The organism is Mesorhizobium sp. Cs1321R2N1 (assembly GCF_037179725.1).
In the GTDB taxonomy this organism is placed as follows: Bacteria; Pseudomonadota; Alphaproteobacteria; order Rhizobiales; family Rhizobiaceae; genus Mesorhizobium; species Mesorhizobium salmacidum.
This window is the reverse complement of sequence record NZ_JAPYKP010000041.1, coordinates 1-40799: the sequence shown is the minus strand read 5'-3', so window position 1 is coordinate 40799 and position 40799 is coordinate 1. Positions and strand designations below refer to the sequence as shown.

The following is a 40799-nucleotide window of genomic DNA, read 5'->3' as shown; positions in this document are numbered from 1 at the left end:
GAACGATCGCTACCGCGATCCGCGCGGCTCCGGGCCGTGTTGGCATGATCGTTCGGGGGCGGGCGGCACGGGCCGATGCTCTTGAAATCGCCGGCCAGATTTCGATTGCCTGCGATGTCAGGCTGTTCAGCGAGGTCCTGATCGCCCGGATGCAGCGCGGGCGCGGGCGTGTCGCGCCGACGCGCATCCCCTATCCGGTCGACGCGGCGACGGCGATGCTCAGGGATATCGATGTCCTTGTGCTGGTCGGCGGAAAGGAGCCGGTCGCCTTCTTTGCCTATCCGGGAAAACCGGGACGGCTTGTCCGTGATGACTGCCAGGTGCTGACGCTCGCAGCCCATGGGCAGGACTTGCATGCGGCGCTGGAAGCGCTTCGCGACGAACTGGGCGTCAAGCGGTCACAGCTGACGGCGGTTGGCAGTGCCTTCCCTGACGAGGGAACACCGAACGGCCGGCTGACGGAAGATGCCATTGCGCTGTCCGTCGCGAGAAAGCTGCCGGCCGAAGTGATCGTCTGCGACGAGGCCGTCACCTCGGCGCGGCGTTTCTTCGCGCTGTCGGCCTTTGCCGCGCCGCATGACTACATGATGGGCACGGGCGGGTCGATCGGGGGCGGCATTCCGCTGGCGACAGGTGCGGCGATCGCCTGTCCCGGCCGCAAGGTGATCAATCTCGAGGCAGATGGCAGCGGCATGTACACGGTGCAGGGGCTATGGACGCAGGCGCGGGAACATCTCGACGTGCTGACGATCGTCTTTTCCAACCGTACCTATGCGATCCTGCATGGCGAGATGCGTAGTGTCGGCGTGAACGCGATCGGCGAGAATGCTAGGCGCATGCTCGATCTCGACCACCCGGCGCTGGACTGGGTTTCGCTGGCCAAAGGCATGGGCGTGGAGGCGGCGCGTGCGGATAGCTGCGAACGTTTCGACGCGCTGCTCGACGCTGCCTTGTCTCGACCGGGGCCGTTTCTGATCGAAGCGGTCATTTGAACGCAGCGTGAGAGGCGCAGGGCTGGCTCGCAGCTTGGCCTACCAGCGCGTCTGTTCACCGGGCGCCGCGGGCTCGATCGCCAGCGCGTGCACGCCCGCGTTCAACTCGTCGGCCAGAAGCTGGTTGACGGCGCGATGACGGTCGATGCGGCTCATGCCCGTAAACCTCCGAGAGATGATGCGGACCCGGAAATGCGTCTCGCCGGCGCCGTCGAATTCCGTGTGGTGACCGGATTCCACGTGATGATGGCCGGCGTGGAGATGGCTTTCGTTGAGGATGACGAGCCGCTCGGGCGAAAATGCCTTGTTGAGCTTGTCTTCCATGGTCGCCTGTATGGACATCGTCTTTTCCCTTCACCACATATGGCTGGCTCGCCGCCATGGAAACCGAAAATCGGTTTCACAAGGCCGCCGGCGTACAACAAAATCGGTCATTCGCCCGCTTTAAGCCGCGATTCAGCGGTTAGGGCGATGATCGCGAAAATGTCAATTCTTGTTTCGCATCTGCGAACGCCCCATAAATGGGTGAGATGAAGCCGTATCCCAAATATTTCGAGAAGATTCGCGTCCGTCCAGACAAGGACGCGGAGGTGAAGGCGCACGCGCCGATTTGCCAGTGGGATGGCTGCAAGGAGGCGGGCACGCATCGCGCGCCTGTCGGGCGCATGAAGGAGGGCGAGTATTTCCGCTTCTGCTTCGACCATGTGCGCGAGTACAACAAGGGCTTCAACTACTTCTCCGGCGTGCCGGACACCGAGGTCGCGCGCTTCCAGAAGGAAGCGATGACCGGCCATCGGCCGACCTGGAAGATGGGCGTCAACGGCGCCTCGACACGCTCCTCGCCCGATATGGCGCAGATGCGCTCCGGCCGCGCCGGCTACTACAACCGCATGCGCGATCCGTTCGACCTGTTCAAGGGGCCGAAGGATCCGCGCGAGGCGCGCGAGCGCAAGGCCAAGCCCCTTGAGGCCAAGGCGCTGGAAACGCTTGGCCTTGATACAAAGGCGACTGGCAAGGACATCAAGGCGCGCTATAAGGAACTGGTGAAGCGTCACCATCCGGATGCGAATGGCGGCGACAGAGGTTCGGAAGACCGGTTCCGCGATGTGCTCCAGGCCTATCGCGTGCTCAAACAGGCAGGCCTGTGCTGAGCGACCCTATGGTTTGTGTCGTTTTCCAACTTTCATAAGGTTGGAAAAGGCTCTAAGACCGCCCCCGAACAAAATGGATTGCCGGCGCAACGCGACGTTTCGCCCGTGGAGACGTTGAGAGATATGAACAAGGTCGATCGCGACATCGCCAATCTGCCCGACACGACGGTGTCGGTGAAGGAGAAATTCGGCTTCGAGTCCAAGATGGTGGTGCCGGCCTATTCGGTGACATCAGAGCATGTGCCCGACATCGATCCCGACTATCTGTTCGACAAGGCGACGACCTTGGCGATCCTCGCCGGCTTCGCCTACAACCGCCGCGTCATGGTCTCGGGCTATCACGGCACCGGAAAATCGACCCATATCGAACAGGTCGCCGCCCGCCTCAACTGGCCGTGCGTGCGCGTCAACCTCGACAGCCATGTCAGTCGTATCGATCTTGTCGGCAAGGACGCGATCGTAGTCAAGGACGGCCTGCAGATCACCGAATTCCGCGACGGCATCCTGCCCTGGGCCTACCAGCACAATGTCGCGCTGTGTTTCGATGAGTATGACGCCGGCCGTCCGGATGTGATGTTCGTCATCCAGCGCGTGCTGGAATCGTCCGGCCGCCTCACGCTGCTCGACCAGAGCCGGGTCATCCGCCCGCATCCCGCGTTCCGCCTGTTTTCGACCGCCAACACGGTCGGGCTGGGCGACACGACCGGCCTTTATCACGGCACCCAGCAGATCAATCAGGCGCAGATGGACCGGTGGTCGATCGTCACCACGCTGAATTATCTGCCGCACGACAATGAAGTGAACATCGTGCTCGCCAAGGCCAAGCATTATCGCGACACCAAAGGCAAGGACATCGTCAACAAGATGGTGCGCGTCGCCGACATGACGCGCTCGGCCTTCATCAATGGCGATCTGTCGACGGTGATGAGCCCGCGTACCGTCATCACCTGGGCCGAGAATGCCGAAATATTCGGCGATGTCGGCATGGCGTTCCGGCTGACCTTCCTCAACAAGTGCGACGAGCTGGAACGTTCGGTGGTCGCCGAGTTCTACCAGCGCGCCTTCGGCCAGGATCTGCCAGAGAGCGCGGCCAACGTGGTGCTGGGCTAAGCAGAGCCTCGATGGCGGGTCCAGGCGACAACACGCGCAACAAGTCGAAGACGGGGTCTGAAGCCGACAGCTTCAAGCGCGCCGTCACCGTCTGCATGCGCGCCATCGCCGGCGACAAGGAGATGGAAGTCGGCTTCGCCAAGGACAGGCCGGCGCTGGCGGGCAGCCGCGCGCGGCTGCCCGAACTGCCCAAGAAGGCATCGAAAGCCGACATCGCGATCACCCGCGGACTCGGCGATTCCATGGCGTTGAAGCGCGCTTGCCATGATGTTCGCATCCACAGCAAGCTGGCGCCCGAAGGCAAGGCCGCCCGCGCCATCTACGATGCGGTCGAGCAGGCTCGCGTCGAGGCGATCGGCAGCCGCGCCATGCAGGGCGTCGCCGACAATATCGGCTCGATGCTTGAGGATAAATACACCAAGGCCAACCTCGTCGACGTCAAGGACAAGGCCGATGCGCCCATCGAGGAGGCGCTCGCGCTGATGGTGCGCGAAAAGCTGACCGGCCGGCCGGTGCCGAAGAGCGGCGAGCGGCTGGTCGAACTCTGGCGGCCCTGGGTCGAGGAGAAAGCCAGAGCCGACCTCGACGGCCTGTCGGAAAAGCTCGAGGATCAGCAGGCCTTCGCCCGCGTCGTGCGCGAGATGCTCGCCTCCATGGAAATGGCCGAGGAACTCGGCGACGACCAGGAGACCGAAGACTCCGAGGACAATGACGACAACCAGCCGCAAGGCGAGGAACAGAGCGAGGAGGGCGGCGAAGACGATTCCGGCTCCGAGCAGTCGCAGTCCGAGGATGCCGAGGCATCGGCAGACGACGAGCAATCGGCGGAGACCGAAGCCTCCGACGCAACGGCCGACGATCTGTCCGACGATGACGATGCCGACGCCGAGACACCCGGCGAGGCGCGCCGCAACGACAATCCCTTCACCAATCTGCCGAAGGAAATCGACTACAAGATCTACACGTCAGCTTTCGACGAGACGGTTGGCGCCGAGGAGCTTTGCGAAGAGGAAGAGCTCGACCGGCTGCGCGCCTTCCTCGACAAGCAGCTCGCCAATCTGTCGGGCGTCGTTGGTCGGCTCGCCAACCGGCTGCAGCGCCGCCTGATGGCGCAGCAGAACCGGTCCTGGGATTTCGACCTGGAAGAGGGCTATCTCGACCCGGCGCGGCTGGTGCGCGTGGTCATCGATCCGATGCAGCCGCTGTCGTTCAAGCAGGAGCGCGACACCAAATTCCGCGACACGGTGGTGACGCTGGTGCTCGACAATTCCGGTTCGATGCGCGGCCGGCCGATCACGGTCGCCGCCACCTGCGCCGATATCCTGGCGCGCACGCTGGAGCGCTGCGGCGTCTCGGTCGAGATCCTTGGCTTCACCACGCGGGCGTGGAAGGGCGGGCAGGCGCGCGAGAAGTGGCTGAAAGACGGCAAGCCGCCGAACCCCGGCCGGCTCAACGATCTGCGCCACATCATCTACAAGTCGGCCGATCATCCGTGGCGGCGGGCACGGCGCAACCTCGGCCTGATGATGCGCGAAGGCCTGCTCAAGGAAAACATCGACGGCGAGGCGCTGCTGTGGGCGCACAACCGGCTGATCGCCCGGCCCGAACAGCGCAAGATCCTGATGATGATCTCGGACGGCGCGCCGGTCGATGATTCGACGCTGTCGGTCAATCCGGGCAATTATCTCGAACGTCATCTGCGCGCCGTCATCGAGCTGATCGAGACGCGCTCACCGGTCGAACTGCTGGCCATCGGCATCGGCCATGACGTCACCCGCTATTACAGGCGCGCCGTCACCATCGTCGATGCCGAGGAACTAGCCGGCGCCATGACCGAGCAACTGGCTTCGCTGTTTGCCGAGGAAAGCGCGAAGGATACGCGGCGCGGCGGCACGCGACGCGCCGGATGATCCTTTCGCGGCGCGGGTTTCGGGACACGCTTTTCGCCGCCATCGCCTTGCTTGCCGGCATGGCTTCGGCGCCAGCCGGTTCGGCCGGCTCGGCCGCAGTTGAGCCTGTCGCAGTCTCGGCCCGCCCGATCACCAAATTCCATATTGGCGGCACCGACAAGCAGTTTGGCCAACTCGAATTCGTCGGCGGGCTGGAGATGACCTCGCCATCACACGATTTCGGCGCGCTGTCGGCCTTCCGGTTTCTGAAAGCCGGCAGCGATTTCATCGGTGTGGCCGATACCGGTTACTGGTTCTTCGGCTCGGTGGCCCGCGACGCCGATGGGCGACCCGTCGGCATCCAGAATTTTCGCATGCAGCAAATGGTCGACCAGAGCGGCCAGCCGATCGACGAAAAACGGGAAGTCGATGCCGAGGGCCTCGCGGTCAAGGACGGCATCGCCACCGTCGGTTTCGAACGCAACCACCGCGTCGTCCAGTTCAGGATCGACCCGGACAACATGAAGGTGCCGTTCAGGCAGCTGGATTTCCTGGCGCCGGCGCGGGAACTGCGGCAGAACCGCGGCTTCGAGACAGTCACCCATTCAAATGCCAACGGCCAGCATCGGGGTGGCCTTGTCGTGGTCTCGGAAAAGAGCCTCGACAAGGCCGGCAACATCTACGCCGCCATCATCGAAGGGCCGCGCAAGGGCGTCTTCACCGTCAAGCGCAACGGCGATTTCGACATCACCGACGGCGCCTTTCTGCCCGATGGCGACCTTTTGCTGCTGGAGCGCAGTTTCACCATGACGGGCGGCCTCAAGATGCGGCTGCGGCGCATTTATGGAGAGAGCGTCGAGAAGGGCGCTGTTGCCGACGGGCCGGTGCTGCTGCAAGCCGACATGGGCTACCAGATCGACAATATGGAAGGGCTAGACGTCTGGACCCGCGATGACGGCGCGCTGATGGTTTCGCTGATCTCCGACGACAACCAGTCGATCCTGCAGCGCAATCTCTACCTGGAATTCATTCTGCACCAGGATTGAGTGGCAGCTCCGCCGCGACGCCTCTTGGCGATTTTGTCCATGCGTCGGCCATCCCAGCGTTCTCCCTGACAGGCCACTAAATCTGAATGAGTTTATCGACCATGACCGTGTTTGCGAAAAAACTTTAGTCTGGACTTGACAATTGAGATGGTGCCAACGATACTTAAGTCCATGCTTAACCGTTCAGAGATCGACGGCATCCTTCGCGCTCTTGTCGAGCCCACCCGTCGGCAGATCCTGGAACGGTTGAGCAGCGGACCGGCCACCGTCAGCCAGCTGGCGAAGCCGTTCGGCATGACCTTCGCCGCCGTGCTGCAGCATCTCCAGGCGCTGGAGGCCTGCGGTCTGATCCGCAGCGAAAAGATCGGGCGGGTGCGCACCTGCCGGATCGAACCGGGCGGGCTCGCTCCGCTCGCCGACTGGATTGCCGAACGCCGCCTACCGGCGGAACGCCATCTCGACCGTCTTGGCCAGATCCTGGCCGAGACGGATCAATCCCCCGAGAAAAATCAGGACCAGAAAAAGGACGAACCGCAATGAACCAGATTGCCTCCGTCAAGGACGAGCATTCCGTCATCCACTCCACCTTCACCATCGAGCGGACCTATCCGCAATCGCCGTCACGTGTCTTCCATGCCTTCGCCGACGAAGCGACGGTGCGGCGTTGGCGCATCGAAGGCGATGGTTTTGCCGTTGCCGAATTCAGCTTCGACTTTCGCGTCGGCGGCGGCGAGGTGTCTCGCTTCAGCTATGGCGGCGGCCCGGAGATCAGGCTCGACGCGCAATTCCAGGACATCGTCGCCGACCGGCGCATCGTGTTTTCCTACAGGATGGCGGTCGGGCCGCAGCCCATGTCGGCATCGCTGACCACCGTGGAGCTGACGCCCTCAGGCGATGGCACAAGGCTGACCTACACCGAGCAGGGCGCTTTCTTCGACGGCATCGATTCCGCCAAGGGACGGGAGGAGGGGACTCGCGGGCTGCTGGAGGCCCTTGCCGCCGAACTTCAGCGGTCAAACTAGCCCCGGCTGCCGACGATCTTGGTCAAGATCATGAGGCTTTGGTGGCTATCCAGATGACATGACGCGCGCCGCGCTTGCCGTTGGCGCGCGTGTTGACTTCCTCGACGGCGAAAGCTGCCTGTTTCAGCCGCCGCGTGAAACCGGCATCAGGTCCCTGCGACCACACCGCCAGCACGCCGCCCGGCTTGAGGGCGGTACGCGCGGCGGAGAGGCCAGCCACGCTGTAGAGGGCGTCATTGCCTTTATGGACGATGCCCTCGGGGCCATTGTCGACGTCGAGCAGGATCGCGTCCCAGGCTCCGGCCCCGGACCGTATCAACTGGCCGACATCGGTTTCGCGGATGGTGACGCGGGAATCATCGAGCGACCCTGCGAAAATCTCGGCCATTGGGCCGCGCGCCCAGGCCACGACGGCCGGCACCAGTTCCGCGACAACGATCTCGACATTGTCGCCCAGTTCGGCGAGAGCAGCGCGCAGCGTAAAACCCATGCCAAGCCCGCCGATCAGGATCTTCGGCTGCCGATGGCCCACAATCCTTTGGCAGGACAGTTTCGCCAGCGCCTCCTCGGAGCCGTTCAGCCGGCTGTTCATCAGCTCGTTGGTGCCGAGCATGATCGAGAATTCGGAACCGCGCCGTTTCAGCCGCAATTCCTGCTGGCCGTCGGGCGTTTTCGCGGAGTCCAGCTGGATCCAGGGAATCACGGCTTAGGCCGCGGCAATGGCCGGCTGGCTCCAGCGGGCGGCGAGCAGCCGGTAAGGAATCAGTGCCACGACGGCGATGATCAGCTTCACGCTGAGGTCGCCGAGCGCCCAGGACACCCAGCGCATGGCATCGACATGAAACACGCCCATCAATGGGGCGCTTTCGAGCGCGAAACTGTCGCTTGGACCGACAAAGGCAAAGGCGGCCGAAAAAGCCACACCGAAGAACACGACGGTGTCGAACACCGATCCGACCAGCGTGCCGATGATCGGTGCCCGCCACCAGCTCTGCCGACGCAGCCGGTTGAACACGGTGACGTCGAGCAACTGCGCGGTCAGGAAGGCAGCGCCCGAAGCGGCCGCGATGCGCACCAGCCGGTCGGCTGATGTCTCGAACTCAATCAGGCCATGACGGAACAGGAAGGGCGGGACGAGGATCGAGCAGACCACCGCCGTCATGAAGCCGACAAAGACGATCCGGCGCGCCACGGCGGGTCCGTAGCGGCGGTTGGCAAGGTCGGTGACCAGGAAGGAAAAGGGATAGGTGAAGGCGCCCCAGGTCAAAACGTCGGCGAGCGACAGGCCGCCGATCTGGCCCTGCATGGGGAACTGGACGAGGATGTTCGAAGCCACGACGACAAGCGCCATGGCGGCCACAAAGGGCAGGTATCGCGAAAAGGAAGACATTTTTTTATCCTGGGTAATGGAACCAGCGGAGCGTTTTGCCGAAAACCGGATCACGCTCGCTTTGTTCGAGCATCGAATCTATGGCCGCTGCGCGATCTCGATCCGATACTCAGTGGCCAACAAGAGGTTGGTCAGGGCGGTTGTCCCCCGCCTGAGAGACGAATTAAGCGGCAGCCTGTTCGGCGGTCTTCTTGGCGATCTGCTTCTTCAAGAGACGCGCGCGCTGCGACAGCTCCTTGACGTCGGCCTTGGCCAGGAAGGCATCGAGGCCGCCGCGATGTTCGACCGAACGCAGCGCGTTGGCAGAAATGCGCAGGCGTACATTCTGGTTCAGCGCTTCCGAAATCAGCGTCACATTGACGAGGTTCGGCAGGAAACGACGCTTGGTCTTGTTGTTCGCGTGGCTCACATTGTTGCCGGTCTGGACTGCCTTGGCAGTGAGTTCGCAGGTGCGGGACATGGTTCTAACCTTCAGTTCTCTCGTGGCCTGCCAAACTTTTGTGCCCACGCCGGGTGGCGCGCGGTTCTGGTCAGGCGGCCTTATGGAAAAGTTGGCGTTCCTTAGTTGCATTTCACCGGGGCGTCAAGCTCCGGCTTCCCCACGGAAGCGCCCGGCATTTCATATTAAGGCCGGATTTCACCCTATAAGCGGTCTCACAGGGACATGCCAGACCGGAGTCGCCCGGCTCCGGCCGAAAATCAAGGATCCGATCCCGCCATGCCTCGTTCGTCTCACGCGCTTGTTGCCGCGCTTGCCGTCGCCTTGCCGTCCGCCGCGTCCGCTGCCTCGCCGCAGTCGTTCAAGGGCGAGTACACGGTGTCGTTTCTGGGTCTCTCGATCGCGAGGTCGACTTTCTCCAGCCACTATGAGAATGGCGCTTACGCGATCGAAGGCAGTGTCTCCGCGGCGGGTCTCGCCAAGCTGTTCGACGACACGCGGGGCACGATCTCGTCCAAGGGTACGATCTCCGGGCAGAAGATGGTGCCGGAGGCATTCCGTGCCGACTACACTTCCGGCAAGAAGGCATCCTCGATCGACATTCGCTTTGCCAACGGTAACGTGACCTCGACGCAGGTCATCCCCGCGCCGGGCAAGCGCGACCCCGAGGCCTGGGTGCCGATCGGCGCCGGCGACCTGGCATCGGTGCTCGATCCGATGGCCGCCACCGTCATCCATGCCGACAGCCTCGACCAGGTCTGCGGCCGCAAGGTCAAGTTCTATGATGGCGAGATGCGCGCGGACCTGACACTGACCTACGCCTCGAAAGGAACGATCTCGGTGCCGGGCTACAAGGGCGACACCGTTACCTGCCAGATGGGTTTCGAGCCGGTGGCGGGCTATCGCAAGGGCCGCAAGGCGCTCAACTACCTCAAGAACAAAAGCCGCATGATGGTGACGTTTGCACCGCTTGGCCAAACCGGCGTATATGCGCCGATCCACGCCACCGTCGGAACGCAGATCGGCACCTTGACCATCAGCGCCAGGCGGTTCGAAGCAGTACAATAAGGCACGCCACCGGGGACAGGATGGGGCGCGCCACTGGAGACAAAATGGGGCGCGCAACACTGATCGGCTTTTCGGCGGTCGCCATGTGGGCGTTGCTTGCGTTGCTGACGGATGTGTCCGGCAAGGTGCCGCCATTCCTGTTGTCGGCGATCACTTTCTCGATCGGCACAGGCGTAGGGCTTGTCGCGCGACTGTTCATGCCGGCCACAGATAGGAGCCAGAAAATCCCTCCCCAAGTCTGGGTGGTCGGTATTGCCGGCCTGTTCGGTTACCACTTCTTCTATTTTACCGCACTGCGCAACGCGCCGGCGGTGGAGGCGAGCCTGATTGCTTATCTCTGGCCACTGCTGATCGTGCTGGGCTCGGCGCTGATGCCGGGCGAAAAACTGGCTTGGAATCATGTCGTCGGCGCGCTGCTCGGCCTTGCCGGCACCGTGCTGATCGTCACCAAGGGCGGCAGCTTGGCCTTCGACGCGCGCTATATCTTCGGCTATGGCATGGCCGCCGTCTGCGCCCTGCTATGGTCGTCCTATTCACTGCTGTCGCGACGTTTCTCGTCGGTGCCGACCAGCATCGTCACCTGGTTCTGCGCGGCAACCGCCGTGCTGTCGCTCGCCTGCCACCTGGCGCTCGAGGAAACAGTGCTGCCTGACGGCGCCGGCCAGTGGCTGGCCGTGCTCGGGCTAGGCCTGATGCCGGTGGGCGCCGCCTTCTATGCCTGGGACATCGGCGTCAAGCGCGGCAACATCCAGGTGCTGGGTGCCGCAAGCTACGCGGCACCGCTTTTGTCGACACTGGTGCTGATCGCGGCCGGCGTTGCCGAGCCTTCGTTGCGCATTCTGGCCGCCTGCGTGCTCATCACGGGCGGCGCGGCGCTGGCGGCAAAGTCGCTCTTCTTGCGCAAGCCAGCGGCGACCGGGAGCGGAGCCGAGGCAACCGAAAGCGGAGCCGGGGCATGACGATGCCGTTTGCCGGCGGCATCGACGCCAATGCCAATGCAACGCTGATCTTTTCGCTGGTGGCGGCGGTGATCTATGCCTTCACGCTTGGCATGCGGCCGACGCTGGCCCGCTCGGCGGCAAAGACGCTCGCCGTGGCTATGCTCGCCGTACTCGCCGCAATCCAGGGCGGCCCGCTGCTGCTGGTCGCCGCCCTTGCGTTGAGCGCGGTTGGTGACGCCTTCCTGTCGCGCGACGGGGAAAAGGCATTTCTCGGCGGGCTGGCGACCTTTCTCGTCGCCCACATCGTGTATGCCGCGCTGTTCCTGCGTAGCGGTGGCGGATTGGAGTTGCTTGCCGCCGAATCCTGGCTGGGCGCGATTGCACTGGCCATGGCGTTGTTCGCGATTGTCATGCTGGCGGCGCTCTGGCGCCGTGTCGGTCCCGGCCTGCGTATTCCGATCGCCGCCTATATCCTTGCGATCCTGGCCATGGGCATGTCGGCGCTGACGACAAACAGTAGCTGGGTGATCGGCGGCGTGGTGTTGTTCATGGCATCGGACGGGCTGCTCGCCACGGAGAAATTCCTGGTCGCCGCCATATCACCGCAGCGCGCCTTGATGCGCCTCGCCGTCTGGGTGCTGTACTACGCCGCCCAGCTCGCGATTACCCTGGGTTTCCTGCTGGGTTAGGGCTGCCAGCCCGGCTCGGCGAGTTCGAAGGCGGCGAAATCGAAACCCGGCGCGACGGTGCAGCCGACCAGCGTCCACTCGCCCAGGCTGCGCGCGGATTGCCAGCAGCCTGCCGGCACGACGATTTGCGGCCGTTCGCCCGCCGCGAGGTCGATGCCGAGAACCTGCTCGATAATGGCGCTGCCTTCTTCCCACATCGACAGCGCCAGCGGGGCACCGGCATAAAAATGCCAGACCTCGGCGGCGTCCCTGACCCGATGCCAGGCCGAAAGCTGATGCCGTTCCAGCAGGAAATAGATGGCGGTCGAATGACCCCGCGCACCGCCGGCTTCGTCGCGAAAAGTTTCCGCGTACCAGCCTCCTTCCGGATGCGGCTTCAGTGCGAGCGTTGCTATGATTTCCGCGGAACTGGTCATCGGCAGAAAGCCAACACGGCGCTCAGAAATTGTCCTTGCGCTTGCGGATCTCGGCGAAGACCTCGGCATCTCCAGCCTTCTCCATGCCCAGATGCTTGCGGATTGCCGGATCGTGCCAGCGCAGGAAGGGATTGGTCGACAGTTCCTCGCCGATCGTCGTCGGCAGCGTCGGCTTGTTGTCGACCCGCAGCGCCTCGATCCGCGCGGCGCGCTCCTTCAATGCCGAATTGGTGGGGTCGACGCTCAGCGCGAAACGGGCATTGGCGAGCGTATATTCGTGGCCGCAATAGACCGTCGTCTCGGCCGGAAGAGCCGCGAGCTTCTTCAGCGATTCGTACATCACCGGCGGCTTGCATTCGAACAGCCGGCCGCAACCCAGCGCGAACAGCGTATCCGCGGTGAACGCCACTTTCGATGCCGGCAGATGGTAGGAGACATGGCCGGCGGTATGTCCGGGCGTGGCGATCACCTCGATGCGCTCATCGCCGAGATGAAGGATGGAGCCTTCTTCGACGGTTTCGTCGATGCCGGGAATCTTGGCCTTTTCCGCCTCCGGGCCGACGATGCGCAGCTTGAAGCGCTCCTTGAGCGCCAGATTGGCCTCGACATGGTCGACATGGTGATGCGTGGTCAGGATCATCGTCGGCGTCCAGCCGGTGCGCTTGATCGCGGCGAGGATCGGCGCTTCCTCGGGCGCATCGATGATTGCGGTCTGGCCGCTTTCGGGATCATGCACCAGCACACCGAAATTGTCGGTGCGGCACATGAACTGTTCGATTTCGACCGGCATCGCATCTCTCCATTTACCGCTGCAGACATAGGGTGCCGCCGCGTGAATGTCATCCCGGATGTCAAAGCGAATGACATCCCGGATGTCAAAGCGAATGACATCCCGAATGTCGTCCTGGGATGTCAAATTGACTTCCGCCGTGCCGCCCGCTTTGGACCTTTTGTTGAATCCGCCCGACATCACGGCTACATCCCTGACATGCATTCCGACATCGTCGACCTTCGCTCCTTCTATTCGACAACGCTCGGCCGGTTCGCCGAGCGTTCGATCACCATGGCGCTATCGTCGATATGGGCCGCGGTGCCCAATGAGCGGCTGGTAGGTCTCGGCTATACCTTGCCCTGGCTGGAGCGCTTCGGCTCCGACGCCGAGCGGGTCTTCGCCTTCATGCCGGCGACCCAGGGCGCCGTGGTTTGGCCGGCGACGGGGCCGACGGCAACGGCACTGGTCTTCGACGAGGAGCTGCCGCTGGTCGATTCCTGCATCGACCGCATGCTGCTCGTCCATTCGCTCGAACATGTCGAGAACCCGCGCGAGACGCTGAACGAGATCTGGCGGGTGCTGTCGCCGGCGGGGCGCGTCGTCATCGTCGTGCCCAACCGGCGCGGCGTCTGGGCACGCTTCGAACATACGCCGTTCGGCAACGGGCGGCCTTTCTCACGCGGGCAGCTCACCGAACTGCTGCGCGAGGCGAATTTCACGCCCGCCGCGTGGTCCGATGCCTTGTTTTTCCCGCCATCGCGACGGCGCTTCATGATGCGCTTCCACAATGTGCTGGAGCGCGCCGGCCGGCGGCTGTGGCCGATCTTCTCCGGCGTCATTGTCGTTGAAGCGCAGAAGCGACTTTATCAAGGCGTGCCGGTGGCCCAGCGCGCGTCTCGCCGCGTCTTCGTGCCGGTGCTGTCGCCACATGGCGCGACACGGCTCGGCCGGCGGGCCGAGGGAAGCGGTGCGGCATCGTCGGCTCGGCAAGCGACACCGTCGTGATCGTGATGGAAACTTGCATCGCGCGGCATCTTTCCGAACTATCTGTGGTGCTGGGCTCGCAAAGTGGTTGAGGGGTTGCCGCCGTCGTCGGCTCCCTTAATCTCATCCGGTTTCAGCTTCGCTACTTAACGCAAGGACCTCGGCTATGGCTGATCAACTGGACAATCAGGCCACCGTTCAGCCGGTCGCCGTGGTCAGCAGCCTGCGCGATCAGGTGGCGGCGATCAAGCGGGCGCTGATAGAATCGCCGGTTCGCAAATGGTTGCTGTGGACGTCGGCCGGCATCATGGCCGTCATCGTCGCGACGTCGATTGGCCAGGTTCTGCTCAATCGCTGGAACCAACCCTTTTACGACGCGCTCGCGCGCCGCGACATGGCCGCCTTCCTGCATCAGCTTCTCATCTTTGCCATGATCGCCAGTGGGCTGCTGGTGCTCAACATCGGCCAGACCTGGCTCAACCAGATGATCCGGCTGAACTTGCGCGAGGCGCTGACGCTGGATTTGATCGACCAGTGGATGCGGCCGGCGCGTGCTTTCCGGCTGGCCAATGCCGGCGCCATCGGCGTCAATCCCGATCAGCGCATGCAGCAGGATGCCGCGCATCTGTCGGACCTGTCGACCGATCTTGGTGTCGGCCTGCTGCAGTCCTTCATCCTGCTGGTGTCTTTCGTCGGCGTGCTGTGGGAACTGTCCTCCGGCTTCGTTTTCCATTTTGGAGGAACCTCACTGGCGATACCGGGCTACATGGTCTGGGCGGCGTTCCTCTATGCCGGCACCGCTTCCTGGCTGAGTTGGCTGGTCGGGCGGCCGCTCATCCGCCTGAACAGCGACCGCTACACGCGCGAAGCGGAGCTGCGCTCCTCGATGGTGCGCGTCAACGAGAATGTCGATGCCATCGCGCTGTACCGTGGCGAGAATGATGCCAAGCGACGGCTCGAACTCGACCTCGGCACGGTGCTGGGTGCCATGCGGCGCATCTACACCGCCCAGATCAACCTGTCCTGGGTCACCGACACCTATGGCTGGATCACCGTCGTGGCGCCGATCCTGGTCGCCTCGCCGGTCTATTTCTCGGGCGACATCAGCTTTGGCGGCCTGATGATGGCGGTAGGCGCCTTCAACCAGGTGCATTCGTCGTTGCGCTGGTTCATCAACAACATCGGCAGCATCGCCGACTGGCGTGCCACGCTGATGCGTGTCGCCGACTTCCGCATCGCGCTCGATGAGACCGATGTGCTGCACGACAAGGAGAAGCGTATCTCCTTCGATCAGAACGCCAATGGCAGCCTGACGTTGGAGAAACTCCAGGTGGCCTCGCCGGAGGGCTGTACGAAGCTCTCCGACCAGCATGTCGAAATCCATGCCGGCGAGCGCGTGATGATCACCGGCGAGCCCGGCGCCGGCAAGACGCTGTTCTTCCGCGCCATTGCCGGCCTGTGGCCATGGGGGAGCGGAAAGATCGGCATGCCGGCGGGAGAAGCCCCCATCTTCGTGCCTCGTGTCCCGTATTTCCCGGCTGGCACGCTACGCGAGGTTCTTGACCATCCCTATGGTGTTGCTCCGGCAAGCGATGCCGATATCTCGGCGGTGCTTGCCGAAGTCGGCCTCGGGCGGCTGTCATCCTCGCTCGACCGGTCGGCCCGCTGGGAGCGGGAGTTGGGCGATGACGAACAGCGATCGCTCGCCTTCGCCAGGCTCGCCTTGCGGAAGCCGAAATGGGTGGTTATCGATGAAGCGATGGATGCATTCGACGGCCCGTCGCTAAGGCGCGTGCTGTCGCTGCTGGATAAGCATCTGAAGGACGCCGCGATCATCAATATCGGACGCGGCCTGCACAACAATCAGTTCTTCCCGCGCTCCCTGACGATCGTGAAGGATACCGGCGCGCCCGCCCTGAAACCCGCCCCCGTCCGGGCAGGTGCCATCGAACCGCCGCCAGTCGCCGCACGGCGCAAGGCATAGAACAGCCGGCATTCGGACCGGCCGGGCGCGCGCCTGCCACAAGCTTTATTTCGCCGTGATCGCGAGCGATGTTGCGATCGAAACATCGCTTGTGCTGGCCATGCTTGATACGATGAGCCTGCTTGCCTGCCTGGCTTGCGCCGAGGCCGCTCCGGTTCCTTCGGCGCCGGATACGCTGGCCGTCGACGTCGAACTGGTGCTGGCGGTCGATATCTCCCTGTCGATGGACGAAACCGAGTTCGCCCTTCAACGCGCCGGCTACGTAGAGGCGCTGCGGCATGCCGATTTCATCGAGGCGGTCCGTTCCGGCCATACGGGCCGCATTGCGCTCGCCTATTTCGAGTGGGCCGGCACGGCGCGCGACGACGCGGTCATCGGCTGGCAGATCATCGACAGCGCCGAGAGCGCTAACAGCTTTGCCGACAAGCTTGCGGCCCGCCCCTTCCGGAGTTTCCGCGGCACCTCGATTTCAAGCGCGCTTGCTTTCGGCACCGAGCTTTTCGACGGCGCCAATTTCGCGGGCGAACGCAGCGTCATCGACATATCTGGCGACGGCCCCAACAATATCGGGCCGCCGGTCACCGTGACGCGTGATGCGGCCATTGCCAAGGGCATAGTCGTCAACGGCCTGCCGATCCTGATCAAGCCGTCGCCGACCTTCAGCCATCTCGACCAGTATTATGCGCAGTGCGTGACCGGCGGACCTGGTTCCTTCGTGCTGCCGATCCATGCGGCCGCCGAATTCTCGACGGCGATCCGGCGCAAGCTGATTCTGGAAGTCAGCGGCATTCAGGACAAGCCCAAAATCACGCCTGTCGAGATGGATGCCCCGATCGACTGCCTTCTGGGGGAACGGGACAGGCGGTTCCTGTCGGATCCGTATTTCCCGGAACTGGACCGATAGGCCTGGCCGTGGGTCAGGCAGGCCGGGCGCCAAACTCGTTGCGGAATGTGTTGAAGAGATCGCGGCGCCAGCGCCGGCCCTGGACATAACCGTTGACCAGTTCCGGCAAGGAGTAGCCGAGGGCCTTCGACGACCGATTGGCCATATAGCCCTCGAACGCCTCCGGTATCCGGCCCCTGAGAATATCGGCGATGATCTGCCGTGAGATCATGTAGGGCGGAATGTGCGGGTAGGAGCGGGCGATATGCGGGTGCTTGCCCATCAGATTGGCATAGGCTTCGACATAGCCTGTCCTGCGGCCCGAAATCGAATTCTCCGAATTGTATTTCGTCCAGTCGATATCTCCCGACAATTGCGCGCCGAACCGCTGCGCGAGGCGCAGCAGCAACTCCCGGTCCTGCATCCGGGTGATGTCGCTGTCATAGCCGCCAACCGCCAGCAGGGCATCGCGGCGGGCCGATATCGCCGAGCCGGCGATGAAGATCGTCTGCGCCACAAGCGTGCGCTCCAGTACCATGGAACTCACGAATGCCTCGGGATTGATGCAGTTGGTGGCGCGGCCGCTCTTCAGCGAGACGTATGAGCTCAGCAATACTTCGAGCGACGGATCGTCATCGAACCGGGCCAGCGTGCGCTCAAGCCGGTGCGGCAGGTAGACGTCGTCGGAATCGAGAAATGTCACCACGGGGGTCCGCGCACGTTCGATGCCGGCGTTCCTGGCGGCGTTGGCGCCGCGCCATTTCGCGCCGACATAGATCAGCCGCGGATCGCTGACGCGGGCGAGCGCCGCCTCGGTTCCGTCGGTCGAGCCATCGTCGACGACGATATGCTCGAACCGCGGCATGCTCTGGGAAAGCACGCTTTCGACGGCGCGGAGCACCGTTTCGCGCCGGTTGTGGGTCGGTGTGATGACCGTGATGAGGGGCGCCTGCTCCGTCTTCCCGCTCATATCGCGTCAGCCATCTTCAGCGCAAAAACACACTTCGCGCCAGGTCCTTTGATCTTCAGGATGGTTGAACGGATCGGACTTCCCCCTGGATGGCCCTCATCGGATTCAGCGCGACGCTACAAAGAACAACCTGTTATGTCATCCTATTCTGCTGTCGTTCGACCGACAAGGCGTGATGAATTCCGGCTCCTGGAGCTTTAACTGCAACACAATCGCTGCCTTCCATGCTTGCGAAGTGGCCTTGACGATCAATTTTCGCAAGGGCGATCGAATCCACCGCTAAAATCAGCTAGCTGTGCCCGACATAGTCGGGCACGATCTCGATGTCGTCGCTGACCAGGCCCGTAGCGAGACTGAACTGGCCCCAAAACGCCAAACTGTAGAATGCAAGGCCGACAAGAAGGGAAAATGGAATCTGCCAAAGCGGCATCCCGGTGCCCCCTGCATGGCCGATAATCCGTCTTATGGTGCGCCATGACATGGTGAACCAACGGCTGAAGGACTTGACGACCCGTTGCGTGCGGCCAGGCGATTTGAGCTCCACGAACTTTCGGTCGGCGTCTCTGCCCGTGACCAGGGCGCGCCAGAAAAAAAATCGCCAGCCCCGCGGTGAGTAATGGTAGACGCGTGCGTTGACATTACGAATTGTGCGGCCTTCGCGTTGCAGTTCGCGCATCAGCAATGTGCACGAGACCTTGAAGCCATTGTGTCTTGGAAAAGGATGATCGACGATCCAGTCGCGCCGAAACCCTACATTGTTGGCGTTCATCGCTCGTTTCGAGGCAAACCGCTTGTCCCCGTGAGCCATGGGGAAAAACCAGATCAGTGCAAACGTCCTCGAAAAGAAATCATCGTATGAAAGATAAGTATATCCATTCACACACATAACTTCTGGATCGCTAAAGGGCTCAAGCAAACCTGATAGCCAGCCTGGTTCGGCCACTACATCGGAATCGGTGAAAATGACGATATTCCCGTCCGTTGCAAATATGCCGTTGTTTTTCAGATCGTAGTATCGGCCCCCGGGGAAAGCGGTAAAGATCAGATCGGCAACCTGTTCCAGCTGTGGCGCTACCGCCCTGACGTCGATACGAAGCGATCCGACGTCGGCGTCCGTGCCGCCGTGAGAGATAACAACCTTGGGTCTGTGCAAGCCGGCTGAAGAAACCGCGGTGATTTCACGTGCCAAGGCCTTCAGGCCAACGCCGACTTCGTCCCAATCGATGGACTTGGCGTTCTCCATCTCCACCACGAGGGAATATGTTGTGTGTGGTTCAACCATTTCCGCATGGACCATATCGCTGCGTCGCACTGGCGATAGTCCCTGCAAGTCCGCCTAAAGGCAACCCTTTCAAGATCACGCGGGGATGTTTCCCAACAATACTGACGATCAGCCACCGCCACCAAATCGGGACCAAAGGGAACCGCGAGTGCGGTCAACCGGGAATCTTGAAGTGTCTGAATATTGCGCCAAGAAACGCTGCCGCCATTCTACATTGACGGTGTCTCGTTGGATTGCGAGGCCGGACGCAAAGCCAAATCCGACGTCACGGGCAAGCTTGGCGTTAACGAGACCAGCGATTTTCTTGAGACTGGTCTGTGGGTCTTGCAAAAGATCCTCATATGTCAACGACAGGAAAGGCACACCGTTTTTTGTAAACCAGAGGTCCCAAACCAGATTTTCCAGCACAAGTTTATCAAGCGACTGTGCGATCGCCGCGCCGTCGTAACGTGGCGCGTTGTTGGCGGTCTCAGTAGAACGGAATCGGCCGGTCTGACGGGCGCGCGCCCAGGAGATTGCCTGGCCAAGGAGATCGCGGCGCGTTAAACGGACATAGCGCAATTCTGGGAGGGTGGCTGGTAGGTCGATGGTTCTAGCCACTTGTGAAAATTGGCTGGCAAACAGTTTGACTGCGTAAATTCCGGAAGGGGATCGCCCATCCCTCAATGCCCGCAAGACTTGAGCGCGGGGATCGCGAGGATAGTTCGGCAATTCAAGAAGACGGCGGCCGCCGAACCACTCCAACGGGTTGCCAAGCCCGGCGGCTGCCATCAATCCAGCGAGATGATTGCTGCCGCTGCGCGGTGACGTGCAGACCAGAATTCCAGCTTTTATGCCAGACAGGATGTCAGGTGGTATTTCAACCGGAAGAGGCCGTCTGCGAAAGAAATGCATGGCAACCACTACCGCTTCAGCAGGAACACAGCCTGTTGGCCAAAGAAATTCCAGAACCACCATGGCATCGACAGGCCGATCCTCTGGCCGTTGGCGTCGAGCGCTGTCGCCTTTTCCACCGTCGCGCCAAGCTCTTCGCACAGATTGACGAAGTCGCGGATGGTGCAGAAGTGGATGTTGGGCGTGTCGTACCAGGAGTAGGGCAGATCCTTGGTCACCGGCATTCGGCCCTTGACGAACAGCGACAGGCGCACCCGCCAATGGCCGAAATTGGGGAAGGAGACGATCGCCCGATTGCCGATCCTGAGCAGTTCGTCGAGCACCAGTTTTGGGTTGCGGGTGGCCTGCAGGGTCTGCGACAGGACGACGAAGTCAAAACCCTTGTCGGGATAGAATTCGAGATCCTTGTCAGCATCGCCCTGGATGACCGAGAGGCCGCGCGCCACGCATTCGTTGACGCCGCGCTGCGACAACTCGAGCCCGCGGCCGTCAACCTGCTTGGTTTCCTGCAGCAATTCGAGCAGCGAGCCGTCGCCTGAGCCGACGTCGAGCACGCGCGATTGCGGCGGGATGAGGTTGGCGACGACCTCGAGGTCGACACGCTGGCTGCCGTTGACGCTCATGGTTTCGCCTCCTGAGTGGCGCACGACCATGGTCCGGAAAGTCCGCAACTCTTCGGGGTCATGGCTTCGCCTTTCTGTTTGACGCATGACCTTGGTCCGAAAAGTCTGCAACTTTTCGGGGTCATACGCCCAGCCCCTTGGCGCGCGCGGCCGAGCCGATGAAGCCGTTGATGGCGGCAAACAGTTCCGGTTCGTCGAGCAGGAAGGCGTCGTGGCCGCGATCGGTCTCGATCTCGACGAAGGATACCGAGGCGCCGGCGGCGTTGAGCGCATGGACGATGGAGCGGCTCTCTTCGGTCGGAAACAGCCAATCCGACGTGAAGGACACCAGGCAGAAGCGGGTTTTGGTGCCGGCAAAGGCGTCCGCCAGCCGACCGCCATGGTCGGCGGCGAGGTCGAAATAATCCATCGACCGTGTCATGTAGAGGTAGGAGTTGGCGTCGAAACGGTCAACGAAGGTCATGCCCTGGTGGCGCAGATAGCTCTCGATCTGGAAATCGGCATCGAAGCCGAAGGTCAGCGCTTCGCGATCCTGCAGGTTACGGCCGAATTTGCGGTGTAGGGCGGCTTCCGACAGATAGGTTATGTGGGCGGCCATGCGCGCCACCGCCAGCCCCTTTTCCGGGCGCCTGCCGTGCTCGAAATATTTGCCGCCATGCCAGTCCGGATCGGCCATCACGGCCTGCCGGCCGACCTCGTGGAAAGCGATGTTCTGTGACGAATGGCGCGCGCCGGTGGCGATCGGCAGTGCCGAAAAAACCCGTTCGGGATAGCTCGACGCCCATTGCAGCACCTGCATGCCGCCCATCGAACCGCCCAGCACGCAGAACAGCTTCTCGATACCGAAATGATCGACCAGCATCTGCTGCGCGCGCACCATGTCGCGGATGGTGATGACCGGAAGGTCGAGCCCATAGGGCTTTCCCGTGGCGGGATTGGTCGAGGCCGGCCCGGTGGAACCAAGACAGCCGCCGATGACGTTGGAGCAGATGACGAAGAAACGGCTGGTGTTGATGATCTTGCCGGGGCCTATCAGCACTTCCCACCAGCCTGGCTTGCCGGTCACCGGATTGGTGCTGGCGACATGCTGGTCGCCGGTCAGCGCATGGCAGACGAGGATGGCATTGGAACGGGCGTCGTTCAGCGTGCCATAGGTCTGGTAGGCGATCTGGAATGGCGACAGCAGCGTGCCGGCGTCGAGCTTGAGCGGCTTGTCGGGCCCGAAACGCAACACCGGGCTCGACGGTTGGTCGGCCTCGTTGTTGGTCTTTGCTGCACGCAGAACAGCCATCACGTCTCTCTTGCTGCACCATGCTTTTGCGGAAATCGCTGCCGATCTCCGCGCCGCCGATGCGTTCGTCCGGCCGGTCGCGGACAATAAAAAACCGGCATTGCCTTCGCAAAGCCGGTTACGTCACGCAAACGGCCCTTTAGCGAATTGTTTAACGTGGCTGCAAGCCGACCGGCCAAATCACCACGGAACTGTCCCTGTCCTTCTAGAACTCGCCCGCCTCGCCGTCAATGCCGGCGGCCGGCACCACTGCGCCCCTCGACATTGCCTGCCATGGCTTGTATTTCCGCAGCGGCTTCCGGATGGAGGCGTTTTCGACGGATTTTGCAAAAATGAACCAGACACCTGATCAGGCACGTCCGACCCCGCGCGCGGGCATCATGGACATAGACGCCTACGTGCCCGGCAAGAGCACGGCGCCGGCCGGTGTCGCCAAGGTCTACAAGCTGTCGTCGAACGAGAATCCGCTTGGGCCCTCGCCGAAGGCGATCGAGGCCGCGCGTGAGGTCGCCGGCAAACTCGACGTCTATCCCGACGGCACCGCCAGGCGGTTGCGTGAGGCGATCGCCGAGGTGCATGGCCTTAACGCGCAGAACATCATCTGCTCGAACGGTTCCGACGAGATCCTCGGCCTGCTGGCGCAGACCTATCTCGCGCCCGGCGACGAGGCCATGTTCACCGAACACGCCTTCATGGTCTACAAGATCTACATCCAGTCGGCGGGCGCCACCCCGGTGGTGGTCAAGGAGACCGACGAGCGCGCCGACATCGATGCGATGATGGCGGCCGTGACGCCGCGCACGAAAATCGTGTTTCTGGCCAATCCCAACAACCCGACCGGCACCTATATGCCGTTCCAGGAGGTGCGCCGGCTACATGCCGGACTGCCGAAAAACGTGCTTCTGGTGCTCGACGCGGCCTATGCCGAATATGTCCGCCGCAACGACTATGAAGCCGGCATAGAACTTGTCGGCAGCGCTGAGAACGTGGTGATGACGCGCACCTTCTCCAAGATCGGCCTCGGCGGCGCGCGCATCGGCTGGATGTATGGTCCAATGCACATTGTCGACGCCATCAACCGCGTGCGCGGCCCCTTCAACGTCAATGCGACGGCGATCGAGGCCGGCATCGCCGCGATCCGCGACCGCGCCCATGTCGAGCGCAGCGTGGCGCATAACGAGACCTGGCTCACCTGGCTGAGCGAAGAGATGACCGGGCTCGGACTGCGGGTGACGCCGAGCGTCGGCAATTTCCTGCTCATTCATTTTCCCGACGACCAGAAGCATTCGGCGGCGGCTGCTGATGAGTATCTGAGCGCGCGCGGCTATATATTGCGGCGCGTTTCAGGCTACGGCTTTCCCAACGCGCTGCGCATGACCGTCGGCACTGAAGAGGCCAATCGCGGCGTTGTCGCCGCGCTCACGACATTCCTGAAAAGCTAGAAACCATGACATCTCCGATGTTTGAAAAAATCGCGCTGGTCGGCATTGGCCTGATCGGTTCGTCGCTCGCCCGCGTCATTCGCCGTGAGGGTTTGGCTCGCCACGTCGCCATCTCGACCCGCAGCGCGGCAACGCTCAAGCGGGCCGAAGAACTGGGCCTCGGCGATTCCTACACCAGGGATGCCAGGGAAGCGGTCCGCGACGCCGATCTGATCATCGTCTCGGTGCCGGTCGGTTCGTCCGGCGCGGTGGCGGAGGAAATCGCGCCGGCGCTGAAAAAGGGGGCGATCCTCACCGATGTCGGCTCGACCAAGGCGTCGGTCATCGCGCAGATGCAACCGCATGTGCCTGACGGCGTCCATTTCATTCCCGGCCACCCGCTGGCGGGCACCGAAAAATCCGGCCCGGATGCCGGGTTTGCCGACCTGTTCGACAATCGCTGGTGCATCTTCACGCCGGTACCAGGCACCGATCCGGAAGCGCTGGAACGGCTCTCGGAATTCTGGCGCCGCTGCGGCGCCAACATCGACACGATGGACCCGCAGCACCACGACATGACGCTCGCCATCGTCTCGCATCTGCCGCACATCATCGCCTACAACATCGTCGGCACCGCCGACGATCTGGAATCGGTGACCAAGACGGAAGTGATCAAATATTCCGCCTCCGGTTTTCGCGATTTCACGCGTCTGGCCGCCTCCGATCCGACCATGTGGCGGGACGTGTGCCTGCACAACAAGGATGCCATCCTGGAAATGCTGGCGCGGTTCTCGGAGGATTTGGCCTTCCTGCAGCGCGCGATCCGCTGGGGGGACGGCGACAAGCTGTTCGACCTGTTCACCCGTACCCGCGCCGTGCGCCGCTCGATCATCGAAGCCGGCCAGGATATCGACGCGCCCGATTTCGGCCGCCAGGCGGTCGAGCACCCGGCAAAGAGCTAAGCTGTTTCAGGCCAGGTCGCTGCCATCATGGCGAGCGTCTCCGCCCGATCTGGCGCGCCCAGCCTGCCGCCGAAGCGCAGACATTTGAGCGCGGCGGCCGCACTTGCGAAACGCAAGGCCTGTTCGACCGGCATGGCTTCCGCCAGCCCGACGGCAAAGGCGCCATGAAAGACATCGCCAGCGGCCAGCGTGTCGACCGCCTTGATCCTCGGTGCCTCGACATGGCGGGCTGATCCAGCGCTTCGATCGAGCCACCAGGTTCCCGCCGCACCGCCGGTGACCGCGACGAAGGCATCGGTGCGGGAGGCAAGGTCGGTGCAGGCGGTCTCCAGATCCAGCGCGTGGCCACATATGATGCGGACTGCCGGTTCGGAGGCGACGATGTGCGAGGCCAGCGGCAATAATTGTTCCAGCACCGCAAGCGGCGCGGTATCGGCATCGAGGATAGCCGGCCGGCCAGCGGCGCGCGCCGCCTTCAGGGCCAGGGCAGCGGCACCCGGCCAGCGCACGTCGGCCAGCACGGCATCGAATGTCGTGACGTCGGTGAACGGCAAGGCCTCGGGATCAGCCTGAGCGCGTGTGTCGTAGAAAGGCACGATGATCCGCTCGCCATGCGCATCGACCAGGATCGAGGCCAGTGCCGAGCGCGCACCGCTGACGCGGCGCACATGGCTGCAATCGACGCCCTCGGCCTCTATTTCCGCAATCAGCTGAGCGCCGACCGGGTCGTCGCCGGCGCTCGCCCATAGCGATACCTCGGCGCCGAGACGATGCGCGGCGCAGGCCGCGCTCGTGGCCATGCCCGAGGCGATCTGGATGCCGTCGGAGGCGATGAACTTTCCCTGATGATGGGGCAATGTATCGACACGCAGGATCGTATCCAGCGTCAGCGCCCCGACACTCAGGAGCTTCACGGGTCTTGCCATGGCGGGACTATTGCACCGGCTTGATCTTGCCCAGCGGGATGAAGCCGAGCGAGGCCTTGCCCTTGACCACTTTCAGCGGCATCGACGGTTCGCTGCCAAGCAGCGCCAGGGCGCCAAAACCCTGCTCGATCGCATTCTTCTGCTCGGGTATGGCGCCGGCAAGAATGGATGCCACGGCCTTGGGATCCTTGATCCTGATCATCAGATCGGCGTCGACCAGGCCCTCGGCATCGACCGAAAGCGGCCCGGAAACGGTGACACGCGCCGTTCCCGACGACAGATCGAGGGTGCGGATTTCGATCCTCTGGCCGCGCAGGCTTTTCACCTGCGTGCCGATCACCGCGACGCCGTTCTTCAGTGTCACGTCGCCGCTGGCATCGAGCGCCGGCAGCACGCGCCCGCCGATCGCATCGGGATCGATCTCGAGATCGCCAAAGCTGCCGACATAGTCGAGATCCCCGCCATTCGGCTGCAACTGGCCTGATGCCCTGCCGGCACTGAATAGTTCGACCGGATCGGTGTCGTCGGCCGGGTCAGTTTGGCCCGACAGGCCCTCGGCCTGCAGCGATATGCGCCGCGGCAGCGGGTACCACAGTTTGACGTTGGCCTGCAGATTGTCCCAGTCGATCCAGAGCGGCATCATGCCCGGGACGGAGGTCCGGAGCGGACCGCGCAGACTGGCAACCGGCGACAAGGGTTGGACGATCTGGGCGGTGGCATTGAAACTACCGGCCGAGGCGGCGATGTTCTTGGCATCGTCCTCGTAAGCGAGGTTGTCGCAAGAGACGGCAAAGCTCAGGGGATAGCCACCGACCTGGAGATTGGCGCAGCCGGCCTCGATGCCGCTTTTGTTGAGCGTGGCAACCGCCTTGTCGGCCTCGGACCTCACCCTGCCGGCCATATAGAACCAGCCGGCGCTGTAAATGGCGAACAGCACCAGGATGAACGCGGCAAGCCACCACAGGCGGCGACGGCTACCCGGTTGGCGTTCGTCACTTGACGTCATGCTTTGGCTCTCGTTAACGCATGGATGGTGTGGACGGATTCTCGATTCCGACAACACCAGGGGACAGAGACGAATAGGTAGACGGACACGGGCGGAAAAAACACCGGTTTCCGGTGCGGTGTTGCCATTCTTTTTGCAATCAGGCGCGTTGATATGGGCGATTTTTGGGTGTTCGGCTACGGTTCGCTGATCTGGCGGCCGGGTTTCGCGCATGTCGAGACACGACGCGCCCACCTGCATGGCTATCGCCGCTCGCTCTGCGTCTATTCCTTCGTGCACCGCGGCACGCGTCAGCGGCCCGGACTGGTGCTTGGCCTCGACCATGGCGGTTCCTGCGTCGGCCTTGCATTCCGCGTGCCTGGCGAATTGCGCGACGAGGTCATTGCGTATCTACGCGAACGCGAGCTCGTCACCAGCGTCTATCTCGAACGCACGCTCAAGGTGCGCCTCGACGGCGGCGGCGCGGTTGAAGCCGTGGCCTACATCGTCGACCGCAGGCATGAGCAATATGCCGGTGCGCTGGATGCGGCCGATGCGGCGGCCCTGGTGCGCGGCGCGGTCGGCCGATCCGGCAACAATGAGGACTATGTGCTGAGCACGCTCAAGCATCTGGAAGCGCTCGATATCCGCGACCACTGGCTGGAGGATGTGGCGCGCCGGATAGCGACTTCGTGAAGCGCTGGCTCTGCGGAAAAAGGCGGCCAGGCCTTTGACCTCGATGCGGCAGGACCTAGGTTAAGCTCCGAACCCAGCCAGCGGGCGGCATCGCCCGGTCCCAATCATCACGGAGATCCGTCTTGCAGAAACGCCGTCTCGGTCGCACCGACCTTTCCATCGCGCCGCTGGTTCTAGGCGGCAATGTCTTCGGCTGGACCGCTGACGAGAAAACCTCCTTCGACCTGCTCGACCGCTTCGTCGGCGCGGGCCTCAATGCCATCGATACGGCCGACGCGTATTCGCGTTGGGTTCCCGGCAACAAGGGCGGCGAATCGGAAACCATCATCGGCAAATGGATGAAGGATCGTGGCAATCGCGACAAGGTCGTGGTGGTCACCAAGGTCGGCTCGGACATGGGGCAGGGCCACAAGGACCTGTCGGCCGCCTATATCGAAAAGGCCGTCGACGCATCGCTGAAGCGGCTGCGGACAGAATTCATCGACCTTTATCTATCGCACTGGCCGGATCCGACCACGCCCTATGAGGAAACCCTCGGCGCCTATGAGAAACTGCTCGCCAAGGGCAAGATCCGCTATGCCGGCTGTTCTAACCTCGATGCCGGCCAGTTGCGCGCGGCACTTGACGTGGCAAGCCTGCGCGGCTTGCCACGCTATGAGGTGCTGCAGCCGGAATACAATCTCTACGACCGTTCCTCCTTCGATGGCCCGCTACGCGACCTCTGCGTGGCCGAGGATATCGGCGTCATCACCTATTTCAGTCTGGCCAAGGGTTTTCTCAGCGGCAAGTACCGCACGGAAGCCGATCTCGGCCAGAGCGAGCGCGGGGAGGATGTCGGCAGCTATCTCAATCCACGCGGCATGCGCATTCTGGCGGCGCTCGACGCCGTATCCGCCAGGCATTCGGCCAAGCAGGCGGAAGTGGCGCTTGCCTGGGTTATCGCACGGCCAGGCGTCACCGCGCCGATCGCCAGCGCCACCAAGCCGAGCCAGATGGACAGCCTGATCAAGGCGGTGTCGTTGAAGTTGAGCGCGGACGACATGGCCGAACTCGACAAAGCCAGCGTCTGAGGCGGCCGGCAGCGCGGGGCGCACGAACGTCCAAGACGATCCTCATGCCTTGCCATACCGTCCTTCGCACGGGGTTGCAGGGCGGAGGATCAGATGGCCGGATCGCTTGTTTCGCAGCCGGAGCCTTGGCGCCAATTGCTTGCGCTGTTGCTGGCCGCCACCGTGGTGATGGGTAGCCCGGGGCCGGCGACGATAAGCGTCACCGCCGTTGGCGCCGCCTTCGGCCTGCGCGATTCGCTGCGCTACACCGGCGGCATCGTGCTGGGCACGATCGCCGTGCTGCTGGTCGTGGCGACCGGTGTCATGGCGGTGCTCGGGTCGATGCCGAAGCTGGCGCCGTTGCTGGTTGGCGCGTCCGCGGCCTACATCTTCTATCTCGCCTTCAAGATCGCCACCGCCCCGCCATTGGCTGTACGCGCCGCCGACGCGTCGCGCCCGACATGGCTGGCCGGTTTTCTCCTCGCGGTGGCCAACCCGAAAGCGTATGTGGCGATCGCCGCCGTGTTCGCGGGTGCTTCGTCGAGCGCGGGCGATGCCGAGCTCCGGCTGTGGACGAAACTGACCGTTCTCGCGGTGATGATCGTTGTCATCCATGCCGTGTGGCTTCTTGCCGGTGCGGCGTTCTCGCGCTTCCTGCGCCGGCCTGTCGCCTCGCGGATCATCAATCTGACTTTTGCCGCGACGCTGCTGCTGACCACGGCGCTGGCGGTGCACGGTTGACGGCTTGGCCGGAGAGCCTTCAGGCCTTCGTGCCCAGCTCCCGAAGCCGCTTGATCGCCGTTGGCGGCAGGGCCGGCGGATTGGGGGCGCGCGATGCCTCGACGAGAAGCTGGTCACAGGCAGCCTCGGTCTCGCCGATCAGCCGCGCCATGAACTCGTCCTTGCCCAGACCAGGCGGTATGGGCGGCAGGAAGCGCGCCTTGACGGTCCCGGGATAGCGCAGGAACTTGCGGCGCGGCCAATAGAGGCCGGCGACATGGGCGACCGGCACCACCGGAACGCCAAGCTGCGTGTAGATTTCGACGATGCCGTATTTGTAGGCCGGCTCGTCGCCCGGCGCCCGGCGCGTGCCCTCGGGATAGATGATCAACTGGCGCGGGTTGCGCGCCATCTCTTCCTTGGTCGCTGCGACCACGGCCTTCAGCGCCTTGGAGCGGCTGCCGCGATCAACCGGGATCATGCGCATCTTCAAGATATACCAGCCGAAGAACGGGATCCAGGTCAGCTCGCGCTTCAGGATGTAAAGCGGGTCATGGAGGTAAGGAAAGAAGGCGATAGCGTCCCAGAACGATTGGTGCTTGGGCGCCAGGATGAAGGAGCCCTCGGGCAGGTTTTCCTGCCCGGTGATGTCGTTTGTCGTTCCGGCGATCTTGTCATAGAGCCACATCGAGGTGCGCGACCAGAATTTCGGCACGAACCAGGCGCGGTGGCGGGACGACAGGAAATAGTACGGGGTCCAGAGGATCATCTGGACGATCAGATTGACGTAGAAGACGAAATTGAACGCCAGCGATCTGACATAAAGCATGGGGGAGGTCCGGTGAGGAAGTGTGCGTTGGTTACACCAAGCGCGGGGAAAAAGGAAACGGTGCGATACTGCCCGTGCTACCAGGTCGCCTCCGCCAGCCGTTCCCTCAGGCGTGGGGCGGCGAAGTCGAGGAAGGCGCGCAATTTTACCGGCAGCCGGCCCTGGCCCGCATGCACCAGGTTTACCGGCCAAGACTCGGGTTCGAAATCCCTGAGCACGGGGCGCAGTGTTCCTGATCGTACGGCGGCGACGATCTGGTAGGAAAGCACCCGGGTCAACCCGACCCCGGCGATCGCCGCATCGGTCGCCGCCTCAGCGGTGTTGACCCGAAGCCTTGAGCGGACCGGTACGACAAAATCAGCCTTGTCCACGGTGAAGGTCCAGGTGGCAAGCGAGCCAAGGCCCTCGAAGGTGATGCAGCTGTGCGTCTCGAGCTCTCCCGGCGTCCCAGGAATGCCGTGTCCGGCCAGATAGGCCGGGCTTGCGCAGACAACATGACCGATCGAGCCGACCCTGATGGCGACCATCCGCGAATCCGGCAGCCTGCCGATGCGGACGGCGAGGTCGATATGGTCTTCGGCCAACTGGCTTATCCTGTCGCCGAGCGTGAGGCGGATATCCACCAGGGGATAGGCGGCGAGGAACTCGGTGACAACCGGCAACACGTGAAGGCGGCCGAAGACGATCGGCGCGGTGATGATCAGTTCCCCTGTCGGGGCGCTGTATTCGCCGCCGGCGGTGCGCTCGGCGTCGCCGACCTCGTCGAGAATGCGGCGGCAGGCAGCGAGATAGGCATGGCCCGCATCGGTCAGTGTCAGCCGCCGCGTCGAGCGGTTCAACAGGCGTGTCTTCAGATGGCGCTCCAGATCGGAGACCTTGCGGCTGACCGTTGCCAGCGGAACATCCGAACGGCGCGCGGCGGCGGAAAGGCTGCCGCCTTCCGCTGCCGCGACAAAAAGGGACATGGCTTCGGGACGATCCATCATTTCTTCCAGAAAATGGAAGGATTGATTGCAAATATGACATCTACATCCGCAACATGGAAGGCTGCATATAGGCGGGGTACCTCAACAAGGAAATCTCCATGCCCCGCATTGCCACGCCTTCGTCCATCGCAAACGCTCCCGCCGCCGCGCTGCCCATGCTGCAGGCGGTGGAAAAACAGCTCGGTGTCGTCCCGAATCTGTTTCGGGTGGTCGCCAACAGTCCGGCCGCGCTGGAAGGCTATATCGGCATGATGGGAGCGTTGGCCAAGGGCCGGCTGCCGGCGCCGACGCGCGAGCGCATCGCGCTGGCGATCGCCGAGATCAATGGCTGCAACTACTGTCTTTCCGCCCACACCTATCTCGGCAAAAACCTTGCAAGGCTCGACGATGCCGAGATGATCGCCAACCGCCATGGCGGCTCCACGGATCCCAAGGCAGCCGCGGCGGTGCGTTTTGCCGCCAGAGTAGCGCAAAGCCGCGGGCATGTCGGCCAGGAGGATCTCGCCGCTGTCAGGCTCGCGGGCTATGACGACGGGGAGATCATCGAGATCGTCCAGCATGTCGCCCTGAACGTCTGGACCAACTATATCAACGAGGTTGCCCAGACGGAGATCGATTTTCCGGTTGTTTCCGCCCGCGATGCTGCCTGAATCCGGAAAAGGGGCGGCGGTGCCCGCCGGCCCCAACCCTTCATGCCGCAGAGGAAATCCCATGTCTGAGAGCCGCCCGCCGCTTCCGCCCTTCACCGCCGAGACGTCAGCACAGAAAGCGCGCATGGCCGAGGATGCCTGGAACTCGCGCGATCCTGCGCGGGTGGCGCTCGCCTATACGGCGGACAGCCGTTGGCGCAACCGGGCCGAGTTCCTGCAAGGCCGCGATGCGATCCAGGCGTTCCTGACGCGCAAATGGGTACGCGAACTCGACTACCGGCTGATCAAGGAGGTCTGGGCCTTCCACAGCAACCGCATCGCCGTGCGCTTCGCCTATGAATGGCACGACGACAGCGGCTCATGGTTCCGCAGCTACGGCAATGAGAACTGGGAATTCGACGAGCACGGGCTGATGCGGCTGCGCATCGCCAGCATCAACGACCTGCCGATCGCCGAGGCCGAGCGCAAATATCGCTGGCCTCTCGGCCGGCGGCCGGACGACCATCCGACGTTATCGGAGCTCGGCCTTTAGAAACGTTTCATGCAAGGAGGTTTCGATGAACGCACACGCTTTTACGAGCGATGTCGCCTTCACGCCGACGGTCAAGGCGATCCAGGCGCGTAAGGGCTCGCGTCAGTCCTACGCCCGCGTCGAGGAGCGCGGCGGCTGGCAGTCGGCGATTACACCGGACCTCGCCGCCTTCATCGAAATGCAGACCAGCGTGTTCCTGTCGACGGCCAATGGCGACGGTCAGCCCTACATCCAGCACCGCGGCGGCCCTGCCGGCTTTCTCAAGGTGCTCGACGAGAAGACGATCGGCTTCGCGGATTTTTCCGGCAATAAGCAGTTCATCACGCAGGCAATCTGGCCGACAATCCGAGGGCCTTTCTGTTCCTGATCGATTACATGATGCGCCAGCGCATCAAGATCTGGGGCACGGCACGCGTTGTCGAAAACGACGCCGGGTTGACGGCGCGGCTGATGCCGCCGGACTACAAGGCGCGTCCCGAACAGGTCATCCTGTTCACCGTCTCGGCATGGGATGCCAATTGCCCGCAACATATACCGCAGCGCTTCGAGGCGGCTGATGTGGCGACGGCGCTTGGCGAGCGCGACCGGCGCATCCAGGACCTTGAGCAAGAGATCGCGCGCCTCAAGGGCGTTTCAGGGGCTGGCGCCAAGCAATGACACGGGCTCAGCCGCCGGCGGCGGTCTCGGCCAGCGCGATGCCGTCGGGCGTCGGCTTCACCGGGATAATGCCGCGAGCCAGCGCCAGCAGGTATTTGGTGTATTCGGTGAACAGCACGCGCACCGCCCGCGGCTTGGTCAGCCAATTGCCATTATCCAGGTTGGAATTGACCACAGGGTAGGGTTCGAGCTTGGCGCCATGCAGCAGCCGGCCCATCTCCAGCAGGCTGCGCGGCATGTGATAATTGTTGGTGACCAGGATCACAGTGCCATAGGCGTGGTTTTCCACCCATTTGGCGCTTTCCTCGGCATTGCCGATCGTGTCGAGCGCGGCGCGGTCGATGTCGACGCAGCAGGAAAACAGCTTCTTGTCGCCGCCGGTCGCCGCCTGGAGTTGGCGACGGCTGGCGGAGGGATGCACGCCACTGATCAGGAGTCGCTCGCCCTTGCCGGACGCCAGCAGCTCCATCGCCGCGTCGAGGCGCGACTGGCCGCCGGTCAGCACAATGATGGCGTCGGCCTTGGCCGGGTTGGCGGGCGTGGTCAGATGGCTGACCTTGCTGGCAAACCAGCCGAAGCCGCCAGCGAACACTGTTGTGAGCACGAGCAGGAAGACAGCGGAGAGACGCAGGGCGGTCCTTAAATGGCTAAGCCTGCGATGGCCGCGCCAACGGGCAACCACCACTGGCAACCGTCCAGCCGTCCCGGTCGACTCCCGCACGTCCATAGCCATATGGTTAATCCCGAAATGCGGCCTTTGATAGGGAAAAGACGCACTTTGCGTTACGCGAATTCTCCATCCGTGATCGCGCTCTTTCCATCGACGCCAAGACGAGTTCCTTTCATGCGTCGGGTTGGCGAACGTCGATGTCGCTGAGATAGGCGACGACGGTGGCGTGCGAAGTTGCCGCCGTCAGCGCGCCAATCACCAGCACCATCAGGACGACACCTAGGTAGCCCGCGGAGCCGATGGCGAAGTTGCCGAACAAGGCGGTCGCCTGATCGGCCTGCGGCGTTGCCATATTGCGCGACGACCACCAGGAAAACACGATGAAGACGAGCACCGCCGCCGCTCCGCCGGCGGCCGCGCCCTTCATGCCGGTGACCAGAAAATGCCGGCGGAATTCGCGCGCGATGAAGCGCGCTTCGGCGCCGACGAAATGCAGCACCTCGATGATGTGGCCGTTGCCGTCCATGGCGCCACGGGTCGCGAACACCACGGTCAGCACCGTTGCCGACAGCATCAGGGCCAGAACGGCGACGCCGATGGTCACCGTGGTGCGGGCCATGGCCACCAGCCGGTCGACCCAGGTGCGGTGGTCGTCAAGCGATGCACTCGGCAGCTTCGGCGTGATCGCGGCGCGCATGGCGGCGAAGTCCGGCGGACTGTTCTCGTCGATGGTTACGATGATCAGCCGCGGCACCGGCAGTTCGTCGATGTTGAGGCCCGATCCCAGCCAGGGCTCCAAGAGCCTGGCGGTCGCTTCGCGGTCGATGATCCGGGTCGATTTCACGCCGGGGAATTCGCCGGCGATCTGTGAGGCCTGGCTGAGCGCTGCCTCCATGTCGAGGCCGTCGGCCGGCTTGATCTGGATGGTCGCCTCGCGCGAGATCTGGTTTTCCCAAACCGAGGCCGTGTCGCGCACCAGCGTCACCGCGCCGAAGGTCAGGCAGGACAGGAAGGTCATGATAGCGATGACCAGCACCAGGGCGCGGCCGGCAATGTTCTGCGCGGGCACGATCGGCGCCATCTTGCGCTGGGCGCGCGGTCTTGCCTCGACCGCCTCGGCATCCTGATCCTCGAAATGGTCAGCCGATAGCTCAGTCATAGATATCAAGCCTTCCGCCGGCCAGGATCATGCGGCGCGCGTCGACCTGTTCCATAAGGCCAAGATCGTGGGTCGCGATCACCACGGCGGTGCCGAGGCGATTGAGTTCGATGAACAGCCGCAGCAGCCGCCGCGCCAGCGGCGGATCGACATTGCCGGTCGGCTCGTCGGCCAGCAAGATCTCCGGCTGCTCGATCAGGGCGCGCGCGATCGCGGCGCGCTGCTTCTCGCCGCCTGACAGAACCGGCGGCAGCACATGCATGCGTTCGCCGAGCCCCACCCATTTCAACAGTTCGGTGACATCGGTGCGGTAGCTCGCTTCCTCGCGCCCGCGCACGCGCAATGGCAAAGCAACATTCTCATAGGTGGTCATGTGGTCGAGCAGGCGAAAATCCTGGAACACCACGCCAATGCGGCGGCGCAGATGCGGCAGTTCGGTGCGTGAGATGCGCGAGCGGTCCTTACCGAAGATGGTGATCAGTCCACGCGTCGGCTTCAGCGACATGAACAAAAGGCGCAGCAACGTCGTCTTGCCGGCACCCGAAGGCCCGCTCAGGAACTGGAAGGAGCGCTCCGGTATGTGCAGGGAGATGTCGCGGAGGATTTCCGGACCCATGCCATAGCGGAGGCCGACATTTTCGAAGCGAATCAATTTCGGCGACCTGAAATTCCTGCCGGCGGCGAGCCGGCCTGTTCTGCGAAAAGACCATCGGCCGGCATGGTTAACCGGCGGTTAATTCCTGGGTTGTTTCGGCTTGTCACGACAGCTCCGGTGGGGAAGCGTTAACCATTTGTGTTTACGCAAAAGAAACGAAAAGCGAACAGGTGCAATACTGGGCCATGATGGCTGACCAGCGAACCGCGCGCCCGGTTTCCGGCGAAATCATGACCGATCCACCTGCAATTGCCGTGGCGGACCGGATCGTGCGCGGTCCGGCGGCCGATATCATCGATGCCGACTATGAAGTGATGCCGCGCCTTGCTCCTGCGGTGGAAAGCGATTCACCACCGCCGCGTGCGATCGTCACCCCGCCCATCGAGGGCATGGACATGCTGCGCAAGCCGGAAGCGCCAGCGAAACGGCCGCCGGCATCACGCGGAGGGCCGATCTTCTGGATCGTCGGCGTCTGTGCCGCTCTTGCCGCCTTCTGGGTGTCAGGCGGCCATGCGCTGGTGCGCCAGGCGCCGTTCCTCGCCGGCGCGCAAGCGTCGGCGCTGACCATTTCAGGCGTCACGTCACGTGTCGACGCCTCCGGCCCGAACCCGGTGCTGTTCGTCGATGGGGAGGCCGCGAACGACGGGACGAGCCCCGCGACCCTGCCGCCGCTCGAGATCCGGGTGACGGGCAAAGACGGGCGCACAATCCGTTATACGTTGGGGACATCCGGCCGCTTGCTGGCATCCGGCGAAAGATTCGGCTTTGCCAGCCGGCTCGACGTGCCTAAGAACGGCGTAAGGACCGTCTTGGTTACTTTCGCCGAGTAGGCGACCACCGGGGAAGACCATCTATGCCCATCGTACGCGGCAAGGAAATCGAAGTCCTGTTTTCGGCATCGGCGATCGCGCGGCGCAATCTCGAACTCGCCAAGGAGATCGCCGGGCACGACTATCACGATCTGCTGGTGATTTCGGTGCTGAAGGGCTCGTTCATCTTCGCCGCCGACCTGATCCGGGCCATGCACGATGTCGGCCTGTCGCCGGAAGTCGAGTTCATCTTCATCTCCAGCTATGGCGCCGGCACCACCAGCGGCGAGGTGAGGGTGCTGCGCGACATCGACAACGAGGTTGCCGGCCGCGACGTGCTGTTGATCGACGACATTCTGGAATCGGGCAAGACGCTGAGCTTCACCCGCGACCTGATGCTGTCGCGTGGCGCGAAAAGCTGTTCCATCGCCGTGCTGCTCGACAAGCGCATGCGCCGCCAGACCGCGCTCAATGCCGACTATGTCGGCTTCGACTGCCCCGATTATTTCGTCGTCGGCTACGGCATGGATGTCTCGCATGCGTTTCGCGAACTGCCGTTCGTGGGTGTCGTCAAGGGCGACGTTTGAGCGACTTCCAAAAAGAGTTGCCGACCGGTTCCGCTTTCAGGAAAACTCAACTTTTGCCCGCCAAATATGCCGGCCATGGCAAAGCTTCTGATCGTCGAGGACGATGAGTCCGTCCGCACCCTCGCAGCCCGCGCACTCGAACGCGCCGGCCACGCAATCGATATCGCCGCCGACGGCGCGCAAGGTCTGGCGCTGATCAAGGCCGCGCATGGCGGTTACGATCTCGTCGTCTCCGACATCCGCATGCCGGAGATGGATGGCATCGAGATGGCGGTTGCGGCCGCGGCGCTTTTCCCGGCGATGAAGATCATGCTGATGACCGGCTATGCCGATCAGCGCGAGCGCGCCGAGGAATTGAACGGCATTATCCTCGATGTCGTGCAAAAGCCCTTCACGCTGGCCGAGATCCGTTCGCGCGTCGAACGGGCGCTGATCTGCTTCGCCTGATCAGGCCGGATCCCTGGCGACAAGCGCCGGCGCTGGGCTGGTCCGCCGCTCGGTGTTGAGCGCCAGCAGGCCGGCGCCGATGATGAGCGCCGCGCCGATCACGGTCGTCGAGCGTGGTACCTCGGCGAAGAACAGGAAACCCCACAGCGGCGACCACAGGATGCCGGTATATTCGAAGGTGGCGACGCGGTTGGCCGGAGCCAGCCGGTACCCCTGCGAGAGCAGGATCATGCCGGCCGAGGCAACGAAACCGCACGCCGCCATCTTGAGGAAGTCCGGCAGTGTCGGCCAGATCCACGGCCGTACCAGGAATTCGAGGCTCGGGTGGACGGCGTGGGTTATGCTGGCGAGGTGGAACGTGCCGGCGACCACGGCCGCGCCGGTCAGATAGGCGCCGTTCTGGTAGAAGGCCATCACGGTGGAGGATTCGGTGTCGCCGATCTTGCGGGCCATCAATTGCGAAAATCCGTAGAGCACGGCCGAGCCCAGCGACAGCAAGGCCGCCCAGTCGAACAGTCCGGCGCCGGGGCGCAGCATCACCAGGACGCCAAGCATGCCGATCAGCACGGTTGCCAGCGTCTGCCAGGAAACGCGCTCGCCAAGATAGGGGCCGGCCATCGCCATGATGCAGAGCGGCGCCATGAAATAGAGCGCCACGGCGTCGGCCAGCGGCAGGGCGGCGATGGCCAGGTAATAAACGGTGTAGGACGTGAACTGGATGAAGGCGCGCACGGTCAGCATGCCGAAGCGCCGCGACAGGATGGCGCGCAGCCCGACATCGGCATGGACGAGAAGGATCAGGATCGGCAGGGCGATGATCGAGCGGATCGCCATCACCTCGGTCACCGGGTAGCCGCTCGACACGGCTTTGACGAGCGGGTCCTGCAGCGAGAAGACCAGCACGCCCAGGCACAGGCTCAGGATGCCGCGCACCATCCTATTCTGCATCCGCGTTCAGGCTCCCGCGCATCCGATCCGGTGACACTCTCCAGATCAAAAAGAACCCGCCACCGTTTTCGGGCAGCGGGCACGAGTGAGGACTCTTTGATTGGTCCGCTGCCGATTTCGCGGCCGCATATCCAATGGGTGAGGCAACTATCGCCCGGTGTTTGACATGTTGCAAACGAATTGGAATGATGCCAGCAATCAACTTTGCTTATGACGGATGCGATGCGGTCAACCCTCGACAGCGATCTCCTGCGCACCTTTGTCGCCATCGCCGAGGCCGGCAATTTCACGAGGGCCGCCGAGCAGGCCGGCCGCACGCAGTCGGCCGTATCGATGCAGATGAAGAAGCTCGAAGAGCTGGTCGGCGACAGCCTGTTCGAGCGCGGTTCACGTGGCGTCGCGCTGACGCGGCGTGGCGGCGAACTTATCGTCAATGCCCGCCGCATCGTCGCGCTGCTCGACGAGACGGCGGCGTCAATGGCGGCGGCGCCGCTGGGCGGGCCGGTGCGCATCGGTATTCCGGAGGAATATGGCCACGCCATACTGTCGCGCGCGCTCGGCGCATTCTCGAAGCGGCATCCAAAGGTTGAAGTCACGGTGCGCTACGCCCATTCGTGGGCGCAGGTTGCGGCGCTCGCCGCCGGTGAGCTCGATCTCGCCGTGGTCTTCGAATGGCAGGACCTTGCCGGTGGCGAGGTGCTGATGCACGACCCAACCGTGTGGGTGACGTCGAACCTGCATCACATGCATGAGGAACAGCCGCTGCCGATCGCGCTCTACAACCGTGCCGGGTGGTGCAAGGATTTCGCCATCAAATCGCTGGAGCAGCGCGGCCTTGCCTATCGCGTCGCCTATACCAGCGACACCAATGGCGGCCTGAAGCTTGCCGTCACTTCAGGCTTGGCGATCGCACCGATTTCGCGGAGCAACATTCCAGCGGACTGCCGCGAACTCACTGCAGCCGACGGGTTCGGCGACATCGATGCGTCCAATGTGGTGATGCATCGCAACCCGAATGCCTCAGGCGAGGCGATCGACGGCATGCAGGAGGCGATCCGGGAGGCGTTCATCAACAGACAGGTCCAACCCGCCGCGTCATAGACGTCGCCAGTTGCTCCCGCCGCCTGCTATTTCAGCTCGAGCAGCCGTTCCAGATAGCTGCGCTCGATGTCCGGGCTGAGCGCGTTGCCGAGCCGCTTGCGGATCGCTTCCAGGATCTGGCGGGCGCGCTGCACGTCGATCTCGTCGGGCACTTTCACCGAATCGCCGAAATCGGGACCCTGGCTGGCGCGCGGCCGGCCGAGCGGGTCGCGGTCGGCGTCCTGCTGACGACCGCCTTGCTGGCTGCCGCCCTGGTCGCCCTGCATGGCCTGCATCTGCTTCATCATGTCCTTGGCGCCCTTGCGCAGCGCCTCAAGGGCCCGGCCCTGGTGGCCGACCGCCTCGTCGCCCTGACCCTCGCCAAGCGCCTGCTCGGCGCTGCCCATGGACTTGCCGGCCTCGCCAAATCCTTCATTGGGCTCCATGCCCATGCCTTCGAGGCCCTTCTTCAGCTGTTCGAGATCGCTTTTCAGCTGGCCCTGGCCTTCCTGCAACTGCTTCAGCGCATCGGCGAATTCCTGCGGCGTCATCGGCTTTTGCCTGGCACGCGGATCGCGGTCCTGCCCAACGCCTGGCTTGTCCTGGTCCTTGCCACCGCCCTGGCCAAGCTGCTCGTCGCGGTTCTCGCCACGCTGGCGCTCGCCGCGCTGCATCTGGTCCATGCGGAACGTGTCGTTCATCATCTCCTGCTGGCGCCGCAGGATCTCGCCGAGCTTGTCCATCTGCTGGCGCATCTGGCTGTCCTGCTCACCGCCCTGCTGCTGGCGGCCGGCCTGGAGATTGTTCATCATGTCCTGCAGCTGCGACAGCAATTGCTGCGCCTTGTCGCGATCGCCCGACTTGGCCAGGTTCTCGATCTGGTCCATCATGCGGTCGATATCGCTCTGCCGCAGTTCCTGGCCGTTCTGCTGCATTTGCGGCGCGTTCGGGTTCTGCTTGGCGCGTTCGGCGAATTCCTGCAGGAACTGGTTCATCGCCTCGCGCAGTTCCTTCATCGCCTTCTCGATCTCGGCGTCGCTGGCGCCGTTCTTGATGGCGTCCTGCAGCGCCTGCTGCGCCTGGCGCAGCCGCTTTTCGGCGGCCGACAGGTTGCCCTCCTCGATGCCGAGCGCGATCTCCCAGAGATAAGCGACCTCACTGCGCAGCTGATCGTCGTTGCCGGCCAGTTTCAGCCGGCTCATCGCGCTCATGATGGCGAGGTAGTGGGACATGTTGTCGAACGTGTCTTCGGGCCGCAGCGTGATGGCGTCCATCAGGTCGAGCACGCGCGGCTTGGCATTGGCGTCGAGTGCGAGCAGACGGCGCTGTTCGATCACGGCGCGCGCCAGCGGGTTGGCGAACGGCCGCTCGGGCATCACCAGCGTCTTTGTCTCGCTGGACGCGGTGTGTCCGGCGTCGTCGGTGGCGACCAGCGTCAGCTTGATGCTGCCGCCGGCCCAGACATGCTCGGTCAGATCCTTCGTGGTGCGGGCGGCATTCGCCTTGCCGCCGCGGCGCGGCAGCGTCAGCGGCATGTCAGGCGGACCATAGAGCGGATGCGCATCTGGCGCCTGCGGATCGGCCAGCGCGAACACCGCCTTGGCCGTCGCCGCGCCGTAGTCGTCGTCGATCTGGTAATTGAGCTCGAAGGCGCCGTTGGCGGCGCGCTTGGGCTCGCCGACGAAGCGGATCCGCGGCGGCTTGTCCGGCAGCACGGCAAAGGCCCAGCGGGCAAGCTGGTCGTCGCCCGACTTCAGCGTCAGCGTGCCGTCGCCGGTCAGCTTGCCGATGAACTGGCGTATCTTCGAGGATGAGGCGGGGGCCGGCACCGCCGGGCTTGCCGCCGGCTTGGCGACGGCTTGCGGGTCGATGGCGCGCGCGTTGCCGTCCTTGTCGGCATAGGCAAGCGTTTCCTCGCCCGATCCACCGGTCACACGCAGCGAGACATCGCTGCCTTCCGGAATGGTGAAGGTCGGCGTCGCCTGGTTGGCATCAGCGGTCAAGAAGATCGGCGGCTTGCCGGTATAGGCCGGCGGCGTCACCCAGGCGTCGATGCGCGGCGGCACGGTGTCGAGCGTGCCGTGTGCGCTGAAACCGTCTGCTATCCTGCCGCCGGTCGGCCCGAAGGAGAAGGCGAAGGCGGTGACCAGCAGGAGCGCCGCCACGGCGCGAAGTCCACACGGATCGCCCTCCGG

General features: G+C 63.4%; 44 protein-coding genes, 1 pseudogene and 1 riboswitch. Of the genes and pseudogenes, 25 read left to right on the top strand and 20 right to left on the bottom strand.

The features are described from left to right. The coding region (locus O7A61_RS13555) for an acetolactate synthase large subunit (protein ID WP_337130235.1) at window positions 1-992 on the top strand (992 nt) is incomplete at its 5' end. Window positions 993-1031: 39 nt separating this feature from the next. Here O7A61_RS13555 and O7A61_RS13550 read toward each other — a convergent pair. Continuing rightward, a complete protein-coding gene (locus O7A61_RS13550; RefSeq protein WP_337130234.1) occupies window positions 1032-1334 on the bottom strand; it encodes a BolA family protein in 303 nt (100 codons plus the stop codon). 179 nt (window positions 1335-1513) lie between these two features. Between O7A61_RS13550 and O7A61_RS13545 the strand changes: the two genes are divergently transcribed. The 6 genes from O7A61_RS13545 (at window position 1514) to O7A61_RS13520 (ending at window position 7210) form a co-directional block, all read left to right on the top strand. Then, window positions 1514-2143, top strand: a complete 630-nt coding sequence (locus tag O7A61_RS13545) for a J domain-containing protein (protein ID WP_032922426.1) — start codon at window positions 1514-1516, stop codon at window positions 2141-2143. Between the two features lie 123 nt (window positions 2144-2266). Further along, window positions 2267-3253 (top strand): cobaltochelatase subunit CobS, encoded by a 987-nt coding sequence (gene cobS / locus O7A61_RS13540; RefSeq protein WP_127276014.1) that lies wholly within the window; start codon window positions 2267-2269, stop codon window positions 3251-3253. A gap of 11 nt (window positions 3254-3264) precedes the next feature. Next, window positions 3265-5163, top strand: coding sequence for a cobaltochelatase subunit CobT (gene cobT / locus O7A61_RS13535; protein ID WP_140503340.1), 1899 nt, complete (start codon window positions 3265-3267; stop codon window positions 5161-5163). Further along, window positions 5160-6188, top strand: a complete 1029-nt coding sequence (locus O7A61_RS13530) for an esterase-like activity of phytase family protein (protein ID WP_337130233.1) — start codon at window positions 5160-5162, stop codon at window positions 6186-6188. The genes cobT and O7A61_RS13530 overlap by 4 nt, the downstream gene beginning before the upstream one ends. Before the next feature lie 171 nt (window positions 6189-6359). Then, the gene (locus O7A61_RS13525; protein WP_337130236.1) at window positions 6360-6728 is read left to right on the top strand and encodes an ArsR/SmtB family transcription factor; all 369 of its coding nucleotides are present in this window, start codon (window positions 6360-6362) and stop codon (window positions 6726-6728) included. Further along, window positions 6725-7210: an SRPBCC family protein gene (locus tag O7A61_RS13520; protein ID WP_337130232.1), complete on the top strand. Its 486-nt coding sequence runs from the start codon at window positions 6725-6727 to the stop codon at window positions 7208-7210. The genes O7A61_RS13525 and O7A61_RS13520 overlap by 4 nt, the downstream gene beginning before the upstream one ends. Window positions 7211-7238: 28 nt before the next feature. Here O7A61_RS13520 and O7A61_RS13515 read toward each other — a convergent pair whose 3' ends face one another. The 3 genes from O7A61_RS13515 to rpmB all read right to left on the bottom strand — a co-directional run bounded on the left by O7A61_RS13515 (window position 7239) and on the right by rpmB (window position 9060). Further along, window positions 7239-7913 (bottom strand): spermidine synthase, encoded by a 675-nt coding sequence (locus O7A61_RS13515; RefSeq protein WP_337130231.1) that lies wholly within the window; start codon window positions 7911-7913, stop codon window positions 7239-7241. Between the two features lie 3 nt (window positions 7914-7916). Further along, window positions 7917-8600 carry a queuosine precursor transporter gene (locus O7A61_RS13510; RefSeq protein ID WP_337130230.1) on the bottom strand — a complete coding sequence of 228 codons (684 nt, stop codon included), beginning with the start codon at window positions 8598-8600 and terminating at the stop codon, window positions 7917-7919. Between the two features lie 163 nt (window positions 8601-8763). Then, entirely contained in the window at window positions 8764-9060 is a 297-nt protein-coding gene (rpmB, locus tag O7A61_RS13505) for a 50S ribosomal protein L28 (RefSeq protein ID WP_027143515.1), read from the bottom strand. A gap of 258 nt (window positions 9061-9318) precedes the next feature. Between rpmB and O7A61_RS13500 the strand changes: the two genes are divergently transcribed. Genes O7A61_RS13500 through O7A61_RS13490 form a run of 3 tightly spaced genes read left to right on the top strand, consistent with a single transcriptional unit; the run spans window position 9319 to window position 11737 of the window. After that, the gene (locus O7A61_RS13500; RefSeq protein WP_337130229.1) at window positions 9319-10107 is read left to right on the top strand and encodes a DUF3108 domain-containing protein; all 789 of its coding nucleotides are present in this window, start codon (window positions 9319-9321) and stop codon (window positions 10105-10107) included. Window positions 10108-10151: 44 nt separating this feature from the next. Next, complete coding sequence (gene yddG, locus O7A61_RS13495) at window positions 10152-11066, top strand: aromatic amino acid exporter YddG (RefSeq protein ID WP_337130228.1); 915 nt, start codon at window positions 10152-10154, stop codon at window positions 11064-11066. Continuing rightward, window positions 11063-11737, top strand: a complete 675-nt coding sequence (locus tag O7A61_RS13490) for a lysoplasmalogenase family protein (RefSeq protein WP_337130227.1) — start codon at window positions 11063-11065, stop codon at window positions 11735-11737. Before yddG ends, O7A61_RS13490 begins: the two co-directional genes overlap by 4 nt. Here O7A61_RS13490 and O7A61_RS13485 read toward each other — a convergent pair. Together O7A61_RS13485 and gloB are read right to left on the bottom strand one after the other, a co-directional pair. Next, window positions 11734-12153 (bottom strand): cupin domain-containing protein, encoded by a 420-nt coding sequence (locus O7A61_RS13485; RefSeq protein WP_337130226.1) that lies wholly within the window; start codon window positions 12151-12153, stop codon window positions 11734-11736. The genes O7A61_RS13490 and O7A61_RS13485 overlap by 4 nt on opposite strands. Before the next feature lie 22 nt (window positions 12154-12175). Next, window positions 12176-12943 carry a hydroxyacylglutathione hydrolase gene (gloB, locus tag O7A61_RS13480; RefSeq protein ID WP_337130225.1) on the bottom strand — a complete coding sequence of 256 codons (768 nt, stop codon included), beginning with the start codon at window positions 12941-12943 and terminating at the stop codon, window positions 12176-12178. 198 nt (window positions 12944-13141) lie between these two features. Here gloB and O7A61_RS13475 point away from each other — a divergent pair, with 198 nt between their 5' ends. The 3 genes from O7A61_RS13475 (at window position 13142) to O7A61_RS13465 (ending at window position 16797) form a co-directional block, all read left to right on the top strand. Beyond that, window positions 13142-13930, top strand: a complete 789-nt coding sequence (locus tag O7A61_RS13475; protein ID WP_027143509.1) for a class I SAM-dependent methyltransferase — start codon at window positions 13142-13144, stop codon at window positions 13928-13930. A gap of 145 nt (window positions 13931-14075) precedes the next feature. After that, on the top strand, window positions 14076-15893 hold the full coding sequence (locus O7A61_RS13470; RefSeq protein ID WP_337130224.1) for an ABC transporter ATP-binding protein/permease: 1818 nt from the start codon (window positions 14076-14078) through the stop codon (window positions 15891-15893). 100 nt (window positions 15894-15993) lie between these two features. Next, entirely contained in the window at window positions 15994-16797 is an 804-nt protein-coding gene (locus tag O7A61_RS13465) for a DUF1194 domain-containing protein (protein ID WP_337130223.1), read from the top strand. A 13-nt stretch (window positions 16798-16810) separates the two neighbouring features. Here the strand turns inward: O7A61_RS13465 and O7A61_RS13460 are convergent, their stop codons facing one another. The 5 genes from O7A61_RS13460 to metX form a co-directional block, all read right to left on the bottom strand. Further along, window positions 16811-17746, bottom strand: coding sequence for a glycosyltransferase family 2 protein (locus O7A61_RS13460; protein WP_337130222.1), 936 nt, complete (start codon window positions 17744-17746; stop codon window positions 16811-16813). 289 nt (window positions 17747-18035) lie between these two features. Further along, window positions 18036-19058 carry a glycosyltransferase gene (locus O7A61_RS13455; protein WP_337130221.1) on the bottom strand — a complete coding sequence of 341 codons (1023 nt, stop codon included), beginning with the start codon at window positions 19056-19058 and terminating at the stop codon, window positions 18036-18038. 78 nt (window positions 19059-19136) lie between these two features. Continuing rightward, a complete protein-coding gene (locus O7A61_RS13450; protein WP_337130220.1) occupies window positions 19137-19985 on the bottom strand; it encodes a Stf0 family sulfotransferase in 849 nt (282 codons plus the stop codon). Beyond that, window positions 19931-20545 carry a methionine biosynthesis protein MetW gene (metW, locus tag O7A61_RS13445; RefSeq protein ID WP_337130219.1) on the bottom strand — a complete coding sequence of 205 codons (615 nt, stop codon included), beginning with the start codon at window positions 20543-20545 and terminating at the stop codon, window positions 19931-19933. Before metW ends, O7A61_RS13450 begins: the two co-directional genes overlap by 55 nt. 121 nt (window positions 20546-20666) lie before the next feature. Further along, window positions 20667-21836 (bottom strand): homoserine O-acetyltransferase MetX, encoded by a 1170-nt coding sequence (gene metX / locus O7A61_RS13440; RefSeq protein WP_337130218.1) that lies wholly within the window; start codon window positions 21834-21836, stop codon window positions 20667-20669. A gap of 119 nt (window positions 21837-21955) precedes the next feature. Then, window positions 21956-22033: riboswitch (SAM riboswitch) on the bottom strand. A gap of 135 nt (window positions 22034-22168) precedes the next feature. On the opposite strand from metX, the gene hisC reads away from it, so the two are divergent. Continuing rightward, a complete protein-coding gene (gene hisC, locus O7A61_RS13435) occupies window positions 22169-23278 on the top strand; it encodes a histidinol-phosphate transaminase (RefSeq protein WP_337130217.1) in 1110 nt (369 codons plus the stop codon). 5 nt (window positions 23279-23283) lie between these two features. Further along, on the top strand, window positions 23284-24219 hold the full coding sequence (locus O7A61_RS13430; RefSeq protein WP_337130216.1) for a prephenate/arogenate dehydrogenase family protein: 936 nt from the start codon (window positions 23284-23286) through the stop codon (window positions 24217-24219). On the opposite strand, the gene O7A61_RS13425 is transcribed toward O7A61_RS13430, so the two are convergent. Both O7A61_RS13425 and O7A61_RS13420 read right to left on the bottom strand, forming a co-directional pair. After that, window positions 24216-25145 carry a sugar kinase gene (locus O7A61_RS13425; RefSeq protein WP_337130214.1) on the bottom strand — a complete coding sequence of 310 codons (930 nt, stop codon included), beginning with the start codon at window positions 25143-25145 and terminating at the stop codon, window positions 24216-24218. The genes O7A61_RS13430 and O7A61_RS13425 overlap by 4 nt on opposite strands. Window positions 25146-25152: 7 nt before the next feature. Next, complete coding sequence (locus O7A61_RS13420; RefSeq protein WP_337130212.1) at window positions 25153-26151, bottom strand: DUF2125 domain-containing protein; 999 nt, start codon at window positions 26149-26151, stop codon at window positions 25153-25155. Between the two features lie 153 nt (window positions 26152-26304). On the opposite strand from O7A61_RS13420, the gene O7A61_RS13415 reads away from it, so the two are divergent. From O7A61_RS13415 to O7A61_RS13405, 3 genes are all read left to right on the top strand, one after another. Further along, window positions 26305-26826, top strand: coding sequence for a gamma-glutamylcyclotransferase (locus O7A61_RS13415; protein WP_027143497.1), 522 nt, complete (start codon window positions 26305-26307; stop codon window positions 26824-26826). A gap of 122 nt (window positions 26827-26948) precedes the next feature. Next, a complete protein-coding gene (locus tag O7A61_RS13410; protein WP_027143496.1) occupies window positions 26949-27896 on the top strand; it encodes an aldo/keto reductase in 948 nt (315 codons plus the stop codon). Between the two features lie 93 nt (window positions 27897-27989). Then, window positions 27990-28616 (top strand): LysE family translocator, encoded by a 627-nt coding sequence (locus O7A61_RS13405; protein WP_337130209.1) that lies wholly within the window; start codon window positions 27990-27992, stop codon window positions 28614-28616. A gap of 19 nt (window positions 28617-28635) precedes the next feature. Here O7A61_RS13405 and O7A61_RS13400 read toward each other — a convergent pair whose 3' ends face one another. After that, window positions 28636-29424: a lysophospholipid acyltransferase family protein gene (locus O7A61_RS13400; protein WP_027143494.1), complete on the bottom strand. Its 789-nt coding sequence runs from the start codon at window positions 29422-29424 to the stop codon at window positions 28636-28638. A 77-nt stretch (window positions 29425-29501) separates the two neighbouring features. Beyond that, entirely contained in the window at window positions 29502-30407 is a 906-nt protein-coding gene (locus O7A61_RS13395; RefSeq protein ID WP_337130206.1) for a LysR family transcriptional regulator, read from the bottom strand. Window positions 30408-30508: 101 nt separating this feature from the next. On the opposite strand from O7A61_RS13395, the gene O7A61_RS13390 reads away from it, so the two are divergent. The 3 genes and pseudogenes from O7A61_RS13390 (at window position 30509) to O7A61_RS13380 (ending at window position 32249) form a co-directional block, all read left to right on the top strand. Beyond that, window positions 30509-31060 carry a carboxymuconolactone decarboxylase family protein gene (locus tag O7A61_RS13390; RefSeq protein WP_337130204.1) on the top strand — a complete coding sequence of 184 codons (552 nt, stop codon included), beginning with the start codon at window positions 30509-30511 and terminating at the stop codon, window positions 31058-31060. 61 nt (window positions 31061-31121) lie between these two features. Next, the gene (locus O7A61_RS13385) at window positions 31122-31592 is read left to right on the top strand and encodes a nuclear transport factor 2 family protein (protein ID WP_140503302.1); all 471 of its coding nucleotides are present in this window, start codon (window positions 31122-31124) and stop codon (window positions 31590-31592) included. A gap of 25 nt (window positions 31593-31617) precedes the next feature. Then, window positions 31618-32249: pseudogene (locus O7A61_RS13380) on the top strand (pyridoxamine 5'-phosphate oxidase family protein). 7 nt (window positions 32250-32256) lie between these two features. Here the strand turns inward: O7A61_RS13380 and O7A61_RS13375 are convergent. From O7A61_RS13375 to ftsE, 3 genes are all read right to left on the bottom strand, one after another. Further along, entirely contained in the window at window positions 32257-32982 is a 726-nt protein-coding gene (locus tag O7A61_RS13375; protein WP_337130202.1) for a YdcF family protein, read from the bottom strand. A 109-nt stretch (window positions 32983-33091) separates the two neighbouring features. Then, window positions 33092-34078 (bottom strand): cell division protein FtsX, encoded by a 987-nt coding sequence (locus tag O7A61_RS13370; protein WP_337130200.1) that lies wholly within the window; start codon window positions 34076-34078, stop codon window positions 33092-33094. Next, window positions 34071-34730: a cell division ATP-binding protein FtsE gene (gene ftsE, locus O7A61_RS13365; protein ID WP_010911739.1), complete on the bottom strand. Its 660-nt coding sequence runs from the start codon at window positions 34728-34730 to the stop codon at window positions 34071-34073. The genes O7A61_RS13370 and ftsE overlap by 8 nt, the downstream gene beginning before the upstream one ends. 188 nt (window positions 34731-34918) lie before the next feature. Between ftsE and O7A61_RS13360 the strand changes: the two genes are divergently transcribed. The 3 genes from O7A61_RS13360 to O7A61_RS13350 all read left to right on the top strand — a co-directional run bounded on the left by O7A61_RS13360 (window position 34919) and on the right by O7A61_RS13350 (window position 36576). After that, a complete protein-coding gene (locus O7A61_RS13360) occupies window positions 34919-35563 on the top strand; it encodes a hypothetical protein (protein WP_337130198.1) in 645 nt (214 codons plus the stop codon). Window positions 35564-35586: 23 nt separating this feature from the next. After that, window positions 35587-36129, top strand: a complete 543-nt coding sequence (gene hpt, locus O7A61_RS13355; protein ID WP_337130196.1) for a hypoxanthine phosphoribosyltransferase — start codon at window positions 35587-35589, stop codon at window positions 36127-36129. Window positions 36130-36204: 75 nt separating this feature from the next. After that, entirely contained in the window at window positions 36205-36576 is a 372-nt protein-coding gene (locus O7A61_RS13350; protein WP_181174151.1) for a response regulator, read from the top strand. Here O7A61_RS13350 and O7A61_RS13345 read toward each other — a convergent pair whose 3' ends face one another. Then, on the bottom strand, window positions 36577-37524 hold the full coding sequence (locus O7A61_RS13345; RefSeq protein ID WP_337130194.1) for a DMT family transporter: 948 nt from the start codon (window positions 37522-37524) through the stop codon (window positions 36577-36579). A 222-nt stretch (window positions 37525-37746) separates the two neighbouring features. Between O7A61_RS13345 and O7A61_RS13340 the strand changes: the two genes are divergently transcribed. After that, window positions 37747-38625: a LysR family transcriptional regulator gene (locus O7A61_RS13340; RefSeq protein ID WP_337130192.1), complete on the top strand. Its 879-nt coding sequence runs from the start codon at window positions 37747-37749 to the stop codon at window positions 38623-38625. A 26-nt stretch (window positions 38626-38651) separates the two neighbouring features. Here the strand turns inward: O7A61_RS13340 and O7A61_RS13335 are convergent. After that, the coding region (locus O7A61_RS13335; protein ID WP_337130191.1) for a TIGR02302 family protein at window positions 38652-40799 on the bottom strand (2148 nt) is incomplete at its 5' end.

Coding starts and splice junctions, on each gene's coding strand:
- O7A61_RS13550 (WP_337130234.1), bottom strand. CDS start 1,334: ATGTCCATACAGGCGACCATGGAAGACAAGCTCAACAAGGCATTTTCG.
- O7A61_RS13545 (WP_032922426.1), top strand. CDS start 1,514: ATGGGTGAGATGAAGCCGTATCCCAAATATTTCGAGAAGATTCGCGTC.
- cobS (WP_127276014.1), top strand. CDS start 2,267: ATGAACAAGGTCGATCGCGACATCGCCAATCTGCCCGACACGACGGTG.
- cobT (WP_140503340.1), top strand. CDS start 3,265: ATGGCGGGTCCAGGCGACAACACGCGCAACAAGTCGAAGACGGGGTCT.
- O7A61_RS13530 (WP_337130233.1), top strand. CDS start 5,160: ATGATCCTTTCGCGGCGCGGGTTTCGGGACACGCTTTTCGCCGCCATC.
- O7A61_RS13525 (WP_337130236.1), top strand. CDS start 6,360: ATGCTTAACCGTTCAGAGATCGACGGCATCCTTCGCGCTCTTGTCGAG.
- O7A61_RS13520 (WP_337130232.1), top strand. CDS start 6,725: ATGAACCAGATTGCCTCCGTCAAGGACGAGCATTCCGTCATCCACTCC.
- O7A61_RS13510 (WP_337130230.1), bottom strand. CDS start 8,600: ATGTCTTCCTTTTCGCGATACCTGCCCTTTGTGGCCGCCATGGCGCTT.
- rpmB (WP_027143515.1), bottom strand. CDS start 9,060: ATGTCCCGCACCTGCGAACTCACTGCCAAGGCAGTCCAGACCGGCAAC.
- O7A61_RS13500 (WP_337130229.1), top strand. CDS start 9,319: ATGCCTCGTTCGTCTCACGCGCTTGTTGCCGCGCTTGCCGTCGCCTTG.
- yddG (WP_337130228.1), top strand. CDS start 10,152: ATGGGGCGCGCAACACTGATCGGCTTTTCGGCGGTCGCCATGTGGGCG.
- O7A61_RS13490 (WP_337130227.1), top strand. CDS start 11,063: ATGACGATGCCGTTTGCCGGCGGCATCGACGCCAATGCCAATGCAACG.
- O7A61_RS13485 (WP_337130226.1), bottom strand. CDS start 12,153: ATGACCAGTTCCGCGGAAATCATAGCAACGCTCGCACTGAAGCCGCAT.
- gloB (WP_337130225.1), bottom strand. CDS start 12,943: ATGCCGGTCGAAATCGAACAGTTCATGTGCCGCACCGACAATTTCGGT.
- O7A61_RS13475 (WP_027143509.1), top strand. CDS start 13,142: ATGCATTCCGACATCGTCGACCTTCGCTCCTTCTATTCGACAACGCTC.
- O7A61_RS13470 (WP_337130224.1), top strand. CDS start 14,076: ATGGCTGATCAACTGGACAATCAGGCCACCGTTCAGCCGGTCGCCGTG.
- O7A61_RS13465 (WP_337130223.1), top strand. CDS start 15,994: ATGCTTGATACGATGAGCCTGCTTGCCTGCCTGGCTTGCGCCGAGGCC.
- O7A61_RS13460 (WP_337130222.1), bottom strand. CDS start 17,746: ATGAGCGGGAAGACGGAGCAGGCGCCCCTCATCACGGTCATCACACCG.
- O7A61_RS13450 (WP_337130220.1), bottom strand. CDS start 19,985: ATGGTGGTTCTGGAATTTCTTTGGCCAACAGGCTGTGTTCCTGCTGAA.
- metW (WP_337130219.1), bottom strand. CDS start 20,545: ATGAGCGTCAACGGCAGCCAGCGTGTCGACCTCGAGGTCGTCGCCAAC.
- metX (WP_337130218.1), bottom strand. CDS start 21,836: ATGGCTGTTCTGCGTGCAGCAAAGACCAACAACGAGGCCGACCAACCG.
- hisC (WP_337130217.1), top strand. CDS start 22,169: ATGAACCAGACACCTGATCAGGCACGTCCGACCCCGCGCGCGGGCATC.
- O7A61_RS13430 (WP_337130216.1), top strand. CDS start 23,284: ATGACATCTCCGATGTTTGAAAAAATCGCGCTGGTCGGCATTGGCCTG.
- O7A61_RS13425 (WP_337130214.1), bottom strand. CDS start 25,145: ATGGCAAGACCCGTGAAGCTCCTGAGTGTCGGGGCGCTGACGCTGGAT.
- O7A61_RS13420 (WP_337130212.1), bottom strand. CDS start 26,151: ATGACGTCAAGTGACGAACGCCAACCGGGTAGCCGTCGCCGCCTGTGG.
- O7A61_RS13415 (WP_027143497.1), top strand. CDS start 26,305: ATGGGCGATTTTTGGGTGTTCGGCTACGGTTCGCTGATCTGGCGGCCG.
- O7A61_RS13405 (WP_337130209.1), top strand. CDS start 27,990: ATGGCCGGATCGCTTGTTTCGCAGCCGGAGCCTTGGCGCCAATTGCTT.
- O7A61_RS13400 (WP_027143494.1), bottom strand. CDS start 29,424: ATGCTTTATGTCAGATCGCTGGCGTTCAATTTCGTCTTCTACGTCAAT.
- O7A61_RS13395 (WP_337130206.1), bottom strand. CDS start 30,407: ATGGATCGTCCCGAAGCCATGTCCCTTTTTGTCGCGGCAGCGGAAGGC.
- O7A61_RS13390 (WP_337130204.1), top strand. CDS start 30,509: ATGCCCCGCATTGCCACGCCTTCGTCCATCGCAAACGCTCCCGCCGCC.
- O7A61_RS13385 (WP_140503302.1), top strand. CDS start 31,122: ATGTCTGAGAGCCGCCCGCCGCTTCCGCCCTTCACCGCCGAGACGTCA.
- O7A61_RS13375 (WP_337130202.1), bottom strand. CDS start 32,982: ATGGCTATGGACGTGCGGGAGTCGACCGGGACGGCTGGACGGTTGCCA.
- O7A61_RS13370 (WP_337130200.1), bottom strand. CDS start 34,078: ATGACTGAGCTATCGGCTGACCATTTCGAGGATCAGGATGCCGAGGCG.
- O7A61_RS13360 (WP_337130198.1), top strand. CDS start 34,919: ATGATGGCTGACCAGCGAACCGCGCGCCCGGTTTCCGGCGAAATCATG.
- hpt (WP_337130196.1), top strand. CDS start 35,587: ATGCCCATCGTACGCGGCAAGGAAATCGAAGTCCTGTTTTCGGCATCG.
- O7A61_RS13350 (WP_181174151.1), top strand. CDS start 36,205: ATGGCAAAGCTTCTGATCGTCGAGGACGATGAGTCCGTCCGCACCCTC.
- O7A61_RS13345 (WP_337130194.1), bottom strand. CDS start 37,524: ATGCAGAATAGGATGGTGCGCGGCATCCTGAGCCTGTGCCTGGGCGTG.
- O7A61_RS13340 (WP_337130192.1), top strand. CDS start 37,747: ATGCGGTCAACCCTCGACAGCGATCTCCTGCGCACCTTTGTCGCCATC.